The 56,651-nt window shown below is 60.8% G+C and carries 53 protein-coding genes (1 of these 53 only partly in view); 12 read left to right on the forward strand and 41 right to left on the reverse strand.

The features are described 5' to 3' along the window. Nucleotides 1-61 precede the first annotated feature (61 nt). The 16 genes from DKK66_RS00520 to DKK66_RS00595 form a co-directional block, all read right to left on the reverse strand. Nucleotides 62-322 (reverse strand): acyl-CoA-binding protein, encoded by a 261-nt coding sequence (locus DKK66_RS00520; RefSeq protein ID WP_045848335.1) that lies wholly within the window; start codon nucleotides 320-322, stop codon nucleotides 62-64. Between the two features lie 160 nt (nucleotides 323-482). Beyond that, nucleotides 483-1,262, reverse strand: coding sequence for an energy transducer TonB (locus tag DKK66_RS00525; RefSeq protein WP_131354525.1), 780 nt, complete (start codon nucleotides 1,260-1,262; stop codon nucleotides 483-485). A gap of 27 nt (nucleotides 1,263-1,289) precedes the next feature. After that, on the reverse strand, nucleotides 1,290-2,027 hold the full coding sequence (locus DKK66_RS00530; protein WP_131354528.1) for a DsbC family protein: 738 nt from the start codon (nucleotides 2,025-2,027) through the stop codon (nucleotides 1,290-1,292). Nucleotides 2,028-2,042: 15 nt separating this feature from the next. Further along, nucleotides 2,043-3,191 carry a UbiH/UbiF family hydroxylase gene (locus DKK66_RS00535; protein ID WP_131354531.1) on the reverse strand — a complete coding sequence of 383 codons (1,149 nt, stop codon included), beginning with the start codon at nucleotides 3,189-3,191 and terminating at the stop codon, nucleotides 2,043-2,045. An 11-nt stretch (nucleotides 3,192-3,202) separates the two neighbouring features. Beyond that, on the reverse strand, nucleotides 3,203-4,399 hold the full coding sequence (locus DKK66_RS00540; RefSeq protein WP_131354534.1) for an FAD-dependent monooxygenase: 1,197 nt from the start codon (nucleotides 4,397-4,399) through the stop codon (nucleotides 3,203-3,205). Between the two features lie 2 nt (nucleotides 4,400-4,401). Further along, entirely contained in the window at nucleotides 4,402-5,697 is a 1,296-nt protein-coding gene (gene pepP / locus DKK66_RS00545) for a Xaa-Pro aminopeptidase (RefSeq protein WP_131354537.1), read from the reverse strand. A gap of 152 nt (nucleotides 5,698-5,849) precedes the next feature. Further along, nucleotides 5,850-6,575 carry a YebC/PmpR family DNA-binding transcriptional regulator gene (locus DKK66_RS00550; RefSeq protein ID WP_045848341.1) on the reverse strand — a complete coding sequence of 242 codons (726 nt, stop codon included), beginning with the start codon at nucleotides 6,573-6,575 and terminating at the stop codon, nucleotides 5,850-5,852. Between the two features lie 76 nt (nucleotides 6,576-6,651). After that, nucleotides 6,652-7,428, reverse strand: a complete 777-nt coding sequence (fliR, locus tag DKK66_RS00555) for a flagellar biosynthetic protein FliR (RefSeq protein ID WP_131354540.1) — start codon at nucleotides 7,426-7,428, stop codon at nucleotides 6,652-6,654. A gap of 11 nt (nucleotides 7,429-7,439) precedes the next feature. Further along, nucleotides 7,440-7,709: a flagellar biosynthesis protein FliQ gene (fliQ, locus tag DKK66_RS00560; protein ID WP_045848343.1), complete on the reverse strand. Its 270-nt coding sequence runs from the start codon at nucleotides 7,707-7,709 to the stop codon at nucleotides 7,440-7,442. Beyond that, nucleotides 7,706-8,206, reverse strand: coding sequence for a GNAT family N-acetyltransferase (locus tag DKK66_RS00565; protein WP_131354543.1), 501 nt, complete (start codon nucleotides 8,204-8,206; stop codon nucleotides 7,706-7,708). Before DKK66_RS00565 ends, fliQ begins: the two co-directional genes overlap by 4 nt. A 2-nt stretch (nucleotides 8,207-8,208) precedes the next feature. Further along, a complete protein-coding gene (gene fliP / locus DKK66_RS00570) occupies nucleotides 8,209-8,952 on the reverse strand; it encodes a flagellar type III secretion system pore protein FliP (protein WP_045848344.1) in 744 nt (247 codons plus the stop codon). Next, nucleotides 8,952-9,410 (reverse strand): flagellar biosynthetic protein FliO, encoded by a 459-nt coding sequence (gene fliO / locus DKK66_RS00575; RefSeq protein ID WP_242673538.1) that lies wholly within the window; start codon nucleotides 9,408-9,410, stop codon nucleotides 8,952-8,954. Before fliO ends, fliP begins: the two co-directional genes overlap by 1 nt. Then, nucleotides 9,410-9,853 (reverse strand): flagellar motor switch protein FliN, encoded by a 444-nt coding sequence (gene fliN / locus DKK66_RS00580; protein ID WP_045848345.1) that lies wholly within the window; start codon nucleotides 9,851-9,853, stop codon nucleotides 9,410-9,412. The genes fliO and fliN overlap by 1 nt, the downstream gene beginning before the upstream one ends. Beyond that, nucleotides 9,850-10,854 carry a flagellar motor switch protein FliM gene (gene fliM, locus DKK66_RS00585; RefSeq protein WP_045848346.1) on the reverse strand — a complete coding sequence of 335 codons (1,005 nt, stop codon included), beginning with the start codon at nucleotides 10,852-10,854 and terminating at the stop codon, nucleotides 9,850-9,852. Before fliM ends, fliN begins: the two co-directional genes overlap by 4 nt. Before the next feature lie 4 nt (nucleotides 10,855-10,858). Beyond that, nucleotides 10,859-11,386, reverse strand: coding sequence for a flagellar basal body-associated FliL family protein (locus tag DKK66_RS00590; protein WP_131354546.1), 528 nt, complete (start codon nucleotides 11,384-11,386; stop codon nucleotides 10,859-10,861). Nucleotides 11,387-11,492: 106 nt separating this feature from the next. After that, nucleotides 11,493-12,452 (reverse strand): flagellar hook-length control protein FliK, encoded by a 960-nt coding sequence (locus DKK66_RS00595; protein ID WP_082086594.1) that lies wholly within the window; start codon nucleotides 12,450-12,452, stop codon nucleotides 11,493-11,495. 199 nt (nucleotides 12,453-12,651) lie between these two features. On the opposite strand from DKK66_RS00595, the gene DKK66_RS00600 reads away from it, so the two are divergent. From DKK66_RS00600 to DKK66_RS00610, 3 genes are read left to right on the forward strand one after another with little or no spacing between them, the layout of a single operon-like run. Next, complete coding sequence (locus DKK66_RS00600; RefSeq protein ID WP_045848349.1) at nucleotides 12,652-13,662, forward strand: iron ABC transporter substrate-binding protein; 1,011 nt, start codon at nucleotides 12,652-12,654, stop codon at nucleotides 13,660-13,662. A gap of 4 nt (nucleotides 13,663-13,666) precedes the next feature. Then, nucleotides 13,667-15,271, forward strand: a complete 1,605-nt coding sequence (locus DKK66_RS00605) for an iron ABC transporter permease (protein ID WP_131354549.1) — start codon at nucleotides 13,667-13,669, stop codon at nucleotides 15,269-15,271. Further along, nucleotides 15,268-16,308 carry an ABC transporter ATP-binding protein gene (locus tag DKK66_RS00610; protein ID WP_131354552.1) on the forward strand — a complete coding sequence of 347 codons (1,041 nt, stop codon included), beginning with the start codon at nucleotides 15,268-15,270 and terminating at the stop codon, nucleotides 16,306-16,308. The genes DKK66_RS00605 and DKK66_RS00610 overlap by 4 nt, the downstream gene beginning before the upstream one ends. Nucleotides 16,309-16,332: 24 nt before the next feature. Here the strand turns inward: DKK66_RS00610 and fliJ are convergent, their stop codons facing one another. From fliJ to DKK66_RS00690, 16 genes are all read right to left on the reverse strand, one after another. Continuing rightward, a complete protein-coding gene (gene fliJ, locus DKK66_RS00615) occupies nucleotides 16,333-16,782 on the reverse strand; it encodes a flagellar export protein FliJ (protein WP_045848351.1) in 450 nt (149 codons plus the stop codon). Between the two features lie 12 nt (nucleotides 16,783-16,794). Continuing rightward, nucleotides 16,795-18,186, reverse strand: coding sequence for a flagellar protein export ATPase FliI (gene fliI / locus DKK66_RS00620; protein WP_131354555.1), 1,392 nt, complete (start codon nucleotides 18,184-18,186; stop codon nucleotides 16,795-16,797). Further along, nucleotides 18,170-18,979 carry a flagellar assembly protein FliH gene (locus tag DKK66_RS00625; RefSeq protein ID WP_242673540.1) on the reverse strand — a complete coding sequence of 270 codons (810 nt, stop codon included), beginning with the start codon at nucleotides 18,977-18,979 and terminating at the stop codon, nucleotides 18,170-18,172. The genes fliI and DKK66_RS00625 overlap by 17 nt, the downstream gene beginning before the upstream one ends. Continuing rightward, nucleotides 18,969-19,967: a flagellar motor switch protein FliG gene (fliG, locus tag DKK66_RS00630; protein WP_045848354.1), complete on the reverse strand. Its 999-nt coding sequence runs from the start codon at nucleotides 19,965-19,967 to the stop codon at nucleotides 18,969-18,971. The genes DKK66_RS00625 and fliG overlap by 11 nt, the downstream gene beginning before the upstream one ends. Next, nucleotides 19,960-21,717 carry a flagellar basal-body MS-ring/collar protein FliF gene (gene fliF / locus DKK66_RS00635; RefSeq protein WP_062789927.1) on the reverse strand — a complete coding sequence of 586 codons (1,758 nt, stop codon included), beginning with the start codon at nucleotides 21,715-21,717 and terminating at the stop codon, nucleotides 19,960-19,962. Before fliF ends, fliG begins: the two co-directional genes overlap by 8 nt. Nucleotides 21,718-21,779: 62 nt before the next feature. Next, complete coding sequence (gene fliE / locus DKK66_RS00640) at nucleotides 21,780-22,100, reverse strand: flagellar hook-basal body complex protein FliE (protein ID WP_131354561.1); 321 nt, start codon at nucleotides 22,098-22,100, stop codon at nucleotides 21,780-21,782. A gap of 2 nt (nucleotides 22,101-22,102) precedes the next feature. Continuing rightward, the gene (locus DKK66_RS00645; RefSeq protein WP_131354564.1) at nucleotides 22,103-23,479 is read right to left on the reverse strand and encodes a sigma-54 dependent transcriptional regulator; all 1,377 of its coding nucleotides are present in this window, start codon (nucleotides 23,477-23,479) and stop codon (nucleotides 22,103-22,105) included. 16 nt (nucleotides 23,480-23,495) lie between these two features. Continuing rightward, nucleotides 23,496-24,152, reverse strand: coding sequence for a chemotaxis protein CheB (locus DKK66_RS00650; RefSeq protein ID WP_193394087.1), 657 nt, complete (start codon nucleotides 24,150-24,152; stop codon nucleotides 23,496-23,498). A 116-nt stretch (nucleotides 24,153-24,268) separates the two neighbouring features. Further along, nucleotides 24,269-24,766: a low molecular weight protein-tyrosine-phosphatase gene (locus tag DKK66_RS00655; RefSeq protein WP_242673541.1), complete on the reverse strand. Its 498-nt coding sequence runs from the start codon at nucleotides 24,764-24,766 to the stop codon at nucleotides 24,269-24,271. A gap of 69 nt (nucleotides 24,767-24,835) precedes the next feature. Next, complete coding sequence (rlmF, locus tag DKK66_RS00660; RefSeq protein ID WP_131354567.1) at nucleotides 24,836-25,840, reverse strand: 23S rRNA (adenine(1618)-N(6))-methyltransferase RlmF; 1,005 nt, start codon at nucleotides 25,838-25,840, stop codon at nucleotides 24,836-24,838. A gap of 78 nt (nucleotides 25,841-25,918) precedes the next feature. Beyond that, nucleotides 25,919-26,680, reverse strand: a complete 762-nt coding sequence (locus DKK66_RS00665) for an ABC transporter substrate-binding protein (protein WP_131354570.1) — start codon at nucleotides 26,678-26,680, stop codon at nucleotides 25,919-25,921. A 20-nt stretch (nucleotides 26,681-26,700) separates the two neighbouring features. Next, nucleotides 26,701-30,879, reverse strand: coding sequence for a PAS domain S-box protein (locus DKK66_RS00670; RefSeq protein WP_131354573.1), 4,179 nt, complete (start codon nucleotides 30,877-30,879; stop codon nucleotides 26,701-26,703). A 175-nt stretch (nucleotides 30,880-31,054) separates the two neighbouring features. Continuing rightward, entirely contained in the window at nucleotides 31,055-33,244 is a 2,190-nt protein-coding gene (locus DKK66_RS00675) for a methyl-accepting chemotaxis protein (RefSeq protein ID WP_131354576.1), read from the reverse strand. A gap of 297 nt (nucleotides 33,245-33,541) precedes the next feature. Further along, a complete protein-coding gene (locus DKK66_RS00680; RefSeq protein WP_242673542.1) occupies nucleotides 33,542-33,889 on the reverse strand; it encodes a YkgJ family cysteine cluster protein in 348 nt (115 codons plus the stop codon). Between the two features lie 248 nt (nucleotides 33,890-34,137). Continuing rightward, entirely contained in the window at nucleotides 34,138-34,743 is a 606-nt protein-coding gene (locus tag DKK66_RS00685) for a hypothetical protein (RefSeq protein ID WP_131354579.1), read from the reverse strand. Nucleotides 34,744-34,830: 87 nt separating this feature from the next. Further along, nucleotides 34,831-35,760, reverse strand: a complete 930-nt coding sequence (locus DKK66_RS00690; RefSeq protein ID WP_131354582.1) for a LysR family transcriptional regulator — start codon at nucleotides 35,758-35,760, stop codon at nucleotides 34,831-34,833. A 98-nt stretch (nucleotides 35,761-35,858) separates the two neighbouring features. On the opposite strand from DKK66_RS00690, the gene DKK66_RS00695 reads away from it, so the two are divergent. Then, a complete protein-coding gene (locus DKK66_RS00695) occupies nucleotides 35,859-36,830 on the forward strand; it encodes a bile acid:sodium symporter family protein (RefSeq protein ID WP_131354585.1) in 972 nt (323 codons plus the stop codon). A 72-nt stretch (nucleotides 36,831-36,902) separates the two neighbouring features. Here the strand turns inward: DKK66_RS00695 and uvrB are convergent, their stop codons facing one another. Further along, entirely contained in the window at nucleotides 36,903-38,915 is a 2,013-nt protein-coding gene (uvrB, locus tag DKK66_RS00700) for an excinuclease ABC subunit UvrB (protein ID WP_131354588.1), read from the reverse strand. A 236-nt stretch (nucleotides 38,916-39,151) separates the two neighbouring features. Here uvrB and DKK66_RS00705 point away from each other — a divergent pair, with 236 nt between their 5' ends. Both DKK66_RS00705 and DKK66_RS00710 read left to right on the forward strand, forming a co-directional pair. Then, entirely contained in the window at nucleotides 39,152-40,021 is an 870-nt protein-coding gene (locus DKK66_RS00705) for a serine hydrolase (protein ID WP_131354591.1), read from the forward strand. A gap of 90 nt (nucleotides 40,022-40,111) precedes the next feature. After that, nucleotides 40,112-40,594: a GNAT family N-acetyltransferase gene (locus tag DKK66_RS00710; protein WP_045848366.1), complete on the forward strand. Its 483-nt coding sequence runs from the start codon at nucleotides 40,112-40,114 to the stop codon at nucleotides 40,592-40,594. Nucleotides 40,595-40,647: 53 nt separating this feature from the next. Here the strand turns inward: DKK66_RS00710 and DKK66_RS00715 are convergent, their stop codons facing one another. From DKK66_RS00715 to DKK66_RS00740, 6 genes are all read right to left on the reverse strand, one after another. Beyond that, nucleotides 40,648-41,943 carry a flagellar assembly protein T N-terminal domain-containing protein gene (locus tag DKK66_RS00715; RefSeq protein WP_131354594.1) on the reverse strand — a complete coding sequence of 432 codons (1,296 nt, stop codon included), beginning with the start codon at nucleotides 41,941-41,943 and terminating at the stop codon, nucleotides 40,648-40,650. Further along, nucleotides 41,943-42,593 (reverse strand): LPP20 family lipoprotein, encoded by a 651-nt coding sequence (locus tag DKK66_RS00720; protein WP_045848385.1) that lies wholly within the window; start codon nucleotides 42,591-42,593, stop codon nucleotides 41,943-41,945. The genes DKK66_RS00715 and DKK66_RS00720 overlap by 1 nt, the downstream gene beginning before the upstream one ends. A 103-nt stretch (nucleotides 42,594-42,696) precedes the next feature. Next, nucleotides 42,697-43,620: a GlxA family transcriptional regulator gene (locus DKK66_RS00725; protein WP_131354597.1), complete on the reverse strand. Its 924-nt coding sequence runs from the start codon at nucleotides 43,618-43,620 to the stop codon at nucleotides 42,697-42,699. Beyond that, entirely contained in the window at nucleotides 43,610-44,518 is a 909-nt protein-coding gene (locus tag DKK66_RS00730; RefSeq protein WP_131354600.1) for an EamA family transporter, read from the reverse strand. Before DKK66_RS00730 ends, DKK66_RS00725 begins: the two co-directional genes overlap by 11 nt. Before the next feature lie 60 nt (nucleotides 44,519-44,578). After that, complete coding sequence (locus DKK66_RS00735; protein WP_131354603.1) at nucleotides 44,579-45,130, reverse strand: isochorismatase family protein; 552 nt, start codon at nucleotides 45,128-45,130, stop codon at nucleotides 44,579-44,581. Nucleotides 45,131-45,234: 104 nt separating this feature from the next. Beyond that, entirely contained in the window at nucleotides 45,235-45,855 is a 621-nt protein-coding gene (locus tag DKK66_RS00740; RefSeq protein WP_131354606.1) for a LysE family translocator, read from the reverse strand. A gap of 225 nt (nucleotides 45,856-46,080) precedes the next feature. Here DKK66_RS00740 and DKK66_RS00745 point away from each other — a divergent pair, with 225 nt between their 5' ends. Then, nucleotides 46,081-47,550: a PLP-dependent aminotransferase family protein gene (locus tag DKK66_RS00745; protein ID WP_045848371.1), complete on the forward strand. Its 1,470-nt coding sequence runs from the start codon at nucleotides 46,081-46,083 to the stop codon at nucleotides 47,548-47,550. On the opposite strand, the gene DKK66_RS00750 is transcribed toward DKK66_RS00745, so the two are convergent. Next, nucleotides 47,531-48,532 (reverse strand): helix-turn-helix domain-containing protein, encoded by a 1,002-nt coding sequence (locus DKK66_RS00750; RefSeq protein ID WP_165494081.1) that lies wholly within the window; start codon nucleotides 48,530-48,532, stop codon nucleotides 47,531-47,533. The genes DKK66_RS00745 and DKK66_RS00750 overlap by 20 nt on opposite strands. A 376-nt stretch (nucleotides 48,533-48,908) precedes the next feature. Between DKK66_RS00750 and eat the strand changes: the two genes are divergently transcribed. Genes eat through eutC form a run of 3 tightly spaced genes read left to right on the forward strand, consistent with a single transcriptional unit; the run spans nucleotide 48,909 to nucleotide 52,566 of the window. Continuing rightward, nucleotides 48,909-50,324 carry an ethanolamine permease gene (gene eat, locus DKK66_RS00755; RefSeq protein ID WP_045848372.1) on the forward strand — a complete coding sequence of 472 codons (1,416 nt, stop codon included), beginning with the start codon at nucleotides 48,909-48,911 and terminating at the stop codon, nucleotides 50,322-50,324. Nucleotides 50,325-50,362: 38 nt separating this feature from the next. Continuing rightward, nucleotides 50,363-51,745, forward strand: a complete 1,383-nt coding sequence (locus DKK66_RS00760; protein WP_131354612.1) for an ethanolamine ammonia-lyase subunit EutB — start codon at nucleotides 50,363-50,365, stop codon at nucleotides 51,743-51,745. Then, nucleotides 51,742-52,566 carry an ethanolamine ammonia-lyase subunit EutC gene (gene eutC / locus DKK66_RS00765; RefSeq protein ID WP_131354615.1) on the forward strand — a complete coding sequence of 275 codons (825 nt, stop codon included), beginning with the start codon at nucleotides 51,742-51,744 and terminating at the stop codon, nucleotides 52,564-52,566. Before DKK66_RS00760 ends, eutC begins: the two co-directional genes overlap by 4 nt. A 5-nt stretch (nucleotides 52,567-52,571) precedes the next feature. Here the strand turns inward: eutC and DKK66_RS00770 are convergent, their stop codons facing one another. Continuing rightward, on the reverse strand, nucleotides 52,572-54,695 hold the full coding sequence (locus DKK66_RS00770) for a bifunctional diguanylate cyclase/phosphodiesterase (RefSeq protein WP_165494082.1): 2,124 nt from the start codon (nucleotides 54,693-54,695) through the stop codon (nucleotides 52,572-52,574). Nucleotides 54,696-54,931: 236 nt separating this feature from the next. Between DKK66_RS00770 and DKK66_RS00775 the strand changes: the two genes are divergently transcribed. Together DKK66_RS00775 and DKK66_RS00780 are read left to right on the forward strand one after the other, a co-directional pair. Further along, the gene (locus tag DKK66_RS00775; RefSeq protein ID WP_062789859.1) at nucleotides 54,932-55,357 is read left to right on the forward strand and encodes a hypothetical protein; all 426 of its coding nucleotides are present in this window, start codon (nucleotides 54,932-54,934) and stop codon (nucleotides 55,355-55,357) included. Nucleotides 55,358-55,722: 365 nt separating this feature from the next. After that, nucleotides 55,723-56,651, forward strand: the 5' portion of a protein-coding gene (locus DKK66_RS00780; protein WP_131354622.1) for a chemotaxis protein. Its footprint extends 22 nt past the window's final position; only the first 929 of its 951 coding nucleotides appear in the window; its start codon is at nucleotides 55,723-55,725; its stop codon lies beyond the right edge, outside the window.

Raw genomic sequence — 56,651 nt, forward strand, 5'->3', positions numbered from 1 at the left:
TTTTCGTCCATCTGCCGGGTAATGGCCCGGTAGCAGGGGTATCCCTGTTACTCCCGGCGGATTACTCAGCCAGCAGCTTTTGCACCACATCGATATAGCCTTGTTTGGCTTCATCGCTGGCCATGCCCTTGAGCTTGTCCCAGGCATCGTATTTGGCGCGGTTGATGAAATCCATCATGCCAGGACGCTCACCGGATACATCCCCTTCGCTCGCTTGCTTGTACAGCGCATACAGTTGCAGCAGGGTCTGGTTGTCCGGACGTTCGGACAGCGAGGTAACGTCAGCCTGGGCCTGGGTGAACAGTGTATTCAGATCAGACATGTTTCTTCCTTCGTGGTCGGATAAAAAAGCGGTATGTTCCGCTGTACTGTAAGCGGCCCTTGCCACTGGGGCCGGACCTGCCCGGCAAGGCCGGGATGGCTGAATTTAGCATGAAACCGGCAAGCGTGCTTGCCACCGCTTGCCACGAACTGATGCGCCCTCATTGGGCAGCCGAAGCATCGCTGCCACCCTGCGGGCCGATGCGCACCAGCTTGAAACTTTTCACCGCCCTGCCGTCGCGCACTGCCGGATAGAACCTCGCCTGACGGAACACTTCAATCAATGGTTGTTCCACCCCTGCAGGCTGTGCAGACACCAGTTGCACGGCATCCACCGTACCCTGCTCGTTGATATAAATCCGCAAGGTGACATCCACATCGTCCATGCCCAGCCCGTAAGGAGCCAGCAACACAATGGGCACTTGTTCCAGCGCCACCACATCCACCTGCCGGGCGGCGTAGTAGACATCTACACCCCATTGCTGGGCATCCGCATCCGTATCGCTCGTTGCCGCTGTGGCAGTCTGCACTGGCAGTGGCTGATCGGCAGCAACAGCCGGCTGACTGGCCTGCGGTGCGCTGGCAGGTGCTTGCTGTGCCGGCGTTTCAGCCGTCAAGGCCTGGGGAGCACTGGCTTGTTTAGGCAGGCGGTGCTGGCTGTGTCCGGTCATGATTTCCGGGCTGACTGGCGGTTTTTTCACCAACGGCAAGTGGGGTGGTGCGGGCTGTGCTGGCTTGGCTAGCGGTGTGGGCTGACCTTGTAAACGCACATGCAAGGGCTGTGGCTTGCCTTGCGGGCTGCCATCCGGCAGCAACCGCAACAGCAAGGGGCCGTGCAACAGCAAGGACAGGCTGAGCGCCAGCATCAGCCTGTCTGCATCACCAAGCGCAGACCAGTGCCAGGACCCCGGCAGCCAGCGCAGCCCGAAAGGCAGCTTCATGATGCAAAAGGAATGCTGGCAGGACGTTTACTTGGCATCCAGCAGCTTTTCGATGTCTTCCTTGGCAATGGCTCCCGGCACCAGACGGCCATTGGCAAACAGCAAGCCCGGCGTGCCGGTGATGCCCAGCTCGTCACCCAGCGCTTCCACCTTGTCCAGTGCGCTGGTATCGCACTTGTCGCTGCCGGTAAGCTCCTGGCCATCGCGCATGAAGGCAGTCCAGGTTTTCAGCCTGTCCTTGGAACACCAGATCTGACGGGCCTTGCGCGGTGCATCCGGATGCAGCTGGGCCAGCGGGTATAGGAAGGTGTAAATGGTGACATTGTTGATGCCCGGCAGGCTTTCACGTTCCAGCTGCTTGCAGTACGGGCAGTCCGGGTCGGTAAACACCGCCAGCTTGCGTGCGCCGTTGCCACGGACTTCCTTGATGGCGTACTGCAGTGGCAGTTTGTTGAAATCCACGTGATTGAGCTCGGCCATTTTCTTTTCAGTCAGGCTGGCCTTGGCATCGGCGTCAATCAGGTCGCCAACGAACAGGTATTTGGCCGAAGCATCGGTGTAGACAATCTGCTTGCCCTTCACCACCACTTCAAAAATGCCTTTTACCGGCGTTTCGCTGACGCTGAGCACCTGACGATTGGGGAAGCGGGTAGTGAAGGCTTTCTGTACCTGCTCGGTGCCAGTGGAGGTGGCATTGGCATTGCAGGCCGTCATGGTGAGCAACAGGGTGCCAGCCAGCGCCAGCGCTTTTACAGTGGTGTTCATTCAATATCCTCGGGTTCAGAAGCCAATGGCATGACGGGCGAACTGACGCTTGAGCGGGGTCAGCCGGTTAGTCAGGCTCAGGCCGGTATTGCGCAGCCAGGACAGGCCGGGCACATGTTGGGTATGGAACAGCCGGTACAGGCCGTCACAGGTGAACTGCATGGTTTTTACCGCTTCGCGCCGCTCGCGCTCGTAACGACGCAACAGCATCCAGTCGCCAGCATCACCCGGTGATTGCAGCAAGGCGGCCAGTTTCGCCGCATCCTGGAAGCCCAGGTTAACGCCCTGCCCGGCCAGCGGGTGCACGGTATGGGCGGCGTCGCCTACCAGCGCCAACCGCTGGCTGACCACAGCCGCAGGCTGGATCAAGCGCAACGGGAACGCTGCCGCCGGGCCAAGCAGGCCCAGATGCCCCAGTTGGTGATTGCCGGCTGCCGCCACGCGGGCACACAGTTGCTCGGGGGACAAAGCCATCAGTTCATCAGGCTTGGCAGTAGACCACACCATGGAAATGCGATTCCCTGCCATGGGCAGCCAGGCCAGAATGCTGTCGCCAGTGAACCACTGGCGGGCAATGTTGCCATGCGGCTTTTCGCAGCTGAAATTGGCCACCACTCCGCTTTGGCCATAAGGCTTGATGCTGGCGGCCAGATCGGTCTGGCTGCGCACCCAGGAATTGGCCCCGTCGGCCCCTACCACCAGGCTGGCTTGCAGTACCCGGCCATCGTCCAGCGTCAGGCTGGCCGTGCTGGCGGTGGTGGAGAGTGAGGCAGGTCGCACACCAGTCAGACAGCTGACCGGGCTGGCAGTCAGGCGCTGCCACAGGCTGGCCAGCAACCAGCGGTTTTCCACAATCCAGGCCAGGGCGCTGGCACCGGCATCGCTGGCGGCAAACTGGATGCGGCCACCGGCATCGCCAGAGACATCCATGCTGGCGATGGTGCCGACGCGGGACATGTCGGGCCAGGCTTGCAGTTGTTCCAGAAAACGGCGGTTAAGCGGGCTGACCGCGTAAATGCGGGCATCCCAGCCCTGCTCCAGATCGTCAAAGCGTGCATCTGAGCCTTCCAGCAAGGCAATCTTGCGTCCGCTATCAGCCAGCGCCAGTGCCAGGCTGGCACCTACCAGGCCACCACCAACGATGATGACGTCGTACTGTGTCATGTATTACTTTCCTAAAGCCCGAATACCAGATGGCGGGCAAATGCACGGCGCAGGGGCGGCACACTGTCCAGCGTGCTCATGCCCACGCCGCGCAAGGCGCTGACCAGGGCCGAGTCACCATCAAACAGCTTGATCAGGCCATGGGTGAAACCCACCACGGCATGGCTGTCCAGTTTACGACTCGCGGCATATACCGCCAAGGCAGCTGCATCGCCCGGATCGCTGACCTCGTTCAGGGCATCGGTCAGGCCGATGGCATCACGCAGGCCGAGGTTCAAGCCCTGCGCCGCCACCGGATGCATGGTCTGGGCCGCGTTGCCAATCAGCACCACCCGGCCACTGCTGACACGGTTGACCTGACGCAGTGCCAGCGGAAAGCTGGCACGCGGGCCGATGGACAGCACCTTGCCCTGGCGCTCGCCAAAGGCTTGCTGCAACTCGGCCATCACCTGTTCATCCGGCGCTTGTTGCAAGGCCTTCGCATCGTCGTGGCTACGCGTCCACACCAGCATGTAATTGTCACCGTGTGGCAGCAAGGCAAACGGCCCCTGCTTCGAGAAGCGTTCATACGCCACACCGGCCGGCGGCTGTTCGGTACTGACTTCGGCCAGAACCGCGCATTGCTGGTAGTCATGTATCAGGCGCTTGATACCGGGCAGGCTGTCCGCCAGCGCACCGCCTTCAGCCAGCACCACCAGACGGGCAGTGAGGCTGATATCGCCATGCACACCGCTGGTTTTCACCGTGGCATAGCAGGCCATGCTGTTGACCGCCTCCACGCGGGTTTCCCACCACACTTGCACCCCGGCTTGCTCCAGCCGGGCATTGATGGCGAGGGTGAGCGCCGGATAATCCACCACCACGCCCAGATGCGGCAGCTTGAGATCAGCCGCATCCAGCCGGGTACGGCCAAACGCCCCCTGCTGCGACACATGCACGCTGTCGATCTGGCTGGCGGACAAGTCCTCCGGCCATGCGCCGGAAGCTGCCAGCGCTTCCCGGCTATACCAGGACAGTGCCAGCGCGCGCGCATCGGTCAGCGGCGCATCCTTGGCGCGGGCTTCCACCAGCAGCACCCGCCGTCCGGCGGCGGCAAAGCGCAGTGCGGCCAGCGCGCCTACCGGCCCCCCGCCCACAATAATGATGTCGGCGTGTTCGCCACCATCGTGGCCGCAGTCGCGGCTGTGTTGTCTGTCTGTGTTCTTCATGTTCAGACACCCTGCATCAGGATTTCAATTGCATCGATTTCTTTGGGCACGTCGGCGGTATACACCTCGTGCCCGGTTTCAGTCACCAGCACATCGTCTTCGATGCGGATGCCGATATTGTGCAGCGCAGCCGGTACATTCGGAGCCGGGCGGATATACAGGCCGGGTTCGATGGTGGTGCACATGCCGGGCTGGTAGGTACGCCACTGGCCACCTTGCTTGCGCTGGCCGACGTCATGGACATCAAGGCCGATCATGTGGCCGATGCCATGCATGTAGAACTGGCGGAAGGCGCCGGATTCGATCACCCCGTCCACGCTGCCGTCAAGCAGCTTCAGGTCCAGCATGCCTTGCACCAGTATCCTGAGCGCGGCATCGCCCGGCTCGTTCCAGACTGCCCCAGGCTTGACCGCGGCAATGCCGGCCAGTTCCGCAGCCAGCACGATTTCGTAGACATCGCGCTGGGCCGGGCTGAATTTGCCGTTGACCGGGAAGGTGCGCGTGATATCGCCGGCATAGCCGTTCAGTTCGCAACCGGCGTCAATCAGCAGCAGATCGCCATCATTCAGCCGGGCATTATTGGCCGCGTAATGCAGGGTGCAGGCATTGGCACCGCCGGCCACGATGCTTTCGTAGGAGGGGTAGCGTGCACCATTGCGAATGAAGGTGTGCAGGATTTCCGCTTCCACCTGGTATTCCATCATGCCCGGCCGGGTGGCACGCATGGCCTGGATATGGCCCTGGGCGGAAATCTGTCCGGCCCGGCGCAAGGTAGCGCGTTCGCCAGCGTCCTTGATCATGCGCATTTCATCCAGCAATACCAGCAGGTCGTGGTATAGCGCGGGCGGCTGCTCACCACTGCGGTAACGCTGGCGCACGGCGTCCAGCCAGCCATTCACCCGCACATCGAAAGCGGGCTGACGGCCGACATTCCACCACAGCGATTTCTGGCCGCTCAGCAAGTCGGGCAGGCGGATATCCAGCTCAGCGAGGGGCCAGGCTTCATCAAAGCCGAACGCTTCACGCGCGCCGTCCGGGCCAAAGCGGAAACCTTCCCACACCTCGCGTTCCAGGTTCTTTTCCCGGCAGAACAGGATGGATTTGCCGGCACCGGCATCCAGCACCAGTACGGCTTCCGGCTCGGCAAAGCCGGTCAGATACAGAAAGTGGCTGTCCGCCCGGTAGGGGTAGTGGCTGTCGGCATTGCGCACCACTTCGGGTGCGGTGGGCAGGATGGCAATCCCCTCCCCCATCTGCTGCATCAGACGCGTACGGCGTTCGGCATGACTCTGGTACATGATGACTCTTTCGCATGACTTGAACCGGCCAACATCCCGGCATGGCTGCAGTTTACACTGCTGCGACAGCGCTGCCGATGCTGACAATCAGTAAATGGCAGGCATGAAAAAGGCTTGCCCGTGGGCAAGCCTTGCCGTATGGCATCAGACCATCAATCCAGCAGGGTGGCCGAGGTGTACACGTCCTGCACGTCGTCCAGGTCTTCCAGCGCATCCAGCAGCTTTTGCATGCGCATGGCGTCTTCGCCGGCCAGTTCGGTTTCGTTCTGCGGCTTCATGGTGACTTCGCCCATTTCCGCCTTGAAGCCCTTGTCTTCCAGCGCCTGTTTCACATCGCTGAATTCGTAGGGGCCGGTGATGACTTCGATGGAACCGTCATCATTGGTGATCACGTCTTCGGCACCGCATTCCAGTGCGGCTTCCATCAGTGCGTCTTCGTCCACGCCCGGAGCAAACACCAGGAAACCGCAATGGTTGAACTGGAAGGCCACACAGCCGTCGGTGCCCATATTGCCGCCATACTTGGAGAAGGCATGACGCACATCGGCCACGGTACGGGTTTTGTTGTCGGTCAGGCAGTCCACCATCACGGCAGCGCCACCAATGCCATAACCTTCGTAACGGCACTCGACATAATCCACGCCTTCGAGCTGACCGGTACCGCGCTTGATGGCGTTATCGATATTGTCCTTGGGCATGGATTCGGCCTTGGCCTTGTCCACTGCCAGACGCAGACGCGGGTTCATGTTGACATCGCCGCCGCCCATCTTGGCAGCAACGGTGATTTCCTTGATCAGACGGGTGAAGATCTTGCCACGCTTGGCATCCTGACGACCCTTGCGGTGCTGGATGTTCGCCCATTTGCTATGACCTGCCATAATTGCCTCAATCTGGTTTGGCCCGTCACCGGGCCGGTTTAATGCTGGAAAATTTGGACGCTATTCTAGCAGAAAGCTATTTCGCCTTCAGCATGGCCAACATGAAGGTGAAGGCCTGACCGTATATCTGTTCGATGGCCGGCACCATCAGAGGCAACGTCAGATAAATGGTGATGAAACCGATCATCAAGGTCAGCGGAAAACCAAAGGTAAAAATATTGAACTGCGGAGCTGCACGGGTCATCACGCCGATGGCGAGGTTGGTCACCAGCAAGGCGGCAATCACCGGCATGGACAGCCAGATACCCCAGGAAATGATGTGGCTGCCCCATAACACCAGCGCCTTCAGCCCCTGGGACGGCATGCTCATGCCGATAGGCAGCACCTGGAAGCTTTCCACCAGAGTGGAAATGACGACTTGATGACCGTCAAAGGTGAGGAACAGCAGGAAGACAAACATGGACAGCAGCTGGGACACCACCGGCACCTGCGCTGCATGCATGGGGTCAAAAAACATGGCAAAGCCCAGGCCGGTTTGCGCACCCATGATGAAGCCGGCCATTTCCACCGCGGTCATGGTCAGCCGCATGACAAAGCCCATGGCCAGGCCAATGAGCAATTGCTGGAACAAGATGGCGATGCCTGCTGCGGAAAATACCGGCACGGCTGGCACCGGTGGCAGCAATGGCACCACCAGCACGGTGAGCATCAGCGCGAAACCGGCCTTGAAACGGCGCGGTACACCGCGATAGGCATACAAGGGCTCCACCAGGAACAGGCCGATGATGCGGGCAAAGGGCCAGGCAAACATCGTAACCAGTGCACTGATCTGTGCATCAGAAATACTGAACATGGGGTGTGACGTCAGCCAATCACGCTGGGAATGCTCTGGAACAGCCGGGTGGTGTATTCCACCAGGGTATTGAGCATCCAAGGCCCGGCCAGCACCAGCACCAGAAACATGGCCAGCAGCTTGGGAATGAAGGTGAGCGTCATTTCATTGATTTGCGTCGCAGCCTGCAACACGCTGACCAACAGGCCCACCACCAGCGACACCAGCAGCACCGGTGCCGAGACGATGATCAGGATATACAGTGCGTTCTGCACCAGATTGATGACCAGTTCCGGACTCATGATTCTCTCCTTGCGTCGGCTGGCTCCTGCCAGCCGCCTTTGGCCATCAGCCAGTTTTCCAGCGTTTCGCCATCGCGCATCACGGTATTGGCGCGCAACACCGCATATCCCGCCTGTTCGAATACTGGCCGGGCTGCATGACTGGCCCAGGCATGCAGGGCCACAAGCCCGGCCTGTGCCGCCGTCTCTTCCAGCTGCTGGATCATTTGCATGGCGAGCCCGCGTCGCTGCGCAGCAGGCGCCACATACAACATGTCGAACTCTCCGGCATGGGTCAGCCAGGCGAAACCCAGCAACTCACCAGCCGCACTGACAGCAACGCTCCAGCTAGCGGACAGGCGCGCAGCCCAGGCTGAAGCGGTTTCATCATCCCAGATACCGGCCCAGGCCAGGCGGGCCGCCAAGGGGTAAGCCTCATCCGGCAAGGCGGCTATGCAATCGGCACACAAGGCATGACACAGCGGCAGCATGTCCGGCGTAATGGGGTGGAATTCCATGCCTAGCCCGTATAAAAGCTTTGCACCAGCGAACCCATCAGCAGAGTCCAGCCGTCCACCAGCACAAACAGCATCAGCTTGAAGGGCAAGGATATGGTGACCGGTGACACCATCATCATCCCCATGGCCATCAGGATGCTGGCCACCACCAGGTCGATGATCATGAAGGGGATGAACACCATGAAGCCGATCTGGAACGCGGTTTTCAGTTCGCTGATGACATAGGCCGGAATCAGCGTTTTCATGGAAACATCAGCCTTGGTGGCTGGTTTTTCCGAGCGGGAAATCTCGATGAAAAAGGCCAGATCCTTCTCGCGGGTCTGGCTGAGCATGAAAGCCTTCATCGGCTTGCTGGCCTCTTCTACCGCCTGGTTGAAGCTGATCTTGTCGTCCGAGAACGGTGCCCAGGCCTTGTTGTACACCTGATCAAACGTTGGCCCCATCACAAACAGGGTGAGGAACAGCGACAAGCCCAGAATCACCTGATTGGGTGGCGACTGGGTCACACCCATGGCCTGGCGCAGCAGGGACAGCACAATGACGATGCGGGTGAATGCGGTGGTCATCAACAGCATGGCCGGGATGAAACCCAGCGCTGTCATGAACAACAGCATTTGCAAGGACAGGGAATAATTCTGACCGCCACCGGCCCCCGGGGTACTGGTCATCAAGGGCAGGCCGGCAGCCTGTGCCAGCATGGGCAGCCCCAGCAGCAGCCAGGGCAACACGCGAGATGTGAATTTCATTATCTGTTTACGGCTTCGGATTTCTGACGGCCCTTTTCCATGGCCGCCTTCAGCCAGCGGGCGAAGGGTTCGCCAGGCTGCACGACATCAGTCCCGGCATCGGGCGGGCGGTCCATCTTGGTCAGCAGGTTGACACTATGACTGGTGACACCCAATACCAGCCATTCGCCTTCCAGCTCGACAATCACCACCTTTTCACGCTGCCCCACCAGCACGCCGCTGACCACGCGCAAGCGGTTGCTGCCACCCAGCATGCCACCGGACATGCGGCGGAACAGCCAAGCGAGGCCGACAATGGCAGCCAGCACCACAGCCAGACCAAGAATGACCTGCAACAGGCTGCTGACCGGCGTGGGACTGCTGGCAGCGACCAGTGGTTGGGAAGCAAGCGTCCCGGCCTGGGCGATGGTCGAGCAGGCGGCCAGCATCACCGCAGCAGGTCTGATGGTTGTACGCATTATTTTTGCAGGCGACGGATGCGTTCCGCCGGGGTAATGATGTCGGTCAGGCGGATACCGAACTTGTCGTTCACCACCACCACTTCGCCTTGGGCGATCAGGCAGCCATTGACCAGCACGTCCATCGGCTCGCCTGCCAGCCCGTCCAGTTCCACCACCGAACCCTGCGCCAGTTGCAGCAGGTTGCGGATGGCAATTTTGGTCCGGCCCAGCTCCACCGTCAGCTGGACCGGAATATCCAGAATCATGTCCAGGTTGCTGGGGACATTCAGCGCGGCTTCACTACTGCCCAGCTCCTGAAACAGGTTGGTAGCCGGCTGCACATTGTCGGCCTGCGCGGCATCGGTGGTTTCCTGTTCTGCCATGGCGGCAGCCCAGTCATCCATTGATACCTCTTCCTCACCCGCCCCCGGGTTCTGACCTTCTTCTAGCTGCTCAGTCATTGCTTGCTTTCTCCTGCGGGCTCGGCGAACTCGCCAGCCCCGGCCAATACCTTGTCTACCTTCAGGGCGTAACGGCCCTGCACGGTACCATAATGACACTCCAGAACCGGTATGCCGGACACATCCACCACCACGGCCTCCGGCACTTCCAGCATCACTACATCACCGTTTTTCAAATTGAGAATCTGCCCCAGCGTGACCTTGGTTTCCGCCAGGGTGGCTACCAGTTCCACCTCGGCCGCCTGTACCTGATGGGTCATCAGGCTGACCCAGCGATTGTCCACTTCCGTCCGGTCTGCCTGCATGGTGCTGGACAGCACATCGCGAATGGGTTCCACCATGGAATAAGGCAGACAGATGTGGAAGTCACCGCCACCGGCACCCAGTTCGATATGGAAGGTCATGGCCACCACCACTTCGGTTGGCGTGGCGATGTTGGCAAACTGGGTATTCATTTCCGAACGCAGGTAGACGAACTCGATGGGGTGCACCGGTTCCCAGGCTTTCTGGCATTCGGTAAACACCACTTCCAGCAAGCGACGGATGATGCGCTGCTCGGTAGGGGTAAAGTCCCGGCCTTCCACCCGTACGTGGTAACGGCCATCGCTACCGAACAGGTTATCCACGATCAGGAATACCAGATCCGGATCGAAGATCAGCAGGCCGGTACCACGCAGCGGTTTGACATGTACCAGGTTCAGGTTGGTGGGCACCACCAGGTTGCGAATGAATTCGCTGTATTTCTGTACGCGCACCGGCCCGACGGATATTTCCGCATTGCGCCGGATAAAGTTGAACAAGCCTATACGCAGGTTACGGGCGAAACGTTCATTGATGATTTCCAGCGTTGGCATACGGCCGCGCACAATGCGCTCCTGCCGGCCAATATCATAGCCGCGGACTCCCTGTGAGTCCTGCGCGCCATCATCATCTTCGTCCTCGCCGGTGACGCCCCTGAGCAGGGCATCCACCTCTTCCTGGGACAGGATATCGTCGCCCATCGCTTTACTGCTTCTGAATGATGAAGGAAGTGAACAGTACGCTCTGCACCAGCTCTTCTTCGCCGGAATCCATCGATTCGTTGATGATCTGCTTGACCTGGGCCTTCAGCTTGACCTTGCCGTCCGGGCTGGACAATTCGGCTGCGGTCTTGGAAGACAGCAACAGGATCAGCGCACTGCGGATCTTCGGCATGTAATCGGTAAACTTCTTCTTGGCTTCTTCATCGCCCAGTTCAGCCTGCATGTCCACTTGCAGCAGGCTGCCGTCACCACCGGACAGGTTCACCACGAAGGTATCGATTTTTTCAAAGATCGGCGGGCCTTCATGTTTTTTCTTCGGTTTTTCCTTGGTCTGCTCGGTCTGGGCAGCGTCATGCGGCTTGTTCATGTTGGTGAACATCACATAGGCAAGACCACCCATGCCAGCGAGAACCAATACCAGCAGGATGACCACCACAAGCATCAGCTTGTTGCCACCCCCTGCTTTTTTCTCGCCCTTGTCCGCCTTGTCCGCTTTTTTGTCTTCTGCCATGGGTATTCAGTCCGTCGGTTAGGTTTATAAGGAAAGCTTAAGCCATTTCCTTATTTTATTTTCCAGATTTCCGCACGAACTGAACAGAGCCCCCTTGTGAGCCATATCAAGCAAAGATACTGAGTATCCCGCGTGCGGACGTGATGGCAGCCAGAGTATCGTCCTCATCGTTGCCAGCGGCATTCTGGCGGCGGCCATTCTGGTTTTGATTGAATTGCTGTTGCCGATTCCCGGATTGTCCGCTGGAAACCTGTGCATCGGCAAGAGCTATACCACTGGAAGCCATCATGGAAACCAGTTTAGGCATGTTGTTTTCCAGAATTTCACGCGTTGCCGGCACTGCCGAGGTGAACAGTACCTGCGCCTGGTCGTTGCCATTCATCTTGAGCGTCACTTCCACCGGCCCCAGTTGCGGCGGATTGACCTGGATGGTGGCCTTGTCCATTTTCATGCTGACCATGGACATTACCTGATCGCCCAGCGCCTTGGACCAGTTCGGATCGGTCATCGGCTGGGAAATGGTCAGAGTCTTGGTCTGGCTGACTTGCTGCACCTGCTGATTATTCTGATTGGCGGCCTGACTGGCGGCCAGCTGATCGGCAGACGGCGGCAAGAATTGCAGTGCTGCGGCATCCTTGCCCGGCAATTCTTGCGCTTGCAGGCCATTGGCGTGCTTGCTTGCCGCCGCTGTTGGCAGGGCCGCCTCCAGTGCGATGTCCTTCACCATGCTGTTGCTGATGTCGGTGGCCGTGGTGCTGACCTGCGGCTTGTCTTGCACTGGCGTGGTGGGCAAGCCGGCCTGCAACATGGGCATGGCTGCCAGCAGCATATTGGCGGAATTATCGGTGGCAGCCGTGTCGTCCTTGGCGGTGGAATCCTTGTCCTGACTGGATTTCCCGTTGCCGCCACTACCATCTCCCTGGCCTGGAAGTACAGGATTAAGACTGACCAATTGCGCGCCGAGCAAGCTGGCAAACAGGCCGCCTGCATCTTGCGTGGCGGTGTCGGCATTGCTGCTGGGCATGATTGCCTTGGCATTGCTCGCCGGAACTACAGTAATTGTCATGGCCTAAACCCCCTGAAGAGATGGAGGCTAAGCAGCAATTTACATGCCAGGGAAATTCACCCTGCCAGTAAGGCAGACATCGACTCACATAATTAATGCGAATCATTATCCTTTGCATTACAATCCGGTCTTCATCCAGTCGCGGTCCACCCTTACCGCACTGCTTTGCCTGTTGAACAATGCAAGGAGTATCAGCCCGATGTCCCGTCCATTTGCCCGCATCACCACCGCCCTGCTGCTGTCCAGTCTGTTTGCCGCCACCGCACATGCCGCCCCCAGTGCCGAAGGTATCGTGGTGTACAACGCCCAGCATGAGAGCCTGACCAAATCCTGGGTGGAAGGCTTTACCAAGGAAACCGGCATCAAGGTTACCGTGCGCAATGGTAGTGACAGCGAAATGGGCAACCAGATCGTGCAGGAAGGCGCAGCCTCGCCGGCGGATGTATTCCTGACCGAAAACTCCCCGGCCATGGTGCTGGTGGATAATGCCAAGCTGCTGGCCCCGCTGTCCCCGGCCACCACCGCTCAGGTAGACCCGGCCTTCCGTCCCGCTCATGGCCGCTGGGTAGGCATTGCCGCCCGCTCCACCGTTTTTGTCTACAACAAGAACCGCCTGACTCCGAAAGAGCTGCCCAAGTCCATGCTGGACCTGGCCAAACCGGAATGGAAAGGCCGCTGGGGCGCAGCACCGGCCGGTGCCGACTTCCAGGCGATTGTGAGTGCCTTGCTGGAACAAAAGGGTGAAGCCGCCACGCTGGCCTGGCTGAAAGCCATGAAGACCAACGCCCAACCCTACAAGGGCAACAGCGTGGTGATGAAAGCGGTGAATGCCAGCCAGATCGACGGCGGGGTGATTTATCACTATTACTACTTCGGCGATCAGAACAAGACCGGCGAAAACAGCAAGAACACCGCCCTGCACTACTTCAAGCAGCAAGACCCGGGTGCGTTTGTCAGCATCTCCGGCGGTGCGGTGCTGGCTTCCAGCAAGCACAAGGAAGAGGCCCAGGCCTTCCTGAAGTGGGTGACCGGCAAGGGTGGCCAGAACATCCTGCGCACCGAAAATTCGTTTGAATATGCAGTCGGCCAGGGCGCGCAGTCCAATCCCAAGCTGGTTCCGCTGAAGGATCTGGACGCACCCAGGATCGACGCTTCCCGCCTGAACAGCCGCAAGACGGTAGAACTGATGACACAGGCAGGTTTGCTGTAAACACATGACGACATCGTCTTCCCGTACTGCACAGGGCGGATTGGCCGCCCATGACAGCCCGACCAGCACGGCAGGACTGCGTCGGCCGGGGCGGCAAGTGCCGCTCTGGCTGCAAGGCAGCTCCTTGCTGGTTTCACTGCTGGCCTTGTTGCCGGTGGTGTTCATTGTGGCCATTTCCATCCAGACCGGCTGGAGCACCGTCGTACAACTGGTGTTCCGGCCACGGGTGGCCGAACTGCTGTTCAATACCAGTTTGCTGGTAGTACTGACCGTGCCGCTGTGCACGCTGCTGGGCGTCAGCCTGGCCTGGCTGACCGAGCGCAGCACCCTGCCGGCACGTGGCTGCTGGCGCGCACTGGCAGTGGCCCCGCTGGCCGTGCCCGCGTTTGTGCACAGCTATGCCTGGATCAGCCTGCTGCCTGCTTTCAATGGCGTCAGCGCGGCTGTGCTGCTGTCGGTGATTGCCTATACGCCATTCATTTACCTGCCGGTTACCGCCGCCTTGCGCCGCATGGACCCGGCACTGGAAGACAGCGCAGCCTCGCTGGGCCTGACTCCGCTGGCGGTGTTCCGGCGCGTCACCCTGCCGCAACTCAAGCTGGCCATATGGGGCGGCGGTCTGCTGATCAGCCTGCACCTGCTGGCCGAATACGGCCTGTACGCCATGTTGCGCTTTGACACCTTCACCACCGCCATCTTCGATCAGTTCCAGTCCAGCTTTAACGGCCCGGCAGCCAATATGCTGGCCGGTGTACTGGCACTGTGCTGTCTGGGCCTGCTGTGGCTGGAGGCGGGAACACGCGGCAATGCACGCTACGCCCGGCTGGGTTCGGGCTCGGCGCGACAGATCACCCCGGTTCGTCTGGGTGCATGGACACTGCCGGCCTTGCTGCTGTGCCTGCTATCCGCCGCACTGAGCCTGGGAGTGCCGCTGATCACCCTGGGTCACTGGCTGTGGAAGGGTGGCATTGAAGCCTGGCAAAACGACAGCCTGTGGCCTGCACTGCAACAGACGGTGCTGCTGGGTGCGCTTGGTGCCGTACTGACCGTGGTGGCCGCCGTGCCGCTGGCCTGGCTGTCGGTGCGCGCTGTCAGTCGCTTGCAAAGGCTGCAAGAAAGCTGCAACTACATCACCAGCGCCCTGCCCGGCATAGTCACCGCGCTGGCTCTGGTCACCATCACCATCCATTACGCCCGGCCGCTCTACCAGACCATCTTCACCATCCTGCTGGCTTATCTGCTGATGTTCCTGCCCCGCGCGCTGGTCAGCCTGCGGGCCGGCATTGCCCAGGCACCGGCCGAGCTGGAACAGGCAGCGGGCAGTCTGGGCAGCACCCCGGGACAGGCCTTGCGCCGGGTCACCTTGCGTCTGGCTGCGCCGGGCGCGGCGGCAGGCCTTGCCATGGTGTTCCTCGCCATCAGCAACGAGCTGACAGCCACCTTGCTGCTGGCACCCAATGGCACGCGCACGCTGGCCACGGGTTTCTGGGCGATGACCAGTGAAATCGACTACATCATGGCCGCACCTTATGCCTTGCTGATGGTGCTGCTATCACTGCCACTCACCTGGCTTTTGCATGACCATTCCAAACGGAGTGCCGGACGATGACTTCCCTGCACCTGCAACACCTGAGCAAACACTACGGCGCCACCCAGGCGGTACAGGATGTATCCCTGAGCTGCACGGCAGCCAGTCGCGTCGCCATTGTCGGCCCGTCCGGCTCGGGCAAGACCACCTTGCTGCGCATGATTGCCGGTTTCGAACACCCGGACCAAGGCAGCATCACCCTGGACGGGCAAACACTGGCTGCCGATGGCCGGGCCCTGCCCGCCCATTTGCGCGGCATCGGTTATGTCGCCCAGGATGGCGCGCTGTTTCCCCACCTGACGGTGGCGGACAATATCGGTTTCGGCCTGACACTCAAAGGCGAAGCACGCAATCGGCGCATTGCCGAGCTGCTGGACATGGTGGCGCTGGACCAGGCCATGCTGCAACGCTGGCCGCATCAGTTATCCGGTGGCCAGCAGCAGCGTATTGCGCTGGCGCGGGCACTGGCCCAGCAACCACGGCTGATGCTGCTGGACGAACCGTTCTCGGCGCTGGACACCGGCTTGCGTGCCGCCATGCGCAAAATGGTGGCGCAACTGCTGGGTGATGCGGGCATCACCGCCATTCTGGTCACTCACGATCAGGCCGAGGCATTGTCCTTTGCCGACCAGCTGGCGGTAATGCGTCAGGGAAGGCTGATTCAGTCCGGTAGCCCGCAACAGCTGTACAGCCAGCCTGCCGATGAAGCCACGGCGCTGTTTCTGGGCGAGGCGGTCATCCTGCCGGCGCATATTCATCAAGGCAAGGCCGAGTGTGGGCTCGGCGCAATTGCAGTGAATGACAGCCAGTTCAGCGGCCAGGGGCGCATCATGCTGCGGCCGGAACAGCTGGAACTGCAACTGGCAGGCAGTCAGCAATCCCAGGCACAGGCACGCGTGCTGGAGTGTGATTTCGGTGGCCATGACAGCCTGATCGACCTGCAATTACCGCACGACAATACCGTGCTGCAATTGCGCACCAGCAGCTGGAATCTGCCCTCTCCGGGCAGCATGGTGGGGATTGCCGTGCAGGGCCGGGCGCATTTGCTGCCGGCCTGAGTGCAAAGACCCTGAAGGTACGACTCAATCGTCGCCGTGGGTCTGGTCCCAGAAACGACGGGTGGCAAATTCATCCGTCGTTTTTTGTTCGCGGCGGGCCTGTACCAGCTGCTCGCGCTCCAGTTCCCGTTCCAGCAGTTTTTCATAGGCCTTGAGCTTTTTGTGCTCGTTGCGCCAGGCCTGTCGCTCCATGATGAAACGCTGCTTGGCAAATTCGGTATCGCCCTGCTGGATACGCACGGCTTCGTCCAGCCGGCCCAGGAATTTCTGAAAGTCCTGCCACTGGGCAATACTCATGCCCTTCATGCCGCCAGTGGTCAGCCGCTCGCGGTATTCATTGCGGAAATTTTCCAGCTGTTCCTGCCGGTTCATCGCGTCCAGCACCTTGGCCTGCGCCTGGCGCATGCGCTCGGCTGCCGCAGCCTGCTTGTCCTCGGCCAGCTTGATCAGGAAGGTGTATTTGCTCTGTGCCATGGCCTAAGCGCCTTACGCCAGCACGCTTTCCAGTTGCAACTGGCTGGTGGTGTAGTCCTGGGATTCGTGCATGGGCTGGGTGAGGAAGCTGGTCATCTGCAACTGGCGACGCATGGCCTCGTCCAGTACCGGATCAGAGCCCGGCACATAAGCCCCCACGCTGATCAGGTCGCGATTGCGCTGGTAGCGTGAGTACAGCTGTTTGAAGTAGCGCGCCTGATCCATCTGCTTGGGCGGCACCACATCCACCATCACCCGGCTGATGGACTGTTCGATGTCGATGGCCGGATAGTGACCTGCTTCGGCCAGCTCACGCGACAGCACGAAGTGACCATCCAGAATGGCCCGTGCCGAGTCGGCAATCGGGTCTTGCTGGTCATCGCCTTCGGACAGCACGGTATAAAAGCCGGTAATCGAACCGCCACCATTTGCCGCATTACCGGCCCGTTCAATCAACTGTGGCAGACGGGCAAACACCGAGGGTGGATAGCCCTTGGTCACCGGCGGCTCACCAATGGCCAGTGCGATTTCACGCTGCGCCATGGCGTAACGGGTGACCGAATCCATCAGCAACAGCACGTCCTTGCCCTGGGCGCGGAAATACTCGGCCAAGGCCGTGGCATAAGCTGCGCCGTGCAGGCGCATCAGCGGCGGCATGTCGGCAGGAGCCGCCACCACCACGGCGCGGGCGATGCCCTCCTCGCCCAGAATGTTCTCGATGAAGTCCTTGACCTCGCGACCCCGCTCGCCAATCAGCCCCACCACCACCACATCGGCGCGGGTGAAGCGGGCCATCATGCCCAGCAGTACCGACTTGCCGACACCGGAGCCGGCAAACAGGCCGAGACGCTGGCCGCGCCCTACCGTCAAGAGGCCGTTGATGGCACGCACGCCCACATCCAGCACCTGCTTTACCGGCGAGCGGTCCAGCGGGTTCATTGGCTGGCTGTGCAGCGGGAAATAGGCTTCGGGATGAATGGGGCCCTTGCCATCCAGCGGACGGCCCAGTGAATCGAGAATGCGGCCCAGCAGGCTTTCACCGACCGGCACCTGACGCCCGGCCGGACCATTGACCCGGGCGGAAACCACTCTTTGCCCGTAGCTGGGCGGATGACAGGGCGTCATCGGCCGCACCGGCGTACCGGGCAGCAAACCGTGCACATTGGCCAGCGGCATCAGGAATACCCGGTCACCGGAAAAACCCACTACTTCGGCTTCCACCACATGGTTGTCCGCCAGTTCAACCTGGCAGGCGCTACCAACCGGCAGCTTGATGCCGGTGGCTTCCATCACCATGCCGGTGACACGCAGCAAACGCCCGCACGGCTGCCATAGCGGTGCTTCTTGTGCAGCCTGCATGCAGTCATTCAGAAAGGAACGCTGGCGGTCAATCAGGGTAGTCATTGTGTTCGGCATCCAGACCCATGGCGCTGCGCAGTGCAGCCAGACGCGAAGCCAGACGCAGGTCCAGCTGCAAGGCCGCGGTATCGATGATGCAGCCGCCGCGCTGGATATGCGGGTCTTCAATCCACTGCCACTGGGTTTCCGGGGTTTCCTGTTGCAGGAACTGCCGCACGGCTTCCAGATCGGCCGGGTTCACCCGTAGCCGGGCCTGGCTCATGGTGGCAGGCAGCTCGCCCAGTACCTGACGCAGCTGGGCGATGATCGCAGTATCGCTTTGTGCCAGATGCTCACCGGCAAGGCGCTCGGCCAGTTGCATGGCCAGTGACAGCAAGGTGCCGGACAGCTCCTCTTCCACCCGGCTGATTTCACGGGCAAAACTGGCGGCCAGATCCTGCATCGGCGTCCACAGCTGGGCAAATTGCGCTGCAGCCTGATCATGCCCCTGCTGCAAGCCCATGGACAAACCTTCGGCATGGCCCGCTTGCGCCCCTTCGTCGTAACCGGTCTGCCACGCTTCCTGGTGAATGGCTTCCAGCTCGGAGGCCGTGGGATAGCCGGAAGCAGCCGGCTCTTCGGCTTCGGTGGCATTTTCGCCCGGGGAAGATGGCTCCTCCTCCCCTTCTGCCCGCTGGGCATCGGCTACCGTGGGTGCCTGCTCCAGATGGCGGCGCAAGGCTTCCAGCCCGGCCAGCTGGGTCGGGCTGAAACCGTCGTCGCCCTGGGTCAGCTCGGTTGGCGTCCAGCTTTGCCAGCCTTGCAGTTGCTCACCCGGAATGATGGGATTATTCGACAAGGCCTTCGTCACCACCCTTGCTGCCTAGCACGATCTGGCCATCGTCGGCCAGCTTGCGGACAACCTTGAGGATTTCCTTCTGTTCGGCTTCCACCTCGGACAATTTGACCGGTCCCTTGGATTCCAGATCGTCACGCAGCATTTCGGCCGCACGCTGCGACATATTGCGGAAGATCTTGTCCTTGAGTTCGGCACTGGTGCCCTTGAGCGCCACCACCAGCGAATCGGACTGCACTTCGCGCAGAATGGTCTGGATGGAGCGGTCGTCGATGTCGAGAATGTTCTCGAACACGAACATCTTGTCCTGGATGCGCTGCGCCAGTTCCGGGTCGTACTCGCGGATGTAGTTGAGCGCCGAACCTTCCACATTGGAACCCATGAAGTTGAGGATTTCCGCCGTGAGGCTGATGCCGCCGGAGGCGCTCTTCTTGATGCGGTCCGAGCCGGACAACAGCTGGGTCAGCACGTCGTTCAGTTCGCGCAACGCCTGCGGCTGCACGCCTTCCAGCGTGGCGGTACGGATCAGCACCTCGTTGCGCAGTCGCTCCGGGAAGAAGGACAGGATGGAGCTGGACAGGTCCGGCTCCAGATGCACCAGGATGGTGGCAATGATCTGCGGGTGCTCGTGGCGGATCAGATCGGCCGCCGAGGACGGGTCCATCCACTTCAGGCTTTCGATACCGCTGTGATCGTTGCCCTGCATGATCTTGTCCAGCAGGTTGGCCGCCTTGTCCGGGCCAAGGGCTTCGATCAGCACATTGCGCAGGTATTCGTCCGAAGCACCGATGCTGGCCCGTGCCGCACACTCTTCGCGGAACTTGCCGACAATGTCATCGATCTGGTCGTAGCTCAGATTATTGATGGCCGCCATGGCCAGCGAAATCTTCTGCACTTCCTTGGGGCCCAGATACTTGAACACTTCAACCGCTTCGGCCTGCCCCAGGCTGAACAGCAGAACCGCACTGCGGTGCACACCGTTATCACTCATCGGAGCTTATCCATTCCTTGATGATCTGGGCTGCCATGCGCGGGTCAGATTTCACCAGCTCACGAGCGGCTTCCAGATTCTGGTTGTACTGACGCATCTGGGCATCCTTCGGATTTTCCGGCGTGCCATCCGGGTTGGTCGCCACGGCACCCTTGCCGCCGGCAGCCGCACCCTCGGCACCACCCTCATCGTCACCGGCAACAGCCAGCAAGCGCCCACCGGCATCTGCCAGCGGCTTGCCATCCGGGCCTTTCTTGACGGCATCCTGCGGTTTGACCAGGTCCTTGACGATAGGTCGCACCACACCAAACAGCAAATACAGCACGGCAATGGTAAGCAAGGCGTACTTGATCAGGCTGGAGGCATTGTTGGTGAGGTAGTCGGTGACTTTCTCCTGCATGGTCACCGGCACCGCCGCATCGGCAAAGGCGGCATTCACCACGTTCAGCGTGTCACCACGCTGACTGTTGTAGCCCATGGTTTCCTTGACCAGATTGTTGATCTGCTGGATTTCCTGGGCGGTCAGCGGCGTCGGTTTCATCTCGCCGTTCTTGTCCGGCATCTTGCGGTAGTTCACCACCACGGCTGCAGACAGACGCTTCACCACGCCTTGCGGCATCTTGGTGTGCTGAATGGTCTTGTCCACCTCGTAATTGGTGGTGATGTCGCGCTCCAGCGCACCGGACTGGCCCATGGCCTGACCGGACAAGGTGGCCGTACCAGGCGCAGCACCCGGCGGCAAGGTAATCGGAGCGGAAGCACCAGATGGAGGCTGATTGGACAGGGCTCCGGGGACGCCACCGGCATTGGCAGCGCCACTACCCAGCCGCTCCACGATTTGCTGGCTGCGGGTGGCGGACGGATTGGGTGACGAGTTGGGACGATAGCTCTCCGAAGTCTGCTCCACTTCGGAGAAATCCACATTGGCCGTTACCTGGGCATGAATGTTTCCCTGGCCGAAAATGGGTTCCAGAATGCTTTCGATACGCTTGACGTAGCCATCTTCCACCTGGCGCACATAGCCAAGCTGGGTCTGGTCCATGCCGGCCGTGTCCTTGTCGGACAGCTTGGACAGCATGTTGCCGTCCTGATCCACCACCGTGACATTCTTCACCGGCAGATTGGGCACGGCACTGGACACCAGATGCACGATGCCGGCCACCTGGCCCTGATCCAGCGTGCGGCCGCGGAACAGGTTCAGCATCACCGAGGCAGTTGGCTGCTGCTGGTCGCGCACAAATACGCTTTGCTTGGGAATGGCAATGTGGATGCGGGCAGATTCCACCGAACCGATGGCTTCGATGGTGCGGGCCAGCTCGCCCTCAATGGCGCGCTGGTAATTGACTTGTTCGGCAAACTGGCTGATGCCGAACTTCTGGTTGTCCATCAGTTCGAAGCCGACGCCCCCCGCCTTGGGCAGGCCCTGGGCAGCCAGACGCAAACGGGCGTCATATACCTTGTCAGCCGGTACGGATACGGTCCCGCCATCGCCCAGCTGATAAGGAATGTTCATTTGCTGCAGGGCAGCCGTGACCTGACCGCCGTCGCGGTCGGCAATATTGGAAAACAGGATTTTATAGCTGGGCTGCCGGTTCAGGACAACTGCACCGACAATGACAGAGAAAATGGCGGCCAGGGCCACCAGGAAGAGGATCTTTTTATTGTTGGGAAGCGACTTGAAGCGGTCGGTTGCTTCATTGAGCCGGGTTCGCCAAACAGGAGTCGGGTTTTGTTCTGCCAGATCAGCCATACAGTGGTTTTAGTTTCAGGCACAGCCACTGCCGGCAACCACAGCATGGGGTGACGGCCAGGCTATACCTGGGTATTCATGATTTCCTGATAGGCGGACACCAGCTTGTTGCGCGCCTGGACCATGGTCTGGAACGACAGGCTGGCTTTCTGCAAGGAGACCATCACGTCCTGCAGGTTAACCCCCTCATCTCCCAACTCGAACTGCTTCTGCATTTCCTGCGAAGTTTGCTGAGCAGAATTCACCTGCTCAATGGTGGATTTGAGAACATCGGCAAAGTCAACTTGCGACGTTTCCTGCGGCTGCGCGGCCGGCTTACCACCGGCCAGGGCCGATGCGGCCCGCAGTTCGCTCAACATCTGGTCTACATTATTGATCGACATGGCTACTCCGTACTGCGTACGTCCAGGTCATCCGGATCCTCATCCTGGCCATCTTCTTCGCGGTAGCGCTGCAATTTGTAGCGCAAGGTGCGTTCACTGATGCCCAGTTTTTCAGCAGCGAGCTTCTTGATGCCTCCCACTGCTGCCAGTGTATCCAGAATATGACGTTTTTCCAGCGTTTTCATGTCGGACTCTGCCGTCACGATAGGCTGGACTGTGGTTTCTGTCCGGGTAAGCGGTGTCGAACCGGAAACATCATCCAGCAACAGGTCGGCGGCAATAATTGCCGGCCCGGCGGCAAGAATCACCGCCCGCTGCATGACATTTTCCAATTCGCGGATGTTACCTTCCCAACTATAGGCCGTCAATTGACGTTCCGCCTCTTCGGAGAGGCTTAATCCGGAACGTCCGGCCGCTTCAGCGTATTTGTTAAGCACAAGCCGTGCCAGCGGCAGGATATCCTCGCGCCGCTCGGCGAGCGCCGGAATGCGCAGCGGGAAAACATTCAGCCGGAAATACAGGTCTTCGCGGAAACGACCGGCCTCCACCTCACCGGCAACATCGCGGTTGGAAGTAGCCAGCACGCGGATGTCCAGCTTGATGGTGCGGGTGCTGCCCACCCGCTCCACTTCGCGCTCCTGCAGCACCCGCAGCAGTTTGGCTTGCAGCGACAAGGGCATTTCGGTGACTTCATCCAGCAGGATGGTACCGCCCTGCGCCTGTTCGAACTTGCCCGGCAAGGCTTGTGCCGCGCCGGTAAATGCGCCTTTTTCGTGGCCGAACAGCGTGGATTCCAGCAAATTGTCCGGAATGGCGGCACAGTTCACCGCCACGAAGGGGCCATCGTGGCGCCTGGAATACCGGTGAATGTAGCGCGCCAGCACTTCCTTGCCCGCGCCGCTGGGGCCGGTGATCATCACGCTGGCATCGCTGCCGGCCACACGGCTGGCCAGTGCCAGCAGCTGGCGCATTTGCGGCGATTCGGCCACGGCTTCGTCGCGCTCGCCCTCCGGCAGTTTGAGGATGTGCTTTTCCACTTCGGCAATCAGGCTGGCCGGCTCGAATGGCTTGAGCAGGTAGTGGGTGGCGCCGGCACGCAACAAGGCAATGGCGCGTTCGATGATGCCGTAGGCGGTCATCAGGATGAAGGGCACGCCGGGATAACGGATTTTTACTTCTTCAAACAGCGTGTAGCCGTCCATTGGGGCCATCTGCGCATCGGAAATGATCAGGCCGACCGGTGCTTTTTTCAGTTGCTGCAAGGCAGTGCTGCCATCACCGGCTTCCAGCGTGGGATAACCGGCCAGGCTGAGGGTATCGACAATCGCTTCACGCAGATCGGCGTCGTCTTCGACAACGAGAATGGGCAACTTCATCATGTTTGCTTGTATGTGCTTATGCAGTTGGCTGACGTTGGGCCACCAGCGCCACCAGGCGGCTGGCAATCGATGTCAGAGGCTGGATTTCGTGCTGGCCTTTCAGGGCGATGGCTTCCTTGGGCATGCCGAACACCACGCAGCTGGCTTCGTCCTGGGCAATGTTATAGGCCCCGGCCTCCTTGAGTTCCAGCATGCCTTGCGCGCCATCCCGCCCCATGCCGGTGAGGATGACGCCGATACAGTTCTTGCCCACCAGATTGGCCGCCGAACGGAACAGCACATCGACAGAAGGACGGTGCCGGTTGACCGGCGGCCCGTGATGCAGCGAGGTGGAGTAGCCGATGGTGGGAGCAGACTTGACCAGCAGGTGGGAGTGGCCGGGGGCAATGTATACCGTGCCGGCCTGCAGCCGCTCGCCATCTTCGGCTTCTTTCACATGCAGCTGGCACAACGAGTCCAGCCGTGCGGCAAAGGACTTGGTGAACAGCTCCGGCATGTGCTGGGTGACGAGAATGGGCGGCATGTTGGCCGGCAGAGCCGTGAGCAGGACGCGCAATGCTTCGGTGCCCCCGGTGGAGGAGCCCACCACGATGACGGTCTGGCGCGCCAGCGGGGTTCGCCCCGGTTGACGCGGCAGGATGACGTCCGCGCTGTGACTGGGCACCACTTCCATTGGTGCGATTGGTTCCCGAGAAAACTGTCCCATTTATTTCCTTGCAATGATTCCAGCCATGTCGGCCTTGCTGTGGGAGCCTAGCTTAAGCCCAGCCCGGCATTATGCCAATACAATCACCTGTCGGGCGGAAGGATTCCGTCCTGTTGCAGCCGGTGGATCCAGCCATCGCTGGCGGCTTCGATCAAGTCCAGCACCCGGTCAAAGCCCTGCTCTCCACCATAGTAGGGATCGGGCACTTCCTGTGCGGTTTTCCCGCCCAGCGGGGCCAGGATGTAATCCAGTTTCGCCTGTGCCGTGGCCGGGCAGATGGCGCGCAGTGCGCTCATGTTCTGGCGGTCGGCGGCCAGAATCAGGTCAAAGCGGCTGAAGTCGGCTACGGTGACCTGCCGGGCGCGCTGGCTGCTCAGGTCGTAACCGCGCCGACGGGCGGCCTGACAGCTGCGCGGATCCGGCGCTTCGCCCACGTGATAGGCATGCGTACCGGCGGAATCCACCAGCACCCGCTCGGCCAGTCCGGCTTGCTGCAATCTGGCACGCAACACACCTTCCGCCGTCGGTGAACGGCAGATATTGCCCATGCAGACCATCAGAATCGCGTATGGCTTGTCCATGACTTCCCGTTCTTGCTTGTCGGCCTCCACCACAAAAACAGAAGGCGCTGTTGTTTCAACATAAACCAATCAGCAGGCGCTGACATCCCGGCTGTCTTGCTGATTGCGTCCGGCGACCCAGGCTTGCCGGGCAGCCTGATCCAGAAAGCTCCATACCAGCACACGGCTGCGCTTTTGTCCTTGCGCCATGGCAACAAGCTGGCTTTGTTTCACTCCGGCATGACGCAAGGCGGCTTGCAAGGCGGGCAGGCTGTCGGCACTGGAAACCAGGCTGGTAAACCACAGGCATTGCCGGGCAAAACGGCGGCTGTCCTCGATCATCCTGCTGACAAAAGCAACTTCACCGCCCGGATAGCACAGCTCACGGTCACGCCCGCCAAAATTCAGCGCTGGTGCACGCGCACTGGCCAGTTGCTTGTCCTTGCCCAGGTTGCGCCATTTGCGCTCGCTGCCTGCGGCGGCGGCGGCACGGCTGGCATGAAACGGTGGGTTGCACAGGGTGAGGTCAAAGCGCTCGCCCTTTTGCCAGATGCCACTGAACATGGCGTCGTCCCGCGTCTGGTGGCGCAAGGCAATATGGGCGGCAAAGGACGGATTGGCCTGCAAGATGGCCTGGGCATTGTCCAGCGCCGGGCGGTCGATATCGCTACCCACGCAATCCCAGCCATATTCGGCATGGGCGAGCAAAGGATAGACCAGGTTGGCACCGGTGCCGATATCCAGCAGGCGGATCTGGCTGCCACGTGGCACAGTACCACCCGGCCCGGCCAACAGGTCGGCCAGGGCATGAATGTAATCGGCACGCCCCGGAATGGGTGGGCACAGATAGCCTGACGGAATATCCCACTGCTGCACGCCATACTGCTGGGCCAGCAAGGCCCGGTTGAGCAGCTTCACCGCCTGCGGGTTGGCAAAATCAATGCTGGGCAGGCCGTGCGGATTGGCCTTGACATGTGGTTTGAGCGCCGGGCAGGCCGCAATCAGCGCCGCAAAATCATACTGTCCCTGATGGCGATTACGCGGATGCAGCCCGGCAGGGGCGGGTTTGTGCCGGGCAGGCGGCTTGGCGGTCATGCGGCTTCCTTGACGACGGGGAGATCGGCGAAAAGGCGGCATTGTGCCAGCATTCCGGGCGGCTGTCCGGCGCAGTCGCTATGGCACATGGTCGTAACGCGCTTCGATCTCGCGGTATGCGCCAGACTTGCGCAGCATTTCCAGGCCCCGGTCGAAATTGTCACGCTGCCATTGATAGCGAAAGGCCATCTGGTAGGGGGTGGCCGGAAACAGTGGATAGACGGTCAGGGCTTGTCTGGCCACCAGATCGGGAGGTAACAGGCGGTTGAAATACTGGATGATGCGCCAATCGCCAACAATGACATCCACCCGGCCAGCGTACAGCAGCAGGTTGCGGATTTGCTGGTCACCCTCTTCGCGATAACGCGGGTTGCCATTGGCCATGGCTTCGAATTGCGGCCCCAGCAACTGGCGGGAGCGCTGGAATGAGCTGACGGAGTAGCGTGACAGGTCGGCAATATCGTTCAGCACCAGTTTGCGCTGCGCCAGCGCGACCGCCACATTGTGATATTCCATGTAGGGCTGGGAGAAATAAGCCTTGAGCCTGCTGTAGGGATTGGTGGTGGCAATACCGTCCAGACGCCCTTGCTGCAACATGCCTTGCAAGCGCTCCATCGGGGCAAAGAAAGGCTGTACTTCCATACCGGCCCGGCGTGCTGCGGCCACCACGATGTCAAACTCCAGTCCGCGCCGCTCGGCCTCGAACACATAGGGAGGCTTGTTGCTGCCAAAGCCGATCTGCAACACCACGGCACGACCGCTCCCCGCGCTCACGCCTTGCGGCAACACGCTGCACAACAATGTACACAAGCCAAACACGGCATTTCGTCTTGTTATCATTCTTGCCCTTGCTCAATGCTTCAGATAGCCGGACCCTGATCCATTTGCTGCCAGGCCGCCTGCTGCTGCCACTGCCGCATCCAGTCCGGCAGTGCTTGTGCCGGCATCGGCCGCGCAATGCCATAACCCTGCACCAGGCTGCAGCCCAATTTGCGCAGGGCCATGCCATGCGCCATGGTTTCCACGCCTTCGGCTATCACCTGGCGCTTGAACACGGCAGCCAGTTGAATCACCCCGGCCACGATGCCCAGGTCGTCAGCATCATCCAGCATGCCCATGACAAAGCTCTGGTCGATTTTCAGGGTATCCAGCGGCAGCTTGCGCAGATAGGTCAGCGAGGAATAGCCGGTGCCAAAATCGTCCAGTGCAAAATGCACACCCAGAGTGCGGCATTGCTGCATGACCCACAATGCCTGGTCCATGTCATCCAGCGCAGCTGACTCCAGCACCTCCAGTTCCAGCAAGGACGGATCCAGCGCCGGATGGCTGCGCAATACCTGCTGCAAGTCCGGGCAGAAATCCGGGTGCAGCAGATAGTTGGCGCTGACATTCAGGCTGACCGCCAGCGGCATGCCCTGCTGCTGCCAGCTGGCAGCCTGGGCCGCGCCCTGCTCCAGCACCCAGCGGCCAAAGGTGATTTCCAGCGCACTGCCCTGCAACACCGGCAGGAAGTCTGCCGGGGCCAGCAGGCCCCGTTCCGGATGCTGCCAGCGGATGAGTGCCTCCAGACCGATCAGCCGACCATCTTGCAGATCCACCTTGGGCTGGTAGTAAAGCAGGAATTGCTGTTGCTGCAAAGCCTGCCCCAAGGCCTCCAGCATGCGGCGATGCAGCTGTGCCTTGCGGTCGCCCTCCGGGTCGAACAGCTGGTAGCGGTTCTTGCCTGCTTCCTTGGCCTGATACATGGCCTGATCGGCATGTCGCAACAGGGTGTCGGCATCGGCATCGTCTTGCGGAAACAGGGATACACCCACGCTGGCACTGGTACGGATGATGGCGCTGGCCAGCGCTACGTCCTCTGCCACTGCTGCCAGAATGCGATCCAGAATGGGCATGCATTCCTCGTTATCGGTCAGGTCACAGAGCAAGAGTACAAACTCGTCGCCACCCAGCCGGGCCAGGGTATCGCCAGCACGCAGCACCGACTTCAGCCGCTCGGTCACGGCAATCAGCAGTTGGTCGCCCGCTTCGTGGCCGTGCAGGTCGTTGACGGTCTTGAAGCCGTCCAGATCGAGAAAACACACCGCACAGCACTGTCCGGTGCGACGGCTGCGGGTGAGAGCCTGCTCCATGCGGTCTGACAGCAGCCGACGGTTGGGCACGCCGGTGAGCGGGTCGAAGTTGGCAATGCGATCCAGTTCGGCCTCATGCGCCTTTAGCTGGGTGATGTCGGAAAAAATGCCGATGTAGTGCTGAATCTGGCCGGCCTGATCACGCACCACCGAAATGGACAGCAGCTCGGCATACAGTTCGCCATTCTTGCGCCGGTTCCATATTTCGCCGCGCCAGAAATCATGCTGGCGCACCATGGCCCACATGTCCTGATAGAAGGCCGGTCCGTGCTGACCGGAGGACAACAGCGCGGGTGAGCTGCCGATGGCTTCGTGTTCGGCATAACCGGTGATGCGGGTAAAGGCGGAATTGACCTTGGTGATGCGCCCTGCCGGCGACACCACCATGATGCCTTCGTAGCTGCTGTCGAACACCACGGCGGCTTCTTTTTGCGCCTGGGCATGAATCTTGTGTTCGGTAATGTCGGTATGGGTGCCGGACATCATCAATGGCCGGCCTTCGGCATCGCGCTCCACCACCCGGCCGCGTGACAGCACCCAGCGCCAGCCACCGCTCAGGCTGTGACAGCGCATTTCCATTTCATATGTCGGGCTGAGACCATCCAGATGGCGCTGCATGCTGCTTTCCACCTGCGGCAAATCCTCCGGGTGGATGTGGGACAACCACTGCTGCCGGCTGACCGGGCCGCTGTCTGCCGTGTAGCCCAGCATGGCTTTCCAGCGGTGGCTGACCTGGAAATCGTCGGTTTGCACGTTCCAGTCCCAATAGCCCTGGTCGGAGCCTTCAATCACCCGCGCCAGTTGCTGCTCGCGAGACAACAGCCTTTGCTCGGCCGCTTTCTTTTCCGTCAGGTCGCGGCCAAAGGCCATGTAACGGCCATCCTGCATGCGCACGGTGGTCAGCTCGGTCACCACTACGCCGCCATCGGCACGGTTCAGCTCCCATTCAGAGCGGATGAAGCGCTGGTCCTGCAAGGCCAGCAGATGTGCGGGCAGCGTGGCCTGGCTGGAAGGTGCCAGCAAATCGACAATGTGCATTTGCAGTATCTGCGACTGGCTGTGGCCGGTCATGCGGCAGGCAGAAGGATTGGCAAACAGGTAATGGCCGTTTTCATCGGCAATCCAGATGGCATCGCCTGCTTCATTCAGCACCAGATGCAGGTCTTCATCCAGCCGCCGCCGTTCGGTAATGTCGGACAGCGTGCCCACCAGCCGCCACACCTCGCCGCTGGGGCTGCGTTCCACTGCCCTGCCCCGCACGCGTACCCAGAGCAACTCGCCGCTGCGGGTCATCAGGCGGATGTCAAACTCCATCTGGCTGGTTTCGCCGCGCAGGTGGGCGTTGAGGGCCTGCTGCCAGACTTCCAGGTCATCGCTGAACAACAGCTTGCGAAAGAAAGACACGTCATGGGTATCGTCTTCCGGCGCATAGCCGGTGAGCGAGAAATAGCGGGCCGAACGATAGACATAACCGGTGCGCAGGTCCCAGTCCCAGAAACCGTCGCTGGTGGCCTCCACCACTTGTTGCAGGCGGCGTTCGCTGCTGCGGATCTGCATGGTCAGGCGCATGCGCTCGCTGATGTCCTGCACTGTGCCGTGTAGGCGCACCACGCGGCCATCTTCATCGCACACCGCCTCGCCACGGGCGGTGATCCAGCGGTGCTCTCCATCCGGGCGAATCACCTCGGCATCACACTGGTAGGCATGGCCGTCATGCAGGCACTGTTCCACCAGCGCCGACAGGCTGACCCAGCTCTCCGGGGTAAAGTAGCTGGCCACTTCCGGATACACCGCCGGCGGCAAGTCCGTCGAGCGGCCATAGATGTGGTAGATCTCACTGGACCAGTTGTGCTTGTCCTGCAGCACATCCCAGCTCCAGTTGCCGATACCGGCCAGCCGCTGCGCTGCCCGCAGCTCCGCCTCGCTGTCGCGCAGGCGCTGCTCGGCCTGCTTGTGCCGGGAGATATCACGCGAAATGCCGAACAGGCCCACCACCTGGCCGTCCAGATCGAACACCGGCCCTTTGCTGACCTGGAATACCATGTCCTCACCACTTTGCAGCCGCACATGTTCCTCATGCGCATGCAATGTGCCTGCCTGCATGATGGCGCTGTCACTGCGCATCAGGCTGTCGGCCGATTCGGCATCGAACAAGGCGCGGTCATCCTGCCCGATGATTTCCGCCGCCGTGTGACCGACAAAACGGCAAGCCGCTTCATTCACCAGCAGGTAACGGCCCTGCCTGTCCTTGACGAACACCGCATCGGAAGTGCCGCTGACCACGGCATCCAGCAGGTTGCGATGGGTTTCGTTGCGCTGTGCCAGTCGTCGCAGCATGCCGCTGAACAGGCTGACCGTTACGCCGCACAGGCCGAGAAAACCCCATTGCAAGGTATAAACCGGTGTACTTTCCGGGCTGTGGAAGTGTGGCGTGGCCATCAGGTCTGTACCCAGCATGACCAGCAAGGTAGCCAGCAAGCCCGGCCCCATGCCTCCCAACATGGCAGTCACCAATACCGGGAACATCAGCATGATGAACATGGGCCGTTGATCAATACTGATGGGCACCAGTTGGCGCAGGCCCAATGCCGCCAGCACGGCAACAATGGCAAACACATAGCCCAGCCAGGCTGGGACGCGCTCCTTGCTCATGCGCTCCGACCAGCTTTCCAGCAGGCCGGCAGCGGCATTGTGTTCAGCCGGTGGTACGGCACGCAAAGAGAAATACAGCAGCGCTGCCGTCATCAGCACGAAGACGGCACCTTTCCAGGTGGAGAGTTCCAGCATGGTGGCAGGGTCAGCCAGCAAGGAAAGCAGGCTGTCAGACAGCAATATCCACAGCATGGCCAGCACGCAATAGGCACAGACCACCAGCCGGATGAAACGGGTTCTTGCGGAAGCAACCATGCTGCGATGACCCTAATTCATGCTGTAAGGACAGCAGATAAAGTTTTGTTGATATGCCTTGCTGACTGGCCATGATACACAGCCCGGTGCAGTCGAACATAAATGCACTCACACCACATTGCCATACACCATCGGTAGTAGGGCAGCTGCATGACCCGGCGAGCCTTGATCATGATCAGCGCAGGCGGAAGCGGCTGACAATGCCATGTATCTGTTCGACTTGCCCATCGAGCTTGGCCAGTGCATGGGCCGTGGCATCGGCCTCGCTACGGGTTTCCGAGGCGCCACCGGCAATACCGCTTACATCATCCGCCAGTTCGGCACAGCTTTGTTGTTGTTCGGCCACGTTCTGGCTGACCCCGCCCACCAGTTGCACCACCTCTGTCGCCTGCTGGCTGATGGTTTGTACCGACTCACCAGCCAGGTTGATGTTGTCCACACTGGTGGCCACGCTGTCTTCCACTTGCTGCATGTCCGCCACGGCAAGCTGCACCTGACTGCCAATGGATTTGACGATGGTCTCGATTTCGCCAGTGGAACGGCTGGTGGAATCCGCCAGCTTGCGCACTTCGTCAGCCACCACGGCAAAACCGCGCCCGGCTTCACCGGCACGCGCAGCTTCGATGGCGGCATTGAGTGCCAGCAGATTGGTTTGCGCGGCCAAGGATTCGATGACGGCGACAATCCTGGTAATGGCGGCGCTGGAGTCCTGCAACTGATGCAGGCAGCTGGCGGTTTGTCCCACCGCAGCAGACACCGAGCGGATGTCATTCAGCGCGGTATGAATGATGGCCTTGTTCTGGTGTGCACGCTCGGCCGAATCGCTACACAGCGTGGCGGCCTTGTCCACCTTGCGCAGGATGTCCAGCATGCCGCCGTTCAATTGCTGCAAGGACTGGTCAATATGCTGCGACGCCTGCTCGCCCGTTTCGGCCACCGTGCTCAAATGCTGTGAGGTGACGCCCATATTGCGGTTGGCTTCCACCACGGCCTGCAGGCAGGTTTCCACTTGCAACATGCCGTCCTGCAGGGCTTGCAACAGGCGATTGAGGGCCTCGCCCGCCCTGGTTGCCTGCTTGCTGCACAAGCCTTCCACCCGCCGGGTGAGGTCGAAGTTCTCCGCCACGGCAATCATGGTGGATTCGATGCGGCGCAGATCGTAAATCTGCTTGAAGGTTTGATACTGGCGGTACACCACGAACAGCCCGAACAGGAACAGCAGGCCCAGCACCAGTCGCACCACCAGCATGGTATTGCGCTGACTGGCATACAAGGGGGCCAGCTGCCGTTCCAGCTGTGCCGGAGTCAGGTAGTAGTACAGCGTCCACGGCTTGTCGCTATGGATTTTCACGGGCAGGCTGAGCCAGGCACCACCCAGCGCAGCCGCCTGTTGCTTGCCACTGAGCAAGTCGGGCAGCACGGTATTGCGGCGGTCGAAAATACGGATGCCGCGCTCGGCATTCACCAGCGCAAAATTACCGGCCTCCTCCGGCATTTTCAGCCCGGTTTTGGCCGCTTCTTCCTTGTCTTTGGGGGTAAGAACCAGGAAAGGCATGTTGAGCAACGCTGCCTCGAATACATTGGCGCGCACGATGGACGACACCACCCCGATGAACTGGTGCTGCATATCGTAGACCGGCACGGAATACAGGAAGCCGGAAGCGTCGTACACATTGCACTGCGATTTGGAGTAGTACTGGGTATTGTCGCAGGTGCGCATCAGCGGCGAAGTGACCGCCGGGATATCATCCAGCACCTTGAAATCAAAGCGTGGATGCGCTGCCTTGAGCTCGGCCAACTGGGTGGGGAAATAGCTGTACTCCTCGTCTTCCAGTTGCTCGGGGACGTCCGGATCCTTGCTTTTGGCCTCGTCCTCGTCCTTTTTCCCGCCTTCCGGCTCCAGTCGCACGGTATCAAACATGAAAAAAGGCACCTGGCCTTTTTTGAAGTCCAGCCCGTCCATGACTGCATAAACTTCTGACACCCGGGTACGGCTGACCAGATTGTTGAACACCTGCTGCACGGTCAGGAAGGCATCGGCGGTAAAGCGGTGATTGGCCACCACATCTTCTTTTTCATCCGCCCGGTTACCCCCGCGGATTTGCCGCACGCTGGGCATCAGGCTTATGGTGCGGGTGTTTTCATACATGGTGTTGAACATGTCCTGCACCAGCTTTTGCTTGTGTTCCAGCTGCGGCATGGCTTCTTGCTGGATCACCTGCTCGCGCGCAGTAGCCAGACGCCCGGCGGACCAGCGCTGCATGGCCCACTCGCTGGCAATCAGCACAATGGCAAAACCAAGCAGCAGATAGCACAAGCGGGCAAACAGGAAAACCTTCCACGGCGACCGGCTTCTGTTCGTCATTTTTGTTCAACTTTAAATTAATGAATGAAGATTACCCGCTCCCAATATCAGGGTTATAGAAAGAAAACAGGCTTTGCGGTAGCTGATTTGATCAGGCTGAGCCGACTCCAGCGATGCGCGCCCTGTGCACGGAACAATACAGGCAGCAAAATTCATCCAGCATTAAACTGGAAAAGACACCGGTTATTCAGATACTTACGATTTAAATCATGGCTTTATCACGATTTAGACCAACAGCAAGCCGGCTACCGTGCAAGGCAGGCAGAGGACCTCGCCATCCCGGGCATGCTGCCGGTTTCAGCCGTGGCGGAGTGCCAGAACGGGCAGCTCCGGCAGGCCATGCTTGTGCCGGGCTTTGCGGCATTGGGCATCGCCCGCCTGCACCTCGTGACATGGCGAGGGGCGCTGGGCATACAGGCGGCAGGACACGGACTGCCCTACTTCGCCCTGCAAGGCCATACAGCGTGGTACAGGCTGATTGGTGCCGCGCAAACAGGCATGCCAGGGGCTGGCTTGCTCCAGCGCGGTATCGGGCAGGCCAAGGCTGACAGCCTCGGACCAGTAGAAGGAAACACGAAAACTGGCGCAACAGGCGCCGCAATCCAGACAGGGATTGAATGTGACAGTGGCAGGAGCGTTCATCATTGAGCGTGTCAGACAAAGTGATGGACCAGGTGCAGGCCGGTAGCGGCCATGACTGTGTGACTGCACCGCAGCCAGCGTGCGTGCTGGCGCTGCGAATGCCGCCGGGCAGCACTATACCTGCCTGTCATCACTCGGAAAAGTCTGACCTATATTGCATCGCAGCAAGGCGTCATCGCACCTGATATGCACATGCTCAAGCTGTCGCCGATAGCATCAAGTCGGCATGGGCAGGGCCATGTTCTGCCGAATCACTTTTCACCAGGGCAGGTCTGCGCCTGATTGTTCAAACCCTGCTTTTCCACCCGGAAGCGGGCGATGGTGCGTCCATCTTGCTGCTGCAAGGTGACGACATACAGGCTGTCGAAATCGCTGTAATGCCAATCCGGCACCTGGGCCGGGTCTGCGCCGTAACGTGCCAGCAGTTGCCCCGCCATTCTGGCTACCAGCCGGTGCTCCCAGGATACAAACACGGTGGCGTCCCGGTTGGCCGGGCTGGTGATGGCTGCCTCCAGCGCGTCCAGTTCATCCAGGCCAAAGTCGGTGTTCACCGGCAAGCCCAGACGGATGGCGGTGGGCTCGATGGTGGCAAGCGGGCGGATGTAGTTGTACGGCACGCCGCCGTCTTTCTTGCGGATGCCGGGATTGGGGGCGAACAAGGCGGCCGGTCGGTCAAAGCGGGCGGCCAGTACCGCAGGCAGTGCCAATGCCCGGTTCAGCCCCTGACAACTGAGCTGCCCGAGACCAGCGGCAGGCTTCTCTGCATGGCGGAACAGCACAATCGTTTCATCGGCCAGACTGGAGCCTGCCAGCAACAGGCCGGCACAGAAGGTCAGGGAAGTCAGTGTTTTTTTCATCAGGATGATCCGGTAAGGCCTGCTGGCAGAAAATGCTGGCAGGCTAGCAGAAAAGCAGCGCTACTGACCAATCACGTCGGCCTGGGCTCAGGCCATCACCCCGCCCACATGCTGGCTGGCCAGCGTCTGCAATTGCGGCCCCAGTTGCAAGGCCAGCTGCCACAAGCGCTCTGCCACCGGCGACAGCGAACGCTGGCGTCGGCGGATCAGCATGATGCTGCGGCGCTGTTCCGGCAGCAGCGGTCGCACGGTCAGGCTGGCTCCGGCAGGCAGCGGCAGTGCCAGACCCGGCGACACGCTGATGCCGATGCCGGCCTGCACCATCTGGAAAACCGAGCTGGAGTGCCCCAGTTGCTGGGCGACCGGGCAGTGCACCCCCTGGCTGGCCAGAATGCGGTCTATCACCGCCCTGCTGCCGGAACTGTAATCCAGCAACACCAGCGGCAACCGGTCCAGTGCCTGCCACGGCACGGCATCCATGGCGGCCAGCGGATGGTCGTCGCGGCAGATCAGCCAGAAACCGTCATCCAGCAAAGGCTGGCATTCCAGATCATCCACCACACCCGGCTCCACCACGATGCCGAAATCCACCTCGCCGCTGCGCACGCTTTCCACATTCAGGCGCTGTACCTGGTCGTGCAGCACCGGGCGGATGTGTGGAAACTGGCGGGCGCATTGCGCCAGCAAGCTGGGCAGCAAGCTGGCGGACAAGGTGGGACTGCTGGCGATATGCACGGTGCCGTGCGCCTGTTCACCCTCCTTGCGCGCCTCTTCCAGCAGCAACTGCAATTCATCCAGCAAGCGGGATAGCTGGCCGGCAAAGCGCAGGCCGGCGGCGGTGAGCTCCACCTCGCGCGTGGTGCGGTCCAGCAGGCGCATGCCCAGTTCTGCTTCCAGCTCGCGAATGCAACGGCTGACCGCAGGCTGGGTCAGGCCGATTTCGTCCCCGGCCCGGCTGAAACTGCGCAGACGGGCCACCGCCCGGAACACCTGTAACTGGCGCAAACTGACATTCATGACTTTTTCTTATCTATTGATCTGATAAATCAATTTGTAGTCTGAATGTTTTCACGGTTCAATAGCAAGCTGATTTCCCGCTGCAATAGGGCATCCTCATGCTGAAAATGATTGATTCCTTCACCCTGGCGCTGATTGCCACGGTCACCCTGGCCAGCCTGCTGCCCTGTCAGGGCGAGGTGGCACAGGCCATGAACCTGATCACCACCCTGGCCATCGGCCTGCTGTTTTTCCTGCACGGGGCCAAACTGTCGCGTGAAGCCGTGATTGCCGGTGCCACCCACTGGAAGCTGCACCTGACGGTAATGGCCTGCACCTTTGTGCTGTTCCCGGTACTGGGGTTGGCGCTCAAGCCGCTGCTGGGCCCGCTGGTGACGCCAGAGCTGTATCTGGGCGTGCTCTACCTGTGCATGCTGCCGTCCACCGTGCAATCGTCGATTGCCTTTACCTCGATGGCGCAAGGCAATATCCCGGCGGCCATTTGCAGCGCCACCGCGTCCAATATCTTCGGCATTTTCATCACGCCCTTGCTGGTGGGCATGCTGGTGATCAGCCATCACGGCAGCGACCAGGGCATGGGCTCCATCACCGACATCGTGTTGCAGTTGCTGCTGCCTTTTATTGCCGGCCAGATTGCCCGCCGCTGGATAGGCGGCTGGGTGGACAAGCACAAGCCGCTGCTGCGCTATGTGGACCAGGGCTCCATCCTGCTGGTGGTGTACACCGCCTTCAGTGCGGCGGTGATTACCGGCCTGTGGCAGCAAACCCCGCCGCAATCCTTGCTGGGCCTGCTGGTCGTGTGTGGTCTGCTGCTGGCCATCCTGCTGGGGCTGACCGCCTACTCCAGCCGCAAGCTGGGTTTTGACCGTGCCGACCAGATCACCATCGTGTTCTGCGGCTCGAAAAAAAGTCTGGCCAGCGGTGTGCCGATGGCCAAGGTGCTGTTTGCCGGCCACCCCATCGGCTCCATCGTGCTGCCCTTGATGCTGTTTCACCAGATCCAGCTGATGACCTGCGCGGTACTGGCGCAACGCTATCGCAAGCAGCAGCTGGCTGCCCAGGCGGCATAAATACGGCTCACTCAGGACAAAGCCCCGTCAGCATTACACTGGCGGGGCTTTTCGTTTGCCTGGGTGCGGCACTTACAGATCGCTGATGAACATCCTTTCCTTCAGCGCCTTCAACTCGTCGCGCAGGCGGGCGGCTTTTTCGAACTCCAGATTGCGCGCCGCTTCCATCATTTCCTTCTCCAGACGCTTGATTTCCCTGGCCAGCGTCTTCTCGTCCATCATCGCCACTTGCGCTTCATCCACCAGTTTCTTGCGCTGGTCTTCCACGCTGTACACGCCGTCGATGATGTCCTTGATCTTCTTGTTGATACCCTGCGGCACAATGCCATGCTCGGTATTGAAGGCCAGCTGCTTGGCGCGGCGCCGTTCGGTTTCATCCATCGCGCGACGCATGGAATCGGTAATGCGGTCTGCGTACAGCAAGGCCTTGCCGTTGAGGTTACGCGCGGCGCGGCCTATGGTCTGGATCAGCGAGCGGTCCGAGCGCAGGAAGCCTTCCTTGTCGGCATCCAGAATGGCCACCAGGCTGACCTCGGGGATATCCAGCCCCTCGCGCAGCAGGTTGATGCCGATCAGCACGTCGAACATGCCCAGGCGCAGGTCGCGGATGATTTCCACCCGCTCCACGGTGTCGATATCACTATGCAGGTAACGTACCTTCACGCCGTGCTCGGTGTAATAGTCGGCCAGCTGTTCGGCCATGCGCTTGGTGAGCGTGGTTACCAGCACCCGTTCGCCCAGGTCCATGCGCAGGCGGATTTCCGACAGCAAGTCATCCACCTGGGTGGCTACCGGACGGATTTCAATCACCGGGTCCACCAGACCGGTAGGACGCACCACCTGCTCCACCACCTGCCCGGCATGTTCTTTTTCGTAGGCAGCCGGTGTGGCAGACACAAACACCGTCTGCGGCATCAGCTTTTCGAATTCGTGGAATTTCAGCGGCCGGTTGTCCACGGCGGACGGCAGGCGGAAACCATAATCCACCAGATTGCTCTTGCGCGCGGCATCGCCCTTGTACATCGCCCCCACCTGCGGCACGGTGACATGGGATTCGTCAATGAACATCAGCGCATTCTTGGGCAGGTAGTCAATCAGCGTCGGTGGCGCATCGCCCGGCGCACGACCGGAAAAGTGGCGCGAGTAGTTTTCGATGCCCTTGCAAAAGCCCATCTCGTACAGCATTTCCAGATCGAAGCGGGTGCGCTGCTCAATGCGCTGCGCCTCCACCAGCTTGCCTTCCTTCTGGTACCACTCGATACGCTCGGCCAATTCCAGCTTGATTTTCTCGCAGGCCTTGAGCACGGTGTCGCGCGGCGTCACATAGTGGCTGGACGGGAACACGGTATAGCGGCCAACCCGCTGTTTGGTGACGCCTGTCAACGGATCGAACAGGGTAAGCGTTTCCACCTCATCGTCAAACAGGCTGACGCGCAAGGCGGTATCGCTGCTTTCTGCCGGGAAGATGTCGATTACATCGCCACGCACCCGGAAAGTACCACGGCCGAAATCCACATCGTTGCGATCGTACTGCATGGTGGTGAGGCGGCTGATGATGCTGCGCTGCGGAGTGGTTTCCCCTTCCTTCAGATGCAGGATCATCTGGTGGTAGTCGGATGGATCGCCAATACCGTAAATGGCCGACACGGTAGCCACGATGATGCAGTCCGGCCGCTCCAGAATGGATTTGGTGGCGGACAGGCGCATCTGTTCGATGTGTTCATTGATGCTGGAATCCTTTTCAATGAACAGGTCGCGGCTGGGAACGTAAGCCTCCGGCTGGTAGTAGTCGTAGTAGGAAACAAAATACTCGACTGCATTTTCCGGGAAAAACTCGCGCATTTCGCTGTACAGCTGCGCCGCCAGCGTCTTGTTGTGCGCCATGATGATGGCCGGCCTGCCGGTGCGGGCAATGACATTGGCCATGGTGAAGGTTTTGCCCGAACCGGTGACCCCCAGCAGGGTTTGATAGGACAAGCCGTCTTCCAGGCCCTCCACCAGCTGGGCAATGGCGGTGGGCTGGTCGCCAGCAGGCGGGAAGGGCTGGTGCAAACGGAAGGGACTATCCGGAAAGGTAAGCAGCATGGTCTTTTCGCGCGATTCAAGTGTGACGATTTTACGCCGATAACAGGATGAACTCACTCCCGGCGCATCATTGATTTTTATCTGTGAAATTGCCTGCCACAGAGGCAAAACATTGTTTAAAATGTAGGCAACCCGATCACGAGCCGAGATGAAGAATCCTTGCCCATCAACATGGTGGTGACAGGCGTTTCTGCAAGGCTGTATCTCCACCGACAAGACACGGGAGTGTATCTCTTATGCTGAGAAAATTTGCCGCCCTGCTGGTTTCCGCCGCCCTGGCGATGCCGGCAGTGGCCGCGCCACCTGCTGGCGTCATGGTTGCCAGCCAGATGGCCAACCATGCCGTTCCGCGCCTGAATTCGCATTCGGTGCTGGTTCTTAACGGCAACACGGGTGAACCGTTGTACGAAAAGAACATCCACCAGCGCATGCCGATTGCCTCCATCACCAAGCTGATGACGGCCATGGTGCTGCTGGATTCCGGGGTTTCGCTGGATCAGGAAGTATCGGTTTCCGATGCGGAAATCGACCGCCTGAAGAACACCACCTCGCGTCTGGCCGTGGGCACTACCCTGCCGCGCAAGGAAATGTTGCTGCTGGCGCTGATGTCCTCGGAAAACCGTGCAGCCGCCACACTGGCACGCACCGCCCTGCCCGGCGGCACCGCGGCCTTTGTCGAGCGCATGAACAAGAAGGCACGCAGCCTGGGCATGAACGAAACGGTGTTCTACGACCCGACCGGCCTGGACCTGCGCAACACTTCCACCGCGAATGACCTGGCCCGCATGGTAAAAGCGGCACACAACTACCCGCTGATCCGCGCCTTTACCACCACGCCAGAGCACCAGATCGTATCGGTACACAACCGCGTGCTGCAGTATCGCAACAGCAATGCACTGGTACGTGAAGGCAACTGGGACATCAGCGTCCAGAAAACCGGTTACATCCAGGAAGCCGGCCGCTGCATGGTGATGCAGACTACCGTAGGTTCGCAGCCGCTGATCATCGTGCTGCTGGCTGCAGGCGGCAACTCTGCCCGCGTCAATGATGCGCGCAACATCAAGACCTGGCTGGAGTCGCATCCGGGCAACTGGCTGGCAGGTTGAACCCTGCAGGTACAGACACAGGGCCGGGCAACCGGCCTTTTTCATCATGACAAGGCAGACGGGCGCGCAAGCCCGCATCAGGAGTCACCGTTGACCATTACCATCCGCCCCGCCACCCATGACGATGCCGCACTGATTCTGGCTTATATCCGCGAACTGGCCATTTATGAAAAGGCCGAACACGAAGTAGTGGCCAGTGTGGCCGATATCGAACAGTCCCTGTTTGGCCCGGACAGCACTGCCCATGGCCTGATCTGCCTGCAAGACGAGCAGCCGGTGGGCTATGCGGTGTATTTCTTCAATTATTCCACCTGGCAGGGCAAGTCCGGCCTGTATCTGGAAGACCTCTACATCACCCCGGCAGCGCGTGGCAGTGGTGCCGGCAAAAAGCTGTTGCGTCACCTGGCGCAGCTGGCCGTAGCCCGCGGTTGTGGCCGCTTCGAATGGAGCGTGCTGGACTGGAACCAGCCAGCCATCGATTTTTACGAATCCTTTGGTGCCGCCGCCCAGTCCGAATGGGTGAAATACCGGCTGGCTGGCGACGCGCTGCTGCAGTTTGCCGAGCAGGCCTGAAGAAACCTGCTCCAGCAAAAAGCCCCGCACTTGCGGGGCTTTTTTACAGCGTTTTAACGCCGGGTCATGAAGCGGACGTAATCGCCCTCTTCCACCTTGAGTCTGGCGCTTTGCACCTGGGCAATGGAAAAATTCGGCTGCACCTGGGTCAGGGTAATGGTGCCGGACAGGTCCTCCGGTACACCCAGTTCCCGCACGCCGCCGCCACTGCGCACGATCTGCGCCGAACGCGGTTTGTACAGCAGCATCTGGTCGCCAACTTTCATGCCATCAAGGCCACCGGCATTGATGAACACCTGACGGCCGTCTTCCACTTTCACCACCTTGGCCGATAAGGGAATACAGCTGAGCACGTCGCCCAGTTGACGGGTGGCCTGATCCAGCAGCGCATTCACCACACTGCCATAGTCGCCGTCCCAGAATGCGGCAGTGGCAAAATCCACCGGCAGCTGTGCCACCACCTTGCCGCGGGCAACCTGGCTGATGCGCTGGTCGGCCAGCACCGCACCGGTCAGGGCATCGTACACCCAGACTTCCAGATCGAACTGTCGTGCCGAGGGCTCATATTTGAACGCCTGCCCGAACATCCCGGCCAACGGCCCGGTGTAATACGCACCTTGCTGGCTGGTATTGTTGGACTCGAACATGGTGTGACGCACGCTCTTGGCCACCACGCCGGTGGACAGCACCCGACCGGCTACCACGAACTGCACGTCCTCACGCCGCCCCAGTTCGCGCACGGTTTCCCAGCCAGCCACCGGCTCGTCTGCCGCCATATTGCTCAGCACGGTCAGATGCCCGGCATTGCGCACGTCAAACTGGTTTTGCTGGCGCAGGCGGCGCGCCAGGTCGGCCGGCAGCGCAGTGGCGAGATTGCGCAGGTCGTTGGCTTCGGACGGGTTCACCACATAAAAATAGGTAGTCAGCAATTTGCGCCGCAGGGTGCGGCCAGCGGGCATGCCGCAGTTGGCGTTCTGCGTCGGGGTTGGTGCACTGGCTACCGGGCCGGCGGCACTGGCTTGCGGGTCTATGCTCAGCCGCACGTGATACATGCCGTTCTTGGTGTATTCCAGCAGGATTTTCACCTTGCCTTGCAAGGCCGGTGCGGACAGCACACTGCTTTCGCTGAGCGTGCCGGACTGCATCAGTTGCAGCGATTGCAGCTCGGCACCATTGCTGATTGCCGCCTGCTGCAGGGCATCACGGATGGCCATTTCGCGCGCAGCCGGACTGCCGGCTTCCATGTCGGCAACCCCTTCCGCCTCGATGGGCGCAGCCAGCAGCGGGGCAGAGAATGCAAAAGCCGCCACAAGGGCGGCCATCAAGCGGTAAACACGCCGTGTCATCATCAGTGGGCTACGTAGTAATTGCTTTCGTAACGGGTGGCACCGCAGTTGCCTTCGGCGCACTCCAGACCGGCCACGCCATTTTGCTGGGCAGCCTTCATCACACTACCAGTTTTTTCCAGCGCGTTCTTGTATTGCTTGTAGAAATCCTGATCCAGCGTGATTTCCGCCACGGCTTCGCTGGTGCCATCCGGCTGCATGGTGGTGGAAACCAGATGCACGCCGCGCAGATAGGCATCCACATAGGTGCGGAAGCCGTCGCTGGTGGCCACCATATTGGCAACCGAGCTGTTACCCACCAGCTTCAGGCCTTGCACTTGTTCGGCAATGGAGCGGAAGGCATCCAGCCGGGCGGCTCGCATGGACAGCAGCTTGCGCTGGGACGGTGTCAGGGAAGAAGAATACGGTGCAGCCCCGCTACCCGTGGCACGGATCACGATGGGCGCATTGGGGTTGACCTCTTTCACCACCACACGGGGTGCTTCCGGCTCGATACCGGCACCGGCGTAGCCCACACCGGTAAACGCGGTATTGCTGGCAGCAGGTTCGGGCGCAGCGCGCGGTGCTTCGGCAACAGGCTGGCTGGCAGAGGCACAGGCAGTAAGACCCAGCAACAGGGATACGGCGGCCAAATGACGAGTGCAGGTGTTCATGACGGTGACCATTTCTACTTGTTCTTGGGACAAAGGCAGGCGCACGCGGGCGTAGCGTCAGCATTATATCGACAGCAACAAGGTTAACTTTAGTTAATTTTCGTCAGGATGCAGCTGCTGCCTGTTGCACACGCTGCCATTGCCGGGCCGAGGAGAAACCGGCGGCCAGCGCGGCCTTTTCCTTGGACAGGCCACTGGCCCGCCATTGCCCGGCCAGCGCGGCGCGCAAGCCCAGGTGGTAATCGTGCACCGACACCCCGGCATGCTCGCGGAACAGGCGGGACAGATGGCGCACGCTGACATGCACCTGATCGGCCAGCGTGGCCAGGCTCCAGTCCTGTTCCGGGCTGGCGGCTATCAGGTCCTGCACCTTGTGTACGGCCGGATGCAGGTGATTGCGGTGCGCCAGCCATGGTGACAGCTGGGCATCCTGACCGGCACGGCGGAAATACACCACCATCTCGCGTGCCACCTCGCGCGCCGTGGCGGCACCGGCCAGCTGGCTGATCAGCTGCAAGGCCAGGTCAATACCAGCCGTGATGCCCGCACTGGTCCACACGCTGCCATCCTGCACGAAAACACGGTTCTCCAGCACCTGGGCGCTGTTATCGGTCTGGCGCAGCCGTTCAATCAGGCTGTGATGGGTGGTGCACTGGCGGTGTGCCAGCAATCCGGCCATGCCGGCCAGCAAGGCAGCCGAGCAAATGGTGGCCAGCTGATGATGCTGGGGCTGGAAGCTGCTGGAGAGCCAGCTGACAATCTGCTGCGCTTCCGGCATGGCGTACGCCTCGGCCGAGCAGTCGGCACCGGGAATCAGAATCAGGCTGCCCTCTGGCAAGTGCCGGGGCAAGGGCTGCAGCCCGCCCACAGGCAGGCCGAGCGAACAGTGCGTGGCGGTGTCACAGGCCGCATAGTGCAGGCGGAATGGCGCACCGAACTCGGTGGCAATGCGGAAGGCTTCAGCCGGACCGGCAAAGTCCAGCAGCATGAAGCGCGGCGGCAGCACAAACCAGATATCACGTGCCATGGGCCACCACCCCGCGCCGCCAGCGTGCCAGCAACAAGCCGCCAAACACGTTCACCACCAGTCCGGCCAGCAACAGCACGCTGCCCGCCGCCTGCAGCAGGCTCAGCCTTTCCCCCAGCAACAGCGCGGAGGTAAGCACCCCCACCACTGGCACCAGTAAGGAAAACGGGGCCACTTTATTGGCCGGATGGCGGCTGAGCAGGCGGCTCCACATGCCATAACCCAGCAAGGTGGCCATGAAGGCGAGATACGCCACCGCCAGGAAGGAACCGAGCGAGAAATGGCGCAAGGCGATTTCCATGCGCTGCGGCCCTTCCAGCCACCAGGACAAGGCCAGGTAGGGCAGCGGCGGCACCAGGCTGGACCACACCACCAGATTGAGCGGTTCCACCTTGTGCCCGGCTTTGCCCATCAGCCGGACGATGATGTTGGACGAGGCCCAGCAGAACGCTGCCGCCAGCGTCAGGCCAAAGCCGATGGCGGTCATGCTGCCGCCCTTGGCCAGCCCGATCAGCGCCAGCCCGGCACAGGCACACAGCAGGCCCAGGATTTGCGCCGCCTGCCAGCGCTCATGCAGCATCAGCCCGGCCAGGATCAGGGTAAAGAAGGCCTGCGACTGCAAGACCACCGAGGCAAGCCCGGCCGGCATGCCCAGCTTGATGGCGGAAAACAGAAAGGCAAACTGCCCGACGCCCACGCTCAAGCCATATGCCGCCACCCAGCCCCAGGGCAGCGTTGGCCGGCGCACCAGCAGCACCGCCGGAAAAGCCGCCAGCATGAAGCGCAAGGCACCCAGCAACAAGGGGGGCACGTCGGCCACGCCGTATTTGATCACCACGAAATTGACGCCCCAGATCAGCACGATGGCCAGCGCCTGCAATACATCCTTCAAGGGCATGAAACTTGCTCCAAAACAGCAGCAGGCCGCCATGGCCTGCCTGCCGGATAAATGAATCGTCTACAGCCGCGCCAGCGCCTGTTCCACCGTAACGATGTCGGCAAAACGCCCGGCCAGCACCAGCTCGGTTTTTTCCCGGATTTCATCCGCGCTGTACAGCTTGCCGCTGAGCGGGTGGCGCATGGCAAAGGTAAGCGTGGCTTCACTGACAAAATCCACCGCGAAACCCAGATCAGACGCCACCCGGGTGGTGGTTTCGCAGCACTGCTCGGTGCGGATGCCCGACACCAGCAACTTGCCGATGCCACGCTCGGCCAGCCAGGGCTGCAGGCCGGAATCCAGCATGGCATTGTGCACGTGTTTGATGAAGATGGCATCCGGATTGGCCGGTAGCCAGGCCATGGGCCGCACAAAGCCACTTGCCGCAGCAAACGGACCGTCGCCATCCTCGTGCAATACATACAGCACCGGAATACCCGCCGCCCGCGCCCCGGCAATCAGTGCCAGCATGCGCTGGCGAAACGGCGGCAAGGCCGTTTCATCCCAGTAGTCGCGCTGCAAGAAGGAATCCTGCACATCAATCACCAATAAGGCCACCTTGTTTGCATCCATGTCATCCACTCCCTGTTGCAGTTGATGGACACAGTCTAGGCGCTTGCAAAGTCAGGCGGCATGCCGGTGCCAGACAAGATACTGTCAAATCAGGACATCAGGCATCACAGCATGCCCGGCCAGGCGCGCTGCACTTCGTCCAGCAACAGGTAGAGTGCGGTTCCCGCCATCAACAGCCCCATGCCCAGATTGAACAGCATCAGGCCGCGCGCACCGCTGAGCAGATGGCGCAGCCTCTCCCCCATCCAGGCCCACAGGCTGATACAGGGCAGGTTGACCACGGCAAACACCAGCGCCAGCAACAAGGCGGCGCTGAGCCGGGTTTCCGCCGATGCCGGCATGAACAGGATGGAAGCATTGAGCACCATCACCCAGGCTTTGGGGTTGACCCACTGAAACAGCGCCGCGGCCCAGAAACCCATGGGCCGGCCGGTTTCTCCCCCCTGCGGCGCGGCAGAGCGGGCAATTTTCCATGACAGGTACAGCAAGTAGATACAACCGGCCACCGTCAGTGGCAAACGGGCCGCCTGTACCCATTGCAAGGCCCAGGCCAGCAAACAGGCAGTGATGAACACCTGTGCTGAACAGCCGATGCTGATACCCAGCATGTGCGGCAAGGTGCGGCGAAAGCCGTAATTGACGCCGGAGGTGGCCAGCATCAGGTTGTTGGGACCGGGCGTGATGGACATCACCCCCACATAAGACATCAGGGCAAACTCCACCATGTCAGGGCTCCTTGTCACCGTGCATGCGCCGGATGGCGCTGCTACACCTTCATGCTACGGAGCCTGGACCGATGGTGACAGATTCAGCAATTTACTATTGTGATGGTGACAGTGATCGGTTTACCCCAACTGTCACCACACACTATGATGAGCACTGTCACTGTCGCCAGCCACGCTGCTGCGGCATTGTTGAACCTTGCCTCAGTCTTGCCCGGAACATTCGCCATGCCACCCGAAAACCTGCCCCACAGCCCAGCCGGCAATGCCACCTTGTACCAGCAACTGGCCGAAGACCTGTCGCTGGCCATTGCCCGTGGCACCTTGCCGCCCGGCTCGCGCCTGCCTTCGGTGCGGCGCACCTCGCAAAGCCGGCAACTGAGCCTGAACACCGTGGTGGCGGCTTACCGGGTGCTGGAAGACCGCGGGCTGATCGAGGCCCGGCCGCAATCCGGCTATTACGTGCGGGCAAGGCTGCCCTCGCCTGCTCGCCCGGCCATGACGCAAAGCAGTGTGGCCAAGCCTACCGAAAGCAAGGTGCTGGATTTGATAGGCGCAGTGCTGGATGCACAGCAAACCCCCGGCTTCATCGACCTGGCGCTGGCCTGCCCGCGTGGCAGCGACTTCTACCCCGGCAACAAGCTGGCCAGGCTGATGGGGCAGATATTGCGGCGTCAGCCCGGCATGGTCAGCACTTACGCCCTGCCACCGGGTTCCGAGCGGCTAAGGGTGCAGATTGCCCGCCGCAGTCTGGAACTGGGCATGGCCTTGCAGGCGGAAAACATCATCCTGACCAATGGCTGCATGGAGGCATTGCAACTGGCATTGCGCGCTGTTACCAAGCCGGGCGACGCCGTGGGGCTGGAATCGCCCACCTATTTCAACCTGCTACCGCTGTTTGCCAGCCTGGGTCTGAAAGCCGTGGAGATTCCCACCGACCCGCAGCACGGCATTTCGGTGGATGCAGTGGAACTGCTGCTGTCCGAAGGGCGCATCAGCGCACTGGTGGCCATGCCCAATGTGCACAATCCGCTGGGTTGCAGCATGCCGCTGGAGGCCAAGAAGCGGCTGGCGCGGCTGGTGAATCACTATCAGGTGCCGCTGATCGAGGACGGGCTGTATGCCGAGTTGCAGTTCAGCGACACCCAGGCCCCGGCGGCCAAGGCCTTTGACGAAGACGGCTGGATCATCTTCTGCACCAGCTATACCAAGACACTGGCACCGGATTTTCGCATCGGCTGGATGGAGGGCGGCCGCTTTGGCCCGGCACTGCGCAAGCTGAAATTTGCGTCTTCCGTCGCCCAGCCCATGGTGCTATCGGAAACGCTGGGGGCTTTTCTGGAGTCCGGCGGCTACGACCACCACCTGCGCGCGCTCAAGCGCCACTACGCCCAGCATGTGGAAAAAGTGCGTGGCCTGATTGCCCGTCACTTCCCGGCCGGCACGCGCGCCACCGACCCGGCCGGCGGCTTTCTGATCTGGCTGGAACTGCCGGAAGGCTGCGACAGCGTGGCGCTGTTTCATGCTGCCATTGCCGAGAACATCAGCATCATGCCGGGGCCTTTGTATTCACCCGGCGGGCGCTACCGCAATGCCATGCGCCTGTCCTGCTGCTATCCGCTGGATGAACGCTATGTCGCCGCCCTCACCCGGGTGGGCATGCTGGCCCAGCAGCAGCTCAAGCCGCGTCCAGCCTGAAAGTGCCAAGGCGCTGCGGCTGCTGACGGGTCTGGCTGGGGGTTTCGCCAAACAGGCGGCGGTAGTCGTAGCTGAAATGACTGGGACTGGCAAAGCCCCAATCTTCCGCCAGTTGCTGGATGCTGTCCGCGCTGCCCTGCGGCGAGCGCAGCAGACGGCGCACCTGATTAAGCCTCAGTGCCCGCAGGAAGGGCAGCGGACTCATGGCGGTGACTTCCTGAAAACCGTTTTGCAAGGTACGGCGCGTCACATGTAATTCCCGGCACAGTCCTTCCACCGTCAGCCACTGGCTGGCCGGTTGCAATGCACGCTGCCTTGCCTGTTCCACCCATTGCCAATGACGCTGGCTGCTGCCCTCACGCCGCAGCGAGGCTTCCGCCTGCCCTTCGCTCAGAGCCAGCAACAAGGCATCCACCGAACAATCCAGCAGCAATTGGCGGCCAATGCTGTCCGGCGTTTGCCGTGCCAGCGCCAGCAGCTCGTAAATCTGGCCACACAGCAGCCGGTGGCTGGCTTCGGGCAGGCGTACCGCAGCGCTTTGCAGCCAGTGCGCAGGCAAGTCGCGGCCAAACAGTTGCTGATGACGCGAGGCCAGCACTTCCTGCTCCGGCACGATGCCGTAAATGGTGAAGTCGTCCGGTGTGCGCAAGGTGAAGTCACTGCCGCCCATGGCCACCAGCACGGCGGAAGGCGGCACGCTGCGGCCATGAAAGCGCAAGCGCTCACCACTGCCCGGTGCCGGTATGCCAAACCAGATGGCTCCACGCCAGGGCTGGCATTGCTGGTAGGTTTCGCGGGCCGAATATTCACGGAACACCTGCAAGCGTCCCAGGCACAGCTCATCCAGCCGCCCGGAAAAACGGCCACAGGAAATCTGCGCGTAATCCTGCTCCCAGCCGCTGATGAAGGCGGCCTGATCCGCCGCGTCATCCGCCAGGCGGGTAACAAACTGCAGGGACAATCCTTGGCTTAGCGGGTCCATGTGCGGCTCCCAATACATTGATCTGCAAGGATATAGCAAGAAACACACCAGCTTTGCCTGTGTATTTGCGACTTCTTGCTGTCATAAATCGGAAATTTCACCGTCACGGTGCAAACACGGGGCTTGCATGCCTCATCACGGTGCTGATTCACAGCAAAAATTGCCACACTCTGCACTATCAGGCAGCCCGCAGCTGGCATGCCGCTTGCGAAACTGTCGCTCACAGACATGCGCGGCGGCAGTTGGCTGTCACGGACGGCTTTGCTGTTTTCCGATTTTCGATAACGGCCACCGCCACACCCTGCCTAGCATGCTTGTCAGGCCCCGGAGCCACCGCACCGGGCAGGGAGAAGTGAGTCAAAAAAGAGGAAATGTCATGAGCAACAGCAATCACGGCCTGGCGCGCAAGCTGGGCGGCTGGCAACTATGGGGGATCGCCGTCGGGCTGGTGATCTCGGGAGAATACTTCGGCTGGAGCTATGGCTGGGCCCAGGCCGGTACGCTGGGCTTTCTGCTCAGCTCGGTGTTTGTCGCCATCATGTATACCGCCTTCATTTTCAGCTTTACCGAGCTGACCACCGCCATTCCGCATGCGGGCGGCCCGTTTGCCTATGCCCGCCGCGCCTTTGGCCCGGTTGGCGGCTTTCTGGCCGGTTATGCCACCTTGTGCGAATTCGTGTTTGCTCCGCCGGCCATTGCGCTGGCCATTGGCGCCTACCTGAACGTGCAGTTTCCCGAGCTGAGCGCCAAGTGGATTGCCTGTGGCGCCTACATCGTGTTCATGGCGCTGAATATCGTGGGCGTCAGCGTGGCCGCAGCCTTCGAGCTGGTGGTCACCCTGCTGGCCATTTTTGAATTGCTGCTGTTCATGGGCGTGGTATCGCCGGGCTTCAGCTGGGACAACTTCACCCACCACGGCTGGGCCGGTAGCGACAGCTTCAGCCTGAGCGCCATCGGTGGCATGTTTGCCGCCATTCCGTTTGCCATCTGGTTCTTCCTGGCCATCGAAGGCGCTGCCATGGCCGCCGAGGAAGCCAAGGACCCCAGCCGCACCATTCCGCGCGCCTATGTAGCCGGCATCCTCACCCTGGTGGCGCTGGCCATGGGCGTGATGATCATGGCAGGCGGTGCCGGTGACTGGAGCAAGCTGGCCAACATCAACGACCCGCTGCCGCAGGCAATGAAGCTGATCGTGGGCAGCAACAGCGGCTGGCTGCACATGCTGGTATGGCTGGGCCTCCTGGGCCTGATTGCCAGCTTCCACGGCATCATCATGGGCTATTCGCGCCAGATCTTCGCGCTGGCCCGTGCCGGTTACCTGCCGCCGATGCTGGCGGTAATCCACCCGCGCTTCAAGACACCGCATCGCGCCATCATCGTGGGCGGGATTGTCGGCATTGCCGCCATCTTCAGTGACGACCTGATCCAGATTGCCGGTCAGCCGCTGACCGCCAACATCGTCACCCTGTCGGTGTTCGGTGCCATCGTGATGTACATCGTGTCCATGCTGGCGCTGTTCAAGCTGCGCCGCAGCGAACCCACCCTGACCCGTCCGTTCAGCGCACCGGCCTACCCGCTGCTGCCCGGCCTGGCACTGGCCTGCGCGGTGGTATGCCTGGTGGCCATGATCTGGTACAACCAGTTGCTGGCGCTGATTTTTGCCGGCAGCCTGGCCGTGGCCTATGCCTACTACCTGCTGACCCATCGCCAGCGTGCGGCTGCCGCCAGCGATCATTTGCTGGAAGGTGGCGATGCCACCACGCTGAAACCTGCTGTTGCCCGTAGCGAATAAGAGAGAGGCGGGGTGTGCCCGGCACACCCCGGTAAACCATGTCCTACGCCATCACCATCGGCCCGCGCCGTTACCAGTTTGACGACCTGAAAACCCTGCTGGCCCGCGCCACGCCCTTGCGTTCGGGCGACCAGCTGGCCGGGATAGCCGCCAGCAGCGCCGAAGAGCGTGTGGCGGCACAAATGTGTCTGGCCGACGTGCCACTCACCACCTTCTTGCAAGAGCTGCTGATTCCCTACGAAGAAGACGAAGTCAGCCGCCTGATCATCGACAGCCACGACGCCCACGCCTTTGCCCCCATCCGCCACCTGACCGTGGGTGGCCTGCGCGACTGGCTGCTGTCCGATGCCGCCAACAGCAACACCCTGGCCGCCGTGGCGCCCGGCCTGACGCCGGAAATGGTGTCCGCCGTCAGCAAGCTGATGCGCAACCAGGACCTGATATGGGTGGCCAGCAAATGCCGGGTGATCACCCGTTTTCGCAACACGCAGGGCCTGCCCGGCCACATGGGCGTGCGCCTGCAGCCCAACCACCCCACCGACGACGCACGCGGCATTGCCGCCGCCATGCTGGACGGCCTGCTGTACGGCGCTGGCGATGCGGTGATCGGCATCAATCCGGCCAGCGACAGCCCGGAAGCCATCCACACCATGCTGGCGATGATGGACGAAGTACGCCAGCGCTATGCCATTCCCACCCAGAGCTGCGTGCTCACCCACGTCACCAGCACGCTGGAACTCATCCGGCGCGGCGCACCGGTGGATCTGGTATTCCAGTCGATTGCCGGTACGGAAAAAGCCAATAGCGGCTTCGGCATCAATCTGGCGGTGCTGGGCGAAGCACAACAGGCCGCACTGGAGCTGCGCCGCGGCACGGTGGGCGATAATGTGATGTACTTCGAAACCGGCCAGGGCAGCGCACTGTCGGCCAACGCCCACTGGGGCGTGGACCAGCAAACCTGCGAAGTGCGCGCCTATGCAGTGGCGCGGCATTTCTCGCCGCTGCTGGTGAATACCGTGGTGGGCTTCATCGGCCCGGAATACCTGTACAACGGCAAGCAGATCATCCGCGCCGGGCTGGAAGACCATTTCTGCGGCAAACTGCTGGGCCTGCCCATGGGCTGCGACATCTGCTATACCAACCATGCCGAAGCCGACCAGGACGATATGGACAGCCTGCTCACCCTCTTGGGCACGGCGGGTATCCACTTCATCATTGGCGTGCCCGGTGCCGACGACATCATGCTGGGTTATCAGAGCACCTCGTTTCACGATGCACTCTACCTGCGTCAGCTGCTGGGCCTGAAGCGGGCTCCGGAGTTTGAAGACTGGCTGGAAAGCATGGCCATTACCCGCGCCGGCAAGCTACAGGCACAAGACCGCCAGCAAGCCTTGCTGCAATTGATGGAGACCTTCCGATGAATGCCCCGTTCAGCCCGGCCACCACCGCCAACAGTGCCATCACCGAAGACAGCTGGCAGGAGCTGGCCAGCCATACCGTGGCGCGCATTGCGCTGGGACGGGTGGGTTCCAGCTTGCCCACGCGCGAAACCCTGCGCTTTGCCCTGGCCCATGCCCAGGCCCGCGATGCCGTGCACACGCCGCTGGACCTGTCCGCGCTGAGCGCATCCCTGCAAGACCTGCAATTGCCCAGCCTGCAAGTGCGCAGTGCCGCACCCAGCCGCGCTGCCTATCTGCAACGGCCGGACCAGGGCCGTCGCCTGCACCCGGACAGCCGCGCCAGCCTGCTGGCTGCCGGAGTGGAACCCTGTGATGTGCTATTCGTGGTGGGAGATGGTTTGTCGGCCCGCGCCGTGGCCAGTCATGCCGTGCCGCTGATTGCCGCCACCCTGCCGCTGTTGCAGGAGCAGGGCTTGCGGGTGGGGCCGGTGGTACTGGCCACCGAAGCGCGGGTGGCCCTGGCCGATGAAGTGGGTGAATGCCTGCAGGCGGCCATGGTGGTGATGCTGATTGGCGAGCGCCCCGGCCTGAGCTCACCGGACAGCCTGGGGGTATATCTCACCAGCGCACCACGGGTGGGCTGCATGGATTCGGCGCGCAACTGCATTTCCAATGTGCGTCCGCAAGGCCTGCCCTACCCTCTGGCAGCTTATAAACTGGCCTGGCTGATCCGCGCAGGGCGCACCAGCGGCACCGGCGTGGCACTCAAGGACGGCAGTGCTGCCGAGGCCGGCTGGCTGCAACTGCAGCAACAACTGGCACTGGCCGCACAGCAGGGCTGAGGACTTCAGCCACAGCAGGCCGCCTCTTGTTGCAGGCGGCCGTGCAAGGCCGCCTCGCTCAGCGGCACCGACAGGCCGAAGCCCTGGTACTGGCAACATTCCATCTCGCGCAGCAGTTGCAATTGCTCTGCCGTTTCCACGCCTTCGGCTACCACCGTCTTGCCCAGATTGCGCCCCAGCGTCACCACGGCGCTCACCACCATGCGTTGCTGTTCATTGCTTTCAATGCCTGCCACCAGGCTGCGGTCTATCTTGATGATGCCAAGCGGAAAGCGCACCAGATAAGCCAGCGAGGAATAACCGGTGCCAAAATCGTCCATCGCCAGTTGCGCGCCCCAGCCCTGCAATTCCTGCATCTGGCTGATGATGTGTTCGGTATCGCCCAGCAGCAGGGATTCGGTGATTTCCAGCTCCAGCAAATCAGGTGACAAACCGCTGTCGGCCAGTGCGCTGGCCATCTCGCGACACAGGTGGTCACGCTCGAACAGGCGTGGCGACAGATTGACCGCCAAACTGATGCTGCTGGCCGCCATGCGGTTATAGCGGGCAATGGCCATGCTGGCCTTGCGCAGGATGGACATGGTCAGCGGCAGGATCAAGCCGCACTCCTCTGCCACCGGAATGAAGCGGTCCGGCCCGATATCGCCCAGCTGGACGTGGTGCCAACGTGCCAGCGCCTCCACGCCAACCATCTTGCCGTGCCGGTCGAACTTAGGCTGATAGGCCACGCTAAAATCATCCTGCTCCAGCGCCAGCCGCATTTCGCGCTCCAGCGTGAAGCGCTCGTCCGACTGCTGGTCCAGCTTGCCGGTAAAGAAATGCAGATTATCCTTGCCCGCCGCCTTGGCGGCATACATGGCCACATCGGCGTGACGCAGCAAGGTCTGCTCGTCCACACCGTCGCGCGGGTACAGTGCCACTCCCATGCTGGCGCTGACATTGCAGCTGTGCTCTTGCAGCAGCACCGGCTGGCTGGTCTTGAGCCGGATGCGTTCGAGCAAGGTCCACAGGCCCTCCTCGCTATCCAGATCATTCAGGATCAGCACAAACTCGTCCCCGCCCAGCCTGGCCACGGTATCGAGCTTGCGGATGCTGCCGGCAATACGCCCGGCCACGGTCTTGAGCAACTGGTCGCCCGCGTCATGCCCCAGGTTGTCGTTGATGAACTTGAAGTTGTCCAGATCGATGAACACCACCGCCAGCCTGCTTTGCGCCCGTGCGGCCCTGGCCACACTCTGCTTCAGCCTGTCGTACAGCAAGGCACGGTTGGGCAGCCCGGTGAGCGCGTCAAAATTGGCCTGCATTTCCAGCTGTTGCTGGTAATGCTTGCGTTCGGAAATATCCTGCACCGTGCCCTCGTAATACAGGAAACGGCCGTGTTCCGATGACACCACATGCGCATTCTCGGATATCCAGATGCGCTGGCCATCCTTGCGGTATACCTCGGACTCGAAATTCACCACCTCGCCCGCCGTTTCCATCAGCCGCAGGAATTCTTCGCGCCGACCGGCTTCCACATACAGCTGGCAACTGATGTCGGACAGATTCAGGATCAGCTCCTCCGGCGTGGCATAGCCATACAGCCGTGCCAGGGCCGGATTGGCCGCCAGGTAACGGCCGGTCTTGCTGCTCTGGAAGATACCTTCCTGCGCATGCTCGAAAATGGTGCGATATCGCATCTCGGCCTGCGCCAATGCACGAATAGTGCGCTGCTGGCTGGTGACATCCATCACGAAGCCTTCCAGCACCATGCCATCGCCGTCCGGCGACGCCACCCCGCTTTCCCGTACATGACGCAGCTGGCCACCCGCAGTCCGTATCCGGTACTGCAAGGCAAAACGGCCATTGCCACGCAGGCTGCTGGCCAGTGCATCGGCCACGGCCTGGCGGTCATCCTTGTGGATCACCCCCATCCAGCCGCCGCTGCTGGCGGTCAGCTGGGCCGCGCTGTAACCGCACAAGACCAGGCAACCACGGCTGACAAACTGCATGTGACGCTCCGGGTCATGCCGACCGCGGTAGGCCATGCCATCAAGATGATGAATCAGGTTTTCCAGTGCCGCCGGCTGGAAACCGTTCACGGCATGGGCATGCAGGGAAACAGGACGCAAGGATTGTGTGCTGGGCATCGGGCTGTACATGCGTTGTCGGTGACAGGATGGGATAAACCGCAGCAATAAACATGCCCGCACCAGAAAAGGAGCCATCCCCCTGCACGCAGGATTTACATGGGCAGGCATTCCGCAGAGCAGCAAATTTACGGTAGCATGCGCCAACCATGACGTGACACATGGCAATGCCATCCTGTTGCCAGGTTGCGTTGAGACACCGCTACATGGCGGCATTGTTGAATATCCGGAGTCCAATGCGGGCCATACTCATTCTGTGTACCTTGCTGCTGGCTGGCTGCAGCAGCTGGCTGCAAAGCGGCAAGGACTTGCTGCAATCCTGGTCGGCTCCGGCCAAACCCCATGCGCCATCCGAGGCGTCCGGGCTTTGCCAGGTCCGCCATTTCCTGATTGGCTGGGGGCGGGAATATCCGGAAGCCAGAGGCAGTGCATTTGTCACCAGTTACAGCATCACTACCGATCAGGGGCAACTGCATGTCGATGACCTCACGGTTTACCGTGACATCATGCAAGGCAAGGGACAGCGTGTGGCCTTGCTGATGTCCAATGCCCCCGGCGGCTGGATTGTCGACCTGGCAGCAGACAGCCAGCGCAAGCAACTGCGCAGCAGCGTGATGTGCCGCCTGCCTTCGCAAAATGAGGGCATGTCCAACCCACCATGAAGACATATTGTTTTTCCATGCGTACAGACAAATCATGTCATGCGGAAATGTTTATACTGACCCGCCGTATCCGTTCATTTGACCTGCCGCATAAATAATCTGGCAGTGCTTGGCTGTTTTCAATGACAGTGGCTATAGTGTGGTTTATTGGGGCAATACTGAACAATCAATAAAAACCAGAATAAATTTAAATGAATTCTAAAAAATCCAGTTCAAGCACCGGCACATGCAAAGCCAGCAGCCAACTGGAACCGTTTCCGCTATACCGTGAATATCTGAATGCTGCACAGCGCCAGCCGGGCCCGCAAGGCAAACCGGTCTGTTTGTGTGCCGTATTTCTTCCACTTATTGCCTAGGGTGCTTTCGTGTCAGATCTGCTAAAAAAAATCGATGCCAGAACAAAACTGGCAGGGACCAACAAGCTGGAAATCCTGCTGTTCTCCCTGGGTCACGACCAGCGTACCGGGAGGAAGGAAGTCTTCGGCATCAACGTCTTCAAGGTCCGCGAAGTCATGCGGACACCCGAAATCACTTCCGCTCCCGAAATGCCCTCCTCGGTTGAAGGCATGGTCAGCCTGCGTGGCTCGCTGGTCCCGGTCATCGACCTGGCCAAGTACGCCGGCATCGTCACCAGCAACAAGCCCGAAATCATGATCGTCACCGAGTACAACGGCCACACCCAGGGCTTCCTGGTCGAGGCGGTTGATACCATCCTGCGTCTGGACTGGTCTGCCATGCGCGTGCCGCCGGACATGATCACCAACCGCATGGCCGGCCTGGTCACCGCTGTCACCGAGCTGGATCACGGCACGCTGGTGATGATGATGGACGTGGAAAAAGTGCTGGCGGAAACCTCGCTGGTGGACGACTCCCATCACTTCATCAATATCGAGCCGGTGAAAGAAGAACGCATGATCTTCTTCACCGACGATTCCGCCGTCGCCCGCAAGCAGATCGAGCGCACGCTGGACGCCATGCAGGTGAAATACGCCTACGCCATCAACGGCATGCGCGCCTGGGAAGAGCTGCAAAAAATGGCCATGCAGGCCGAACTCTCCGGCAAGCGCTTGTGTGAAACCCTGCATCTGGTGCTGACCGATGTGGAAATGCCGGAAATGGATGGCTACATGCTGACCAAGCTGATCAAGAGCGACCCGCGTTTTGCCGGCATTCCGGTGCTGATGCACTCCTCGCTGTCCGGCAGTTCCAACCAGAAGCTCGGCCAGTCGGTGGGCGTGGATGAGTATGTGTCCAAGTTCGAAGCCCAGAAGCTGTCGATGAAGTTGCGCGAAAT

This window comes from Aquitalea sp. USM4, assembly GCF_004328945.1.
Lineage (GTDB): Bacteria > Pseudomonadota > Gammaproteobacteria > Burkholderiales > Chromobacteriaceae > Aquitalea > Aquitalea pelogenes.

Excerpts from the sequence above, each read along its gene's own strand:
- DKK66_RS00520 (WP_045848335.1), bottom strand. The coding sequence starts at position 322 with ATGTCTGATCTGAATACACTGTTCACCCAGGCCCAGGCTGACGTTACC.
- DKK66_RS00525 (WP_131354525.1), bottom strand. The coding sequence starts at position 1,262 with ATGAAGCTGCCTTTCGGGCTGCGCTGGCTGCCGGGGTCCTGGCACTGG.
- DKK66_RS00530 (WP_131354528.1), bottom strand. The coding sequence starts at position 2,027 with ATGAACACCACTGTAAAAGCGCTGGCGCTGGCTGGCACCCTGTTGCTC.
- DKK66_RS00535 (WP_131354531.1), bottom strand. The coding sequence starts at position 3,191 with ATGACACAGTACGACGTCATCATCGTTGGTGGTGGCCTGGTAGGTGCC.
- DKK66_RS00540 (WP_131354534.1), bottom strand. The coding sequence starts at position 4,399 with ATGAAGAACACAGACAGACAACACAGCCGCGACTGCGGCCACGATGGT.
- pepP (WP_131354537.1), bottom strand. The coding sequence starts at position 5,697 with ATGTACCAGAGTCATGCCGAACGCCGTACGCGTCTGATGCAGCAGATG.
- DKK66_RS00550 (WP_045848341.1), bottom strand. The coding sequence starts at position 6,575 with ATGGCAGGTCATAGCAAATGGGCGAACATCCAGCACCGCAAGGGTCGT.
- fliR (WP_131354540.1), bottom strand. The coding sequence starts at position 7,428 with ATGTTCAGTATTTCTGATGCACAGATCAGTGCACTGGTTACGATGTTT.
- fliQ (WP_045848343.1), bottom strand. The coding sequence starts at position 7,709 with ATGAGTCCGGAACTGGTCATCAATCTGGTGCAGAACGCACTGTATATC.
- DKK66_RS00565 (WP_131354543.1), bottom strand. The coding sequence starts at position 8,206 with ATGGAATTCCACCCCATTACGCCGGACATGCTGCCGCTGTGTCATGCC.
- fliP (WP_045848344.1), bottom strand. The coding sequence starts at position 8,952 with ATGAAATTCACATCTCGCGTGTTGCCCTGGCTGCTGCTGGGGCTGCCC.
- fliO (WP_242673538.1), bottom strand. The coding sequence starts at position 9,410 with ATGCGTACAACCATCAGACCTGCTGCGGTGATGCTGGCCGCCTGCTCG.
- fliN (WP_045848345.1), bottom strand. The coding sequence starts at position 9,853 with ATGACTGAGCAGCTAGAAGAAGGTCAGAACCCGGGGGCGGGTGAGGAA.
- fliM (WP_045848346.1), bottom strand. The coding sequence starts at position 10,854 with ATGGGCGACGATATCCTGTCCCAGGAAGAGGTGGATGCCCTGCTCAGG.
- DKK66_RS00590 (WP_131354546.1), bottom strand. The coding sequence starts at position 11,386 with ATGGCAGAAGACAAAAAAGCGGACAAGGCGGACAAGGGCGAGAAAAAA.
- DKK66_RS00595 (WP_082086594.1), bottom strand. The coding sequence starts at position 12,452 with ATGACAATTACTGTAGTTCCGGCGAGCAATGCCAAGGCAATCATGCCC.
- DKK66_RS00600 (WP_045848349.1), top strand. The coding sequence starts at position 12,652 with ATGTCCCGTCCATTTGCCCGCATCACCACCGCCCTGCTGCTGTCCAGT.
- DKK66_RS00605 (WP_131354549.1), top strand. The coding sequence starts at position 13,667 with ATGACGACATCGTCTTCCCGTACTGCACAGGGCGGATTGGCCGCCCAT.
- DKK66_RS00610 (WP_131354552.1), top strand. The coding sequence starts at position 15,268 with ATGACTTCCCTGCACCTGCAACACCTGAGCAAACACTACGGCGCCACC.
- fliJ (WP_045848351.1), bottom strand. The coding sequence starts at position 16,782 with ATGGCACAGAGCAAATACACCTTCCTGATCAAGCTGGCCGAGGACAAG.
- fliI (WP_131354555.1), bottom strand. The coding sequence starts at position 18,186 with ATGACTACCCTGATTGACCGCCAGCGTTCCTTTCTGAATGACTGCATG.
- fliG (WP_045848354.1), bottom strand. The coding sequence starts at position 19,967 with ATGAGTGATAACGGTGTGCACCGCAGTGCGGTTCTGCTGTTCAGCCTG.
- fliF (WP_062789927.1), bottom strand. The coding sequence starts at position 21,717 with ATGGCTGATCTGGCAGAACAAAACCCGACTCCTGTTTGGCGAACCCGG.
- fliE (WP_131354561.1), bottom strand. The coding sequence starts at position 22,100 with ATGTCGATCAATAATGTAGACCAGATGTTGAGCGAACTGCGGGCCGCA.
- DKK66_RS00645 (WP_131354564.1), bottom strand. The coding sequence starts at position 23,479 with ATGATGAAGTTGCCCATTCTCGTTGTCGAAGACGACGCCGATCTGCGT.
- DKK66_RS00650 (WP_193394087.1), bottom strand. The coding sequence starts at position 24,152 with ATGGAAGTGGTGCCCAGTCACAGCGCGGACGTCATCCTGCCGCGTCAA.
- DKK66_RS00655 (WP_242673541.1), bottom strand. The coding sequence starts at position 24,766 with ATGGACAAGCCATACGCGATTCTGATGGTCTGCATGGGCAATATCTGC.
- rlmF (WP_131354567.1), bottom strand. The coding sequence starts at position 25,840 with ATGACCGCCAAGCCGCCTGCCCGGCACAAACCCGCCCCTGCCGGGCTG.
- DKK66_RS00665 (WP_131354570.1), bottom strand. The coding sequence starts at position 26,680 with ATGATAACAAGACGAAATGCCGTGTTTGGCTTGTGTACATTGTTGTGC.
- DKK66_RS00670 (WP_131354573.1), bottom strand. The coding sequence starts at position 30,879 with ATGGTTGCTTCCGCAAGAACCCGTTTCATCCGGCTGGTGGTCTGTGCC.
- DKK66_RS00675 (WP_131354576.1), bottom strand. The coding sequence starts at position 33,244 with ATGACGAACAGAAGCCGGTCGCCGTGGAAGGTTTTCCTGTTTGCCCGC.
- DKK66_RS00680 (WP_242673542.1), bottom strand. The coding sequence starts at position 33,889 with ATGATGAACGCTCCTGCCACTGTCACATTCAATCCCTGTCTGGATTGC.
- DKK66_RS00685 (WP_131354579.1), bottom strand. The coding sequence starts at position 34,743 with ATGAAAAAAACACTGACTTCCCTGACCTTCTGTGCCGGCCTGTTGCTG.
- DKK66_RS00690 (WP_131354582.1), bottom strand. The coding sequence starts at position 35,760 with ATGAATGTCAGTTTGCGCCAGTTACAGGTGTTCCGGGCGGTGGCCCGT.
- DKK66_RS00695 (WP_131354585.1), top strand. The coding sequence starts at position 35,859 with ATGCTGAAAATGATTGATTCCTTCACCCTGGCGCTGATTGCCACGGTC.
- uvrB (WP_131354588.1), bottom strand. The coding sequence starts at position 38,915 with ATGCTGCTTACCTTTCCGGATAGTCCCTTCCGTTTGCACCAGCCCTTC.
- DKK66_RS00705 (WP_131354591.1), top strand. The coding sequence starts at position 39,152 with ATGCTGAGAAAATTTGCCGCCCTGCTGGTTTCCGCCGCCCTGGCGATG.
- DKK66_RS00715 (WP_131354594.1), bottom strand. The coding sequence starts at position 41,943 with ATGATGACACGGCGTGTTTACCGCTTGATGGCCGCCCTTGTGGCGGCT.
- DKK66_RS00720 (WP_045848385.1), bottom strand. The coding sequence starts at position 42,593 with ATGAACACCTGCACTCGTCATTTGGCCGCCGTATCCCTGTTGCTGGGT.
- DKK66_RS00725 (WP_131354597.1), bottom strand. The coding sequence starts at position 43,620 with ATGGCACGTGATATCTGGTTTGTGCTGCCGCCGCGCTTCATGCTGCTG.
- DKK66_RS00730 (WP_131354600.1), bottom strand. The coding sequence starts at position 44,518 with ATGCCCTTGAAGGATGTATTGCAGGCGCTGGCCATCGTGCTGATCTGG.
- DKK66_RS00735 (WP_131354603.1), bottom strand. The coding sequence starts at position 45,130 with ATGGATGCAAACAAGGTGGCCTTATTGGTGATTGATGTGCAGGATTCC.
- DKK66_RS00740 (WP_131354606.1), bottom strand. The coding sequence starts at position 45,855 with ATGGTGGAGTTTGCCCTGATGTCTTATGTGGGGGTGATGTCCATCACG.
- DKK66_RS00745 (WP_045848371.1), top strand. The coding sequence starts at position 46,081 with ATGCCACCCGAAAACCTGCCCCACAGCCCAGCCGGCAATGCCACCTTG.
- DKK66_RS00750 (WP_165494081.1), bottom strand. The coding sequence starts at position 48,532 with ATGGACCCGCTAAGCCAAGGATTGTCCCTGCAGTTTGTTACCCGCCTG.
- eat (WP_045848372.1), top strand. The coding sequence starts at position 48,909 with ATGAGCAACAGCAATCACGGCCTGGCGCGCAAGCTGGGCGGCTGGCAA.
- DKK66_RS00760 (WP_131354612.1), top strand. The coding sequence starts at position 50,363 with ATGTCCTACGCCATCACCATCGGCCCGCGCCGTTACCAGTTTGACGAC.
- eutC (WP_131354615.1), top strand. The coding sequence starts at position 51,742 with ATGAATGCCCCGTTCAGCCCGGCCACCACCGCCAACAGTGCCATCACC.
- DKK66_RS00770 (WP_165494082.1), bottom strand. The coding sequence starts at position 54,695 with ATGCCCAGCACACAATCCTTGCGTCCTGTTTCCCTGCATGCCCATGCC.
- DKK66_RS00775 (WP_062789859.1), top strand. The coding sequence starts at position 54,932 with ATGCGGGCCATACTCATTCTGTGTACCTTGCTGCTGGCTGGCTGCAGC.